The sequence below is a fragment of the Aureibaculum marinum genome, from assembly GCF_003813905.1.
GTDB lineage: Bacteria > Bacteroidota > Bacteroidia > Flavobacteriales > Flavobacteriaceae > Aureibaculum > Aureibaculum marinum.
This window is the reverse complement of record NZ_RPFJ01000002.1, coordinates 57672-115342: the sequence shown is the minus strand read 5'-3', so window position 1 is coordinate 115342 and position 57671 is coordinate 57672. Positions and strand designations below refer to the sequence as shown.

The following is a 57671-nucleotide window of genomic DNA, read 5'->3' as shown; positions in this document are numbered from 1 at the left end:
TTAATTAAGTCTGCACCGTTTTTGTAACGTTGTCTTACAGCTTTTCTAGCATCTTCAACACTATTTACTACACCTTCTTTAGGACCTGGGTTTTCCATAAGATTTTTGTTAAATCCATTTGTTGGATCAGCATGTCCTCCTGTAGTAGCCAATGACTTTTCTGCTGTAAATATTCTTGGGCCGTCAATTTTTCCTTGATTAATTGCATTTCGTAAAGATACATTTACACCGCTTCCGCCAAGGTCTCTAACTGTTGTAAAACCTGCCATTAAAGTTGATTTGGCAAAACCTTGAGCGTTAAAAGCAATATCAGCATCATTAAGTACAAAACGCTCTATATAGGTTCTTGGATTTAATTGACTTTCTAAGTGAACATGCATGTCAATTAAACCAGGCATAGCGGTTTTTGACTTTAAATCAATGTTATGGTCTTTTTTTGATTTCGGGTTGATATAACCATTTTTTACATCTATAATTTTGTTTCCAGAAACAATAATTGTCATTTCAGTTAAAACCTTTCCGTTTTTAGTGTCAATTAATTTTCCACAATGCAGATAGGTGTTTTGAGCCGATAAAAAAAGTGTAGATAGCAGGATAAAAAAGGAGAGTAGTTTTTTCATGGTGTAAAGCTTTTATAAAAGTCTTAAGTGTTGATTTTGTACAATATACAAAGGTTCTGATATAAAATTACAAAAATTGATTAGATTTGCCATCGTAATTAACGATAATATAGAAAATGAAAAGTAAAAATATTATAGTTACAGGAGCCAGTAGAGGAATTGGATTTGAAATGGTGAAAATATTATCGAATCAAAATCATCAAGTATTAGCATTGTCTCGAAATATCTCAACATTAAATGAATTACAAGAAACACATAAAAATATTACAGCATTAAGTGTTGATATTTCTGAAACTAAGCAACTAGAGGAATTAAATAATTTTATTACCAATAATTATAAATCTTTTGATGTTTTAATACATAATGCAGGAGCAATTGTAAATAAACCATTTGTAGAAACTAGTACATCAGAATTTTTAGAAGTATATAAAGTTAATGTTTTTGCTGTGGCAGCTTTGACTAAAATAGTGATTCCCTATTTAAGACAAGGGAGTCATGTGGTTGCAATTAGTAGTATGGGAGGTGTTCAAGGAAGTATGAAATTTCCTGGTTTGTCAGCTTATAGCTCGTCAAAAGGAGCGGTAATTACTTTGATGGAGTTATTGGCAGAAGAGTATAAAGACCAAAAAATAGCATTCAATACACTCGCTTTAGGAGCTGTACAAACAGAGATGTTGGCCGCCGCTTTTCCTGGGTATATAGCACCAAATTCCGCAAAAGATATGGCTACATATATAGCTGATTTTGCCTTAACGGGAAATCAATTTTATAATGGTAAAGTATTGCAAGTTTCAGCATCAACACCTTGATAATGAAAGATAGGCAAATCTTAGAAAAATACATACCGTTAAAATCCATAGATTTAGTGTTGGATTTGCTCAAAAAACACCCTTGTCATTTAAAAATTGTTAATCAAAGAAAAACAAAACATGGTGATTTTAGGAGGTTAAAATCGGGGCAATATCAAATAACTGTTAATAACGATTTGAATCATTATCGTTTTTTACTTACCTTAATACACGAAATAGCTCATTTAGTTACGTATAAAAAAAATATAAGAGTTAAACCACATGGTATTGAGTGGAAAATGCATTTTCAGCATTTAATGTTGCCTTTTTTAAGCCTAGAGATTTATCCTAAAGAAATATTAGTTCATTTGGCACGTTATTTACAGAACCCAAAAGCAAGTACGGATACTGATGTACAGTTGTCGTTAGCATTGAAACAATATGATGATGATAGTGGATTAAATTATATTTTTGAATTAAAACCCAACAGTAAGTTTATACATAATAATCGTATTTTTGAAATGATAGAAAAGCGACGAACGAGATACGAATGCGTTGAGGTAAAAACAAAAAAGAGATATTTGTTTCATCATAACGCAGAGGTAGAAATCTTAAATAATTAATAGAAAATAATTTATATTTTGAAAAAAAACTATTACGCAGTAATTATGGCAGGTGGTGTAGGGTCTAGATTTTGGCCCATAAGCACTAAACAATTTCCAAAGCAATTTCATGATATGTTAGGAACTGGTGATTCTTTATTGCAACAAACATTTAAAAGACTTTCAAAATTAATTCCTACAGAAAATATTTTAATAGCTACCAATGTTGATTATAAAGAACTTGTTTTAGAACAATTGCCATCTTGTAAAGAAGAACAATTACTGCTTGAACCTGCAATGAGAAATACTGCACCTTGTATTTTATATGCAGCACTAAAAATTAAGCAAAAAGATTCTAATGGAGTAATGATTGTTGCACCATCAGATCATTGGATTGATAACGAACAGGAATTTATAAACAATATAAATACTTCTTTTAAAGCTTGTGAAGAAAACGATATTTTAATGACTTTGGGTATCCAACCTAATCATCCTAATACTGGATATGGGTATATAAAATTTGAAAATGCAAAAAAAGAAATAAAAAAAGTAATTAATTTTACTGAAAAACCTGATTTAAAAACAGCAACAGCCTTTTTAAATAGTGGAGATTATCTTTGGAATGCAGGTATTTTTATATGGAGTGTAACAAGTATACTAAAAGCGTTTGAAAATTATTTACCTGAAATGAACCAATTGTTTTGTCAAGGAAATCAAATGTATAATACAAATTTGGAAAATGATTTTATAATTGCTAATTATCAAAAATCAGAAAATATTTCTATTGATTATGGCATTATGCAAAAGGCTAAAAATATTTATACATTGCCAGTTGAATTTGGATGGAACGATTTGGGGACATGGAGTTCGTTGTATGAAAAATTAGAAAAAGACAATCAACAGAATGCCATTGTAAATGCTAAAGTGATTTGTAAAGAATCGTCAGGAAATATGATTAGAACTACTAAAAATAAGCATGTTGTTGTTCAAGGACTAGATGATTTTATTATAGTAGAAAAGGATGATATATTGTTAATATGCCCTAAAAAAAACGAACAAGATATTAAACAAATAGTAGCTAGTGTTAAGCAAAAATTTGGTAGCGATTTGGTATAATTTAAAAGTTAACTCATGGAAGAAAATAATAAAGTAGAGGTGGATCTTGAGGTAAAAAAACAAGAAGCTAAACAGGAAGTTTCTGGGCTATTAGGAGGTGTAAAAGAGTTTTTAATAGACTTGTTAGATATTAAAAATGATACGAATAAAGAAGGTACTGTCCAAACTATAAAAGATAATATTTCCATGAAAGGTCATACTGCATGGATTTTGGTTTTTTCGATAGTTATTGCTTCCATTGGTTTAAATGCAAATTCAACTGCGGTGGTAATCGGAGCCATGTTAATATCACCCTTAATGGGACCAATTTTAGGTGTGGGACTATCAATTGGAATTAATGATATTGATACTTTAAGGCGATCAATGATTAATCTTGGAGTGATGGTTGGACTTAGTTTGTTAACTTCATTTCTATTTTTTCTACTTCCTTTATTTCATGATCCAACAACAGAAATTTTAGCTAGAACAAGACCAGATGTAAGAGATGTATTTATAGCTTTGGCTGGTGGTTTGGCATTAATTGTTGCCATGAGTAGACCTAAACCGCAAACCAATACAGTAGCTGGTGTTGCAATTGCAACAGCATTGATGCCTCCTTTATGTACTGCAGGATATGGCTTGGCAACTTGGCAGCTAAATTATTTTTTTGGAGCCATGTTTTTGTTTACTATTAATACCATTTTTATTGCATTATCAACTTTTGTAATTGTTAAGTTTTTGCGTTTTCCGATGGTAAAATATATTAATTCTGCCAAACGTAAACGAATAGGTCAGTTCGCCTCAATAGTTGCCTTTATAATTTTGGCTGGTAGTATTTATTCATTTTATAATTTATTCAAAGAAAATGAGTTTAAAAAAACAGCTCAATCTTTTATTGCTGAATTGAAAAAAGATGGAGTGTCAATAATAGGAGAGGACGACAAAAACATTGATTATATTAATAGAAAAATTACATTGCCTTTATTTAATTCGGTTTCTGAAAATCAAGTAGGGCTGTGGGAAGAACGATTAATAGAATTAGGATTGAATGATGTAGAGTTACATGTACAACAACAAGATGATACTGAAATGATTGCTCAAGTAAAAACCTTACAAGATTTATACGCTCAAAATCAGAAAATTATTACGTCACGTGATGAAAGTATTAAAGAGAAAGAGGAGAAAATACGATTGTTAGAGAAAGAACTTAATCGTTTTTATAAAGATCAAATTCCGTTTAAATCTGTTAGTGAGGAAGCTAAAATAAATTATTCTGGTATAGAACAAATGAGTTATGCTAAAAAAGTAGTTACTAATTTTTCTAAAATTGATTCTGTAGCTTTTTTTAGTATAAAATGGAAACAAGGATTGGATAAAAAAGAATTAAACCAACAAGAACAAAAATTAAAATTGTGGTTAAAAACAAGATTAGCCTTAGATACATTAAAGTTAGTTAGAGAGTAATAACTTTTTAAGATACCTCCTTTGAAAGTAAAAAGAAAGTTTATTTACTATCTTCTTTTAACTGAGCTTCTCTCACTTTTTTAAATAAGTTTGAGGAATAAACAAAATTGGTTAGGTCTTTATTGTCAGTTCTAAAAACTTCATCACTGGTTCCTTCCCAAGCTTTTACTCCATTTTTAAGTAAAATTATTTTTTCACCAATTTCCATAACGGAGTTCATATCATGGCTATTAATAATAGTTGTAATATTATATTCTTTGGTTATTTCTTGAATTAATGTGTCTATTACTGTTGAAGTCTTAGGATCTAATCCTGAATTTGGTTCGTCGCAAAATAAATATTTTGGATTCATAACAATTGCTCTAGCTATGGCTACACGTTTTTGCATTCCTCCAGAAAGTTCAGCAGGATATTTTTTATTTGCATTTTCTAGATTTACTCTATTTAAAACAAAATTAACACGTTCTATTCTTTCCTCGTAAGGCTGATTGGTAAACATTTTTAAAGGGAACATTACATTTTCTTCAACGGTTGAGCTATCAAATAAAGCACTTCCTTGAAATACCATGCCAATGTCTTTTTTTAAATCTCTTTTTTCGTCTGGGCTCATTTGGTTATATATGTTACCATCATAACTAATGTCGCCACGTTCTGGGTGAAGTAAGCCTAATAAACATTTTAAAAAAACTGTTTTTCCAGATCCACTTGTTCCAATTACTAAACTGGTTTTTCCATTTTCAAAAGTTGCATTTATGCCTTTTAATACAGGTGTCCCGTCAAATTCTTTATATAAATCTTTTACTTCAATCATTTTCCTAAGAGCATTTGGGTTAGAAAGTAATTTAATACAATAATAACAATACTTGTCCATACTACAGCACGTGTACTAGCTTTACCTACTTCAATGGCTCCACCATTAACATAATAACCATGAAATGCTGGCACTGTAGCAATAACAAAAGCAAAAACAGAAGTTTTAATCATTGAATACACCAAATGAAAAGAATCAAAATCACTTCTAATTCCCATAATATAGTCAGCTGAACTTACCAAACCGGTTAAAATTCCAGCAACCCATCCTCCAAAAATGCCTAATGAAATACTTATTATTATCACAAATGGATAAAAGAAAACATTAGCTATTATTTTGGGTAACACCAAATAATTAAGAGAGTTCATTCCCATAACTTCTAAGGCGTCAATTTGTTCTGTAACACGCATGGTGCCTATACTTGAAGTGATATAAGACCCTACTTTTCCTGCTAAAATAATAGAAATTAAGGTGGGTGAAAATTCTAGAATTAATGATTCTCTAGAAGCATATCCAATTAAATATTTTGGGGTTAAAGGATTTTCTAAATTTAAGGCAGTTTGTATTACTACAACACCTCCTACAAAAAAGGAAATAAATGCTACAATACCAATAGAATTAATTCCAAGATCTTCAATCTCCTTAAAGATAGACTCTCTAAAAATAGAAGATTTTTGAGGTCTTTTAAAAACCTCTTTTAACATGATAAAATACTTACCAATATATTTAAAATAGTTAATCAAAATATAGTACAGGTTATAGATATATAATTAATATAAACTTAACAAATCAATTACCAAAAATATAATATTAAATATAAAAAAAGCCTTAATTTTGGGATTAATATCAGTTTAAAAATCTAACCCATGAAAAAATTAATTTTATTTTTTGTTGCTTTTGTTTTATTCTTTACAGGTTTTTCACAAACTTCCACAGTAGAAAAGCCGAACTTTGTTAATACTACTATTGATTTAAAACGTCCAAAGTTAGTTATTGGTATTGTGGTAGACCAGATGAGATATGATTATTTAACAAGGTTTTATAATAAATATGGAGAAGGTGGCTTTAAGAGATTACTAAACAGTGGCTATAATTTTGAAAATGCTCATTATAATTATATACCTACTTATACTGCTGTTGGTCATACTTCAATTTATACAGGCACTACTCCAAGCAATCATGGAATTATCGGAAATAACTGGTACGATAAGGCAGCAAAAGAATACATTTATTGTGTTGATGATAACGATTTTAATACCGTAGGAGCAAAAAAAGGAGGTAAAAAATCACCAAGAAGATTAATGTCAACAACTATTGGTGATGAATTAAAAATGGCACAAAATAGAAGAGGAAAAGTAATAGGAGTAAGTATAAAAGACCGTTCAGCAATTTTACCTGCGGGTCATGCTGCTGATGCTGCTTATTGGTTTGAAGGAGGAGATGATGGTAAATTTATTACTAGTACTTATTACATGGATAATTTACCAAAATGGGTTCAAAATTTTAATAAAAATGGAAAGGCAAAAAAATATATAAATTCTACATGGAGTACACTTTATAATATTGATTCTTACACTGAAAGTATTGCGGATAACAATCCTTACGAAGGTCTTTTTAAAGGAAAAGAAACACCAACTTTTCCTTATAATTTAAAAAAATTAAAAAAAGAAAATAATAATTATAGTTTGTTAAGTGCAACACCTTTTGGAAACTCAATTGTTAAAGATTTTGCTCAAGCGGCTATTGTAGGTGAAAAATTAGGACAAACAGATAATGTTACTGACTTTTTAGCTGTTAGTTTTTCTAGTACAGATTATGTAGGACATAAATTTGGTGTGGATTCTAAAGAAGTTCAGGATACCTATTTAAGACTAGATAAAGACCTTGCCGATTTTTTTGATTTTTTAGATAAAAAAGTAGGTAAAAATAATTATACCTTGTTTTTAACAGCAGATCATGCGGCAGTACAAGTTCCATCTTATTTAGAAACTTTAAAAATACCTGCAGGATATTTTGATAGTAAAACGTTTAAAAGTAAAGTAAATGCTTTTCTATTAGAAAAGTATAAATCAGAAGATTTAATGGAGAATTTTTCTAATTTTCAAATCTTTTTAAATAAAGACAAGATTAAAGAATTGAAATTAGATGCTAATGAAATAGCTCAAAATTTAGCTGATGAACTTATCAATTACGATGGTATTTATAAAGTGGTTACAGCTCGTACCATGCAAACTACTAACTTTACCGAAGGTATTATGCACTTGTTACAAAACGGTTACAATCAGAAGTATTCTGGAGATGTGTTATTAATTCCAAATCCAGCAACTATAAGTTATTCAAAAACGGGTTCTACACATGGGTCTGGGTATAATTATGATACACATATTCCTATAATTTTTTATGGTAAAGGGATAAAACATGGAGCAAGTAAAGGTCATGTGAATGTAATTGATATTGCTCCAACCATTTCTAGTTTATTAGAAGTTACGTTTCCTAATACAAATACAGGAAAAGTTTTAGAACAGGTTATTGAAGATTAACTTTTTAAAACGTGCTAAAGCCATACTATAAACAAATAATTATTTGTTTATAGTATGGCTTTTCTCCATCTAAATAACAAATCTTTTTTTCTGTCACTCAAATCGTGAATTTTAAACTCAGTAACATCTTCAATTCGAAATACTACTTTTCCTTCATCTTCGCCCATTTTACCAACACAATGCAGTTCAAAATCAGTTTCAGTAGCTCTAGTTACATAACCAGAGTAATAATCGTCATTGATTTCTAAACTAGCTATAATATCATTATTTTCTGCTAATTGCTTAATAAGATCAGCTTCCCAATATTCAGAATTATTAAGTACAAATTCAAAATCAGGTTCTTTGTCTAATATTGATGAATATTCTATTAGACATTCCATCGCTTTTGTATAATCATCATTATAATCAATATTTTGAATGGCTTCCATTTGCAGAGCAATAATACCATCAGGTTTTCCAAATTTTGTGTAATGCTTAAACAAGACTAAATCGTCATTAAAGTCAATAACACGACCCATTAAAAAACTATTACTATCTCCATATTGCCAAATACCAATAAGTTCTTTTTCATTTTTGGATTTGTTAAGCACTTCATATATTATACTTCCCGTCATTTCTTTTATGGTTTTATCCTATGATATAAATATCGATTGTGTGATAATTGAGAAAGGCAAATTTACCTAAAATTTTATATACTATTAAAATTAAAGTAAATTTCAATATGTTGATATTCAGGTTTGTAGTGGGTGAGGCTTTGGGTTTTATTTACCTAATATTTATAAACCACAGCATTAATATTCATTCCAGCACCCACAGATGCTATAATGATAATATCACCCTTTTGTAAACTGTGACCTTCTAGATTTCCCTTAATTACTAAATCTAATAGGGTAGGGATGGTGGCTACAGAACTATTTCCTAGTTTGTTAATGCTCATAGGCATAACATTAGTTGGAACATCGGTTTTATATAATCTAAAAAAGCGTTTAACAATAGCTTCATCCATTTTTTCATTGGCTTGATGAATAAATATTTTTTTTACATCATCTATAGAAGCTCCACTTTTTTCTAATGCCTTTTTCATGGCATTAGGTACCTTAGTTAAAGAATATTCATAAATTTTACGGCCTAACATTTTTATATACCTAACATTTTCATCAGAGTTAGGTTTGTAGGATTTTCCGAAATATAAATATTTTGCCTCTTCAATAGTGTCAGAAATTACAGTATGACTTAAAATACCATTGTCAACATCTTCTTTAGCTTCTAAAATACAAGCTCCAGCACCATCCGAGAAAATCATAGAATTTCTATCGTAATCGTCTATAACTCTAGATAAGGTTTCAGACCCAATCACTAAACATTTTTTAGCTTCACCAGCTTTTATATAAATTTCAGCTTGAATAAGTCCTTGCACCCATCCAGGACACCCAAAAATAATATCGTAGGCTACACAATTAGAATTTTTTATTTTTAAATTTTGCTTTACTCTAGAGGCTAAACTTGGTAATAAATCTGATTGAATACTATCTTTTTTAACATCGCCAAAATTTTGAGCAAATATAATATAGTCAAGTTCTTCAGAATCAATACCAGAACTGTCAATAGCTTTTTGTGCGGCTATAGTTGCTATATCAGAAGATAATAGATTGGCTTTTACATACCTTCTTTCGGATATTCCAGTTATGGCTTTGAATTTCTCTATAATCACTTCATTTGTAGCGTTATAGGGGGTGTTGTTTTCGTCGTAAAATTGATTGTCAATAAAGTCAATATTTTTTTTTATTTCTGTTGGGATATAACTACCGATTCCGGTGATAACTGAATTCATATATGCAGAGTTCTTTTCTTTTCGTTTAAACTTTAAACCATTTGCTAAGATAATTCATTTGAGCGTTATAAATAAACGATTTGTTGGTTTATTTAAGAATTAGTTGTCATTTTAATTTCCATAATGGTAGCAATAGACAAAGCCCTAGTTTTTGCCATTTCGGCTTTTTCTCCTTTAAAGTTTTCATCTATTGAAGAGGTAAAATGGCTTAACCATCTTTTAAAATGTTCATTTTTAAAGGGTTTTGATTTGTTTAAAATGAGGTGTGGTTGCATGGCATTTCTTTTATAATCTGGAGAGTTAAACAAAATTCCATTCCAAAAGTCAGTAATAATTTGAAGATGCTGCTCAAGGTGATTTTGTTTTAATATATCTAAAAAAAAATGTTTAACTAAATCATCGGAAAGTAATTTTTTGTAAAAATTATCGATTAAAAAGTAAATGTCTTCTCTATTTTTAATATCTCGCATTACAATTCAATAGTTAGATGTAAAAGTTTGAACTTAAATAATAATCACTTCTTATTTTTAATTTAAAAATTATTTATAAAAAACTACTATTAAAGCCAAAAGGTAACAAGTCTTTTAAAGAATTAACTTTTACAATTTGCCCTTCTTCACCCATAAAATATATTTCTATTGGATAGTTTTGCTTGTTTTCATATTCAGAAATACTTTGTCTGCATGCTCCACATGGGCCAACAGGTTTATTTATTTTTTGTTTGATTGAAGAGGCTGATATTGCAATGCTTTTAATAGTATTATTCGGATAATTTGCCCCTGCACTATAAATAGCAACACGTTCTGCACATAATCCAGAAGGAAAAGCAGCATTTTCTTGATTGTTACCTGTAACAATTTTATTATTATCTAATAAAATAGCAGCACCTACATTAAAGTTTGAATATGGAGCATACGCTTTTTTTCTCGCGTTTATGGCTTCCTTCATTAAATTTTGAGTACTACTATCAAGTTCTTCTATACCTTCGTATATGATATATTCTGTTGTAGTTTTTTTTGTTTTCATAAGGAGCTATAATTAGGAAAAAAAAATCATTTTAGTGCAATTTACTAAAATGATTTTTGAAATTTTAATATTTATTAGAATCTTAATAGTCGTATAAATCTCCGAAATTAAAAGTTAATGAAAAGCGTAATGTATTTTCTAAAGGATTATTAACATCTGAAGAATTTATTAAATAAGACATGTCTAAGTTTAAACTTTTAAATTTGAATCCGGCTCCTAGTGTAAAATATTTACGAGCTCCTTTTAAATCATTTTCATTAAAATATCCTAGACGTAAGCCTAATGTATTGTCATACATATATTCAGCACCTAAAGCCCAAGTAAACTCTTTAAGCTCTTCACTAAAACCATTTGGAGCATCACCAAAAGATTGAAACATACCAGATAAAAAGCCAACATCATCGTCTTTACCATCAATAATTTCACCACTTTCTGAATTTCTTATTGGAGGAGTTGGTACTAATAATTTATTAAATTCTAAATTGGTAGTAATGGAATTCAAATCATCTAAAATAAATTCAAATCCACCACCTAATTTTAAGTTGGTTGGTATAAAACTTTCTCTCCCTCCGTCTGATAATGTAACTTTTGGCCCAATGTTAGAAATGTTAAATCCACCACGCCAAATACCATTAAAATTACCATAATATTTTTCAGGAGATTCGTAATATCCAGCAACATCAACCGCAAAAGTATTTACAGTGTTTAAATCAGAGTTTTCTACTTTTAGTGCGTAATCAGAACGTATATAACGTACACCTACGGCGAGGGCAAATGTTTCATTTAATTTTAAGGAGTATGAACCATCGAAAGAGAATTCGTTTGGATTTTCTGTGCCAATTGGATTTCCTCCAGTGTCAGTTAAATCAATTGTTCCTAGAGAAAAATATTTTAAACTTGCACCCCAAGCACTTCGTTCATTTATTTTGTTAGAAAAAGTTAAGCTACTAACAAATACGTCATTGGTTAAGTTACGTAACCAAGGAGTATAATTAACACCCACTGAAAATTGAGATTCAGAAAAGGCTAATTTTGCAGGATTATGATGTTGAGAATTGGCGTCTGACTTTGTGGCCACACCTATATCTCCCATACCTCCAGCACGTGCATCAGGTACAACTGTTAAAAACGGTGCAGCTGTAGTTATTGGGTTGGGTTCATCTTGTGCATTGGTCAAATTTATGCACATAAGAGCTAATAATATTAAAAATGAATTTTTCATTGGAATAGTTAAATTAGGGACTTTGTGGGTACTCACTTTATTGTAAAATGACAAGTTTTTCAAATTTTTCAGTTTTTGTATTTGTTAGTGTCGATTTTACATTGAGTTTATATATGTATACCCCTTTTCCAATTTTATTACCAAAGTCATCTAAACCATTCCATGATATTGAACGAGATAGATTATCAGATTGAACGTTTTGATTAATCGTTTTTATTAATTTTCCAGAAACTGTAAAAATCTGAATTTGAACTTCTAAAGGTTCATTAGGCTTGTTGTGATTAAACCAAAACTCTGTATAATTTATAAATGGATTAGGGTAATTTAGCACGTTACTCAATACCAAATCGCCGTTATCTACTACAACAAAATTTAACGTGGCTTCTGATGAATTATTGTATGTATCCCAAACTTTAAAATTAATAGTGTGTAAACCTGGTTCTAAATTGCGAAATGGGAACTTCACTTTTCCTTTTGTAAAGTCATCTAATTCTGTTTCATAGAAGTCATTTAAGATGTATGGATTAGCTTGATTTCCATCTAAAATGGCAACAATATCATGATCAACAGCTGTAATAGAAGTATTAATTCCTGAACTGTCTTCTAAAATGGCAATTAAATGTGGTGATTCACTAGTGTTTCCTCCATCAACAAAAGATTCGTCATCCATAAAAAGTTGGATGGTTGGGCCTTCATTATCTTCAGGTGCATTTTCGTCAATACCTCCAATAATTATTTCTTGATTAACCCCTCCTTTATCAATTATTTTATTATCAGCATAAAAACTAATTTTAGCTTTTCCATAGGCTATTCTTATATCTTTTGGAACAACAAAGTTAAAATTGAAAATACCATTTTTTACAGATGCTCTACCACGAAAAATTTTACTTTCTATTGCATCAAAAGTAAGTTTATTTCCAAAATTATTATTGTCTAATGTTGTTCTTTCAATTGATTTGTCAAAAATGGTAGCAGATAATTCTCCATTAAAATCGGTTAAACTATTTCCTAATTCATCGGTTACAATTCCTTCTAAACTTATTTTAGAAAGGGCTTTTAATGTGTCTGTGGCTGAGGTAATGTCTTTTCCGTTTATTTTTGTAAGTTTTACATTCGGTTTTGATCTAGCCAATTTCATTGCAGGATCACCTAAATAGAACACAAATAATCGTTGACTGCTATTTGGGGCTGATGGATCGTTTTTCATAGCCATCATTGCTTCCGCTATAGTATAATCTTCACCATTAAATCCAAATAATTTTTTAGTTAATATTTCATTATACTGCTGTCCAACATTAATAAATATTTCACGAGTTGTAGTAATTAAACTTATAGCACCTCCATTTGGATTTAGAAATACGGCTTCACCCGCAGTTGGTCTCAGCGGATTGTCAAATTTTGAAAACTCGCAAGTAACTGTTATAAATAAAGGTAATTTGTCACTATTATTCCATGCATTAATTTCAGTTACTTCTAAAATTCTTTCATTTGCCCATCCATCTTCACCACCATGACCAAAATAGTTTACTATTAAAGAACCTGTTTCTACCGCATTATTTATGGCTTCATTTACATCAGGGTAGCGTTCTCCACCAGCAGAAGTTTCTTGTACATAAGAGTCTGCATAAATTTTAGTCAAATTATAAATAGGACGCCTTTCTTTTATGGTATCTGCTAGTTTTTCGACGGTTTCTTGTAATACAAATTCACTGGCCACATCAGGGTCATCTGCTACAAGTGTAATTCTATTACGCCAATCTCCAAAAGAAGTTGTACTGTAATAGTTTAAGGTTTTATCAACAGTTATCTTTGCTTCAGCGATTGTAGATATTGGAAACCTTCCCGTAGCAACATCTTGTTTGTCACTATTACTCAATTCACCCTCATCGTCATCCATCATTCCATAATAATCATCAGTTACATAAGAACGAGCCAAGTCAAAACTTTCAAAAGATTGAAAAGAAGGAATAATATTATTATTGTCATTAATTCTATCTTTAAAATCATAAGAAGCATCACCAAAAAGACAGACAAATTTAATACGAGTGTCTTCGCTAGAAGCATTAACGTACAAGTGCCTTATAAAATCTCTAATAGCTGTTAAGTCAGGAGAACCTGAGCCAAATTCATTATAAATATGATTTACATCAATTACTTCAACTGTTAAATTAGAATATTCTCTGTGATAAGCTGCTAAGCGTTCAGCTTCACTTATTAAAAAATCTTTAGTAATAATAACATAGTCAATATCTTTTAAGTTGTGTAAGTTTTGATTTGATATGTTACTTTGATTAATGATTTCGGGACTATAAAAATCATTTTCATTAAGTACAATATATTCTTGTAATGTGCCTCCAAAAGATTTAAAAGTAAATTGACCTGTAGTAGATTGATTGGTTAAAATTTGTGGATTTAAATAATCCGTTACATTCCACACTTGATAAATGTTATTTGCATTTTCTATTTCGTAATTAAATAGTGAGGCACTGGTACTAGTACTATAATTTCTAAAAGAAAACTGTTTGCCAGTGGCAATTAATTTTTTTTGCCCTATTATTTCTACATAATCTAAATAGGCTTTGGCAGAAGGGTTACCATTATTATTATAGGTGATTTGAACTTCAATAGGAGTAGTATTTACAATAATACTTTGGATATCTTCTCGTGGAATTGCCAATGTTAGGTTTCCAGTAGTAGAAGGTATTGAGGGAAAATTTAAAGTCATTAATTGTTGACCATTAACTTTTATGTCTAATGAAGATGAGGTTGAAGAAATAGTGACGGCTCTCACTCTAATTGATATAGGCTGAGAAGTGTCTAAATTTTCAAATTTAAATATTTTTGTTGTGCTGTTTTCAAAACTCAAGTCTTTTCCAAACCATTGTTGTCCGTTTGCAAATAAATTAATATTATCATTTTCTATAAAATCATAGTCATTAAAGTTTGTAATAGTTTGAGTTGGTGTGGCTGAAATTTCATTAGCGTTAGAAATACGTTTGCCCAAACCATTATCAACTGTTAAGAAATAATAAGCTCTATCACTATATATATTATTTATATGTCTAGATTGAGTTGGTTGTGAAGGAGTAATATTCCAACTATGTGGCCCTTTACCATAAAATAAGATATAGTCATTATTATCAAAACTGTTATCGTCTTCACCTTTTACATAAATGGCATTTTCTTGTAGGCCATCATATCTAAAGTCACTATTTTTTTGGGGTAATAATTGACCTCCATTACCAAAAATTCGTATATTTTTTGGATTTATATCATTAACATTTAATCCTAAGTTTTGTAAAAACTGTTTGTCAATTTTAAAAATGCCTGTGGTGTCAATAGCAAATTTGTACCAAGTACCTTTAGATAGTACAGAATTTTTTAACGTAGAAACAAATTTTTTATTAAATGTAGTATTACTTTCAATGTTTTGAGCGTACACAAAGAAAGGAACTATATATAATAGGTGTATAAAATTTACAATATGTTTTTTTAAAAATGATGACTTCATAAAATATTAAACAGAACGCAAGTTAATCATACTTATTTAAAATAAGCCTCTATTAAATTTAAACATTAAATGCCTTGTATCAAAGGTTTGTTTTAAATGGTTACAAATTTAATTAGAATTAGTGTCATTTTTTATAACACAACATATAATAAAGAAATAAAACTATCGTTATACTAGCATTAATAGGCATAATGTGTCCAAAAAATAGACCCCTAATGCCGAAGGATTCAACTCTAAAATGAATAAATTAAGAAGTTTAAATATGAGAAGGTACATCGGAAACAAAGTTTTGTTAACATTACTAGTAGCAGCTACTTTAATAAGTTGTGGAAAAAAGTCCAGAACACATTCTGAACTTACAGGTTGGAGATTTAATGATCCAACTTATGGAGGTTTTACTGCCAATACTAATTATGCAGGCCAAAAGGTTCCGCCAGGAATGGTACTAATTGAAGGAGGTACATTTACTATGGGAAGTGTACAAGATGATGTTATGTTTGATTGGAATACAACTCCAACTAAGCAACAAGTACGTTCATTTTATATGGATGAGGCTGAAGTTACAAACTTAGAGTATTTGTTTTATTTACAATATTTAGAAAAAGTATATCCTCCTTCTGATGATAATTATAGAAAAATCTATCAAGCAGCTTTACCTGATACTTTGGTATGGAGAGACGCTTTAGGATTTAATGAATTATTATCTGAAGCTTATTTACGTCACCCATCTTATTCTGATTATCCTGTAGTTGGCGTGTCTTGGTTACAAGCAACAGAATATTGCAAATGGAGAACAGATAGAGTTAATGAAAAAATATTGATGGATAAAGGAGTACTTAAATCTTTATTTGATTTAGATTCTGTTAAAGTAGAAGGTAAAAATAGATTTGATACAGGTACTTATTTAGCAAATCCAGATTTATTGTTTGAAGGTAATGAAAGTATTTATGGTAGAGGGTTGCCAGATCCTAATCAACAAAAATCTAAAAAGAAAGATAGAAGTGCAAAAGATTCTACTTCAAGAAAAGACAGAAGATCTAGAAAGTCTGACCAAGGTTTTACTGGTCGTCATGTTAAAACTTCTGATGGTTTATTAACACAACGTTTTAGATTACCTACTGAGGCTGAATGGGAATATGCAGCTAAAGCAGAAATCGAAAACAGAGAGTATAACATGATTAGAGGTAGAAAAAAGTATGCTTGGAATGGATCAACTACGAGAGATCAATCTAGAAGAAGAGGTGGTGATCAGTTGGCTAACTTTAAACAAGGTAAAGGTGATTATAGTGGTTTAGCAGGTTGGAGTAATGATGGAGCTGATATTACTATAAAAGTAAAATCTTATGATCCAAATGCCTTTGGTTTGTATGATATGGCTGGTAATGTGGCTGAATGGGTTGCAGATGTATACAGACCTATAATTGATAACGAAGCTAATGACTTTAATTACTTTAGAGGTAATGTATTTAAAAAACCTCTAATTGACGAAGAAGGTAAAGTAGTAGTAGTTGATTATAACAGTATTGAGTTTGATACGTTGGATAATGGTAAAATTATACCAAAAGATTTACCAGGAAGTATTAAATATGTTCCAATTACAAAGCGTGATGCTTTTATGAGACCTAATTATGAAAAAGCAGATAATATTGCTATTAATGATGGCGATTTAGCTTCAACTAAATATTACTATGAAGATGAAGAAGATTTAGAGAGTAAACCTAGAATGTATAATTCACCTCAAACACCTAAACAAATAGGAGAAAGTGGTTTAATTATTCAACAATATGACACTAAGAAAAGAAATACTTTAATTAGTGACCAATCTAGAGTCTACAAAGGAGGTTCTTGGAGAGATAGAGCATATTGGTTAGATCCTGCTCAACGTAGATATCTACCTGAATATATGGCAACTAATTATATCGGATTTAGATGTGCAACAGATAAATTAGGTGCTATGTCTTACAAAAGAAGAAGAAAAGAACCAACAAGAAGATAAAACCTTTTAGATAATAAATAATTAAAACTCAATACAATTTGTATTGAGTTTTTTTTTAGTTTTAACCCATGCAAATACCAAATCTCTATTCGATATATAAAGAGTCATATAAAGTTTCTACAGACACTAGAAAAATTGAAAAAGGCTCTATATTTTTTGCCTTAAAAGGTGATAATTTTAATGGAAATAAATTTGCAGAAGATGCTCTTAAAAATGGAGCCGCTTATGCTATAGTTGATGAAAAAGTTTCTAAAACTAATGCCAATATTATTTTGGTAGATGATGTTTTAAAAACATTACAAGATTTAGCTGCATATCATCGTATGAAATTAAATATTCCAATTATTAGCTTAACAGGAAGTAATGGTAAAACAACAACCAAAGAGTTAATTAATGCTGTGCTGTTAAAAAAATATAAAACAACAGCAACTAAAGGCAACTTAAACAATCATATTGGAGTACCATTAACATTACTTTCTATGACTCCAGAAACTGAGATTGGTATTGTTGAAATGGGAGCAAACCACTTAAAAGAAATTGATTTTTTATGTAGTATTGCTCAACCAGATTTTGGATATATTACAAATTTTGGAAAGGCTCATTTGGAAGGTTTTGGAAGTGTTGAAGGAGTAATAAAAGGAAAATCTGAATTGTATAATTATTTAAAAATAAATAAAAAAAACGTTTTTGTAAATGCTAATGACACCACCCAATTAGAAAAGTCAGCTAATATTAACCGAATTACTTTTGGAGGTTCTAATGCTAACATTACTATTAGTTTTGTGCAAGCCAATCCGTTTGTTCAAGTTAAATTTGAAGATACTATAATTAAAAGCCAATTGATTGGAACTTATAATTATAATAATATTGCTGCAGCATTAGCTATAGGTACTTATTTTAAAGTAGAAAAAGAAGATTGTATTAATGCAATTGAACAGTATATACCTAGTAATAATCGTTCTCAAATTATTAATAAAAACACCAATAAAATTATTTTAGATGCTTATAATGCTAATCCTTCAAGTATGAAGGTAGCATTAGAAAATTTATCAGCATTAACAGATGCAAATAAAATTGCAATTTTAGGCGATATGTTTGAATTAGGACAAATGGCTTTAGATGAGCATCAAGGTATTATTGATAACCTTAACAAACTCTCTCTAAAAAAAGTATTTTTAATTGGTGAAAATTTTTCTAATTGTTCTACCTCCAATAAAGATGTAATAGTTTTAAAATCATATCAAGAATTTGAACGGTATTTTGAAAATATTAATATTACCAATGCTACTATTTTAATTAAAGCATCTAGAAGTATGGCTTTAGAAAGGGTTTTAGATTTATTATAATTTTATTCTTTCAGATGCATTTGTAGCTACTTTTCAAGAATAAAAATTAATGTTCGTTTAGTTATAGAATCCTAACCGTGTTTGTTGTTATTTTATTGACTCTTTAAATTTCAATTTTCACCTGTTGATAGTTAGTTAATTTAGGAAATATCATTCCATTTATGACGCAGAATCTCTCCCAAATTTTGTACTTTTGTCTCTTAATTTAATCAGCCTTTATTATGAGTAGAATATTCTCTATTTTAGTATTAGTTTCCTTTTTTATTTCTTGTACTTCTAAAGATAAAATTCCTGTAATGGTATGGACAGGAGGTCCGGGAGAAGCTTCAGATGCTGAAATTTTAGAGAAGTTTAATACTTTTAAAGAACATGGTATAGATGGAGTAATGTATAATGGAGGGCAAAATCCAGAAATCTATAAACGTGTTGGTAAATTAGCTAAAGATGCAGGTTTAGAGTTTCATACTTGGATTCCTACGATGATTCAATCTAATAATTCTGAATTAAAACCAGAATGGTATATGGTAAACCGTTTGGGAGAATCTGCTTATGATAAACCTGTTTATGTACCGTATTATAAAATTTTATGCCCAAGCAGAGAAGAGGTTTATAATTTTTTATCAAACATGTATACTAAAGTGGCAGAAGTACCTGAAGTAGAAGGTATTCATTTAGATTATATCCGTTTCCCAGATGTTATTTTGGCTGAAGGATTATGGGAAAAATATGGTTTGGTAATGGATAAGGAATATCCTAAATATGATTATTGCTACTGTGATGTTTGTACCTCTAATTTTAAAGAGAAAACAGGTATAGATATTAAAGAAGTAGAAGATCCTAGTCAGGTGGAAGAATGGGGGCAGTTTAGATATGACTTAATTACTAGTTTGGTAAATCGCTTAGCTGCTGATGTTCATGAGACAGGTAAACAAATAACTTCAGCTGTATTTCCAGGACCATCAATTTCAAAAAAATTAGTCCGACAAGAATGGAATAAATGGAATGTGGATGCTATCTATCCAATGAATTATAACGATTTTTATTTAAAAGATGCCAAATGGGTAGGAGATATGGTAAAAGAAGAAGTAACTTCTGTAAACAATAAAAAACCTATTTATAGTGGATTGTTTATAACTCCTTTTCCTAGTGAAAAAGACAAACATTCTGATCCTGAAAATCATGGTTTAGCACCTGAGGAAATGGTTGAAGCTATAGAGCTGTCTATGGTAAATGGTGCTACTGGTATTTGTTTATTTACTCCAGAACGTATGACAGATGAACATTGGAAACTTTTTAAAGAGGCTATTCATAAAGATTATAGTAGTTTAGTTAAATAGTGTTGTAATAATTAGAATTTAGCCCGCTTTAGATAATTATTTTATCATAATATTTCTTTAGGTATAATTTTTCGTGTCCATGTTTTAATACGTTTGCTAGTTTTAACTTTAGAGTCAGGATTAAAGTCTAGTGTAGTACGCCAAGAATTTTCAGGTTTAAACTCTATTTCAAAACCTTTTTGAACACCTTCCGCTATTTTGGTGTTGTTTATAATGGTTATACATTCTGTATTTAGGTTTGCACTTCTAGGGTCTAAATTAAAAGTTCCGATAACAGTAGTTTTACTATCAATAACCATTGATTTTGAGTGTAATCCAAAAATAGGCTTAAAGTCAAGTGTTTTTTGTAATTGACCAGTCATAATTTTAAAACGCTCTTCAGCATCAGGTCTAAATTCGTAAATTTCTACTCCAGTTTTTAATAGTGCTTTTCTATCTCGTTGGTACCCACTAAAAGCTTCTAAATTATCTGTAGAAGCTAAACTGTTTGTTAAAATTCTGATTTTCACACCTCTATCTACTGCATTTTTAAAAAGAGTTCTACTTAGTTTTGTAGTGATTAAATATGGAGTTTGTATATCAATTGACGTAGTAGCATTTTTAACTAACTCAATTAGGGCATCTGTTGTATAACCGCCTCCACCCAAACCTTCAGAACCATCGTTTTTTCCAGGAGCATCTGATATAAATGATATGTCGTTTGTCCAAATTAAACCTCCAGATTCTTTAATTTTTTTAAAGGCTGTTGGTAAGTTTTCAATTTCTGTTCTAATTTGAGGCCAAAAATTTTCAGGATTACAAGCGTATTGGTGCAGTTTATTAAACCGTTGAGGGGCGTTATAATTCTCAGGGAGTTTGTCTGCTAATGTTTCAATAGGAACACTTAAATTGTTGTTCCAAAATTGTTCAAAAGATTGTTCTATTTTCGGGGCTATTTTTCCTATTAAAAGTACATCTCTATCTCTAAAATTATATTCATGATCATAATCAAAGTATTCGTCAGCAATATTTCTACCGCCGGTAATAACTACTTTTTTATCAACAATAAAAGTTTTATTATGCATTCTTAAATTAGCAGTTCTAAAATCAGTGGCAAATTTTTTAAGTTTACTCACTATGTTTTTACCAAGATTAACACCAGGATTGTAAACTTTAATAGAAATGTTTTTATGACTTTGCATCATTAGTATATCGTCTAATTCAGCATCAACCATAATGTCATCTATTAAAATTCTTACTTTTACACCTCGATTTGCTGCTCTAACCAAATAATCACAAGCGATTAGTCCAACATTGTCAGTAGAAAAAATAAAATATTGAATATCTATGGTTTTTTCAGCATAGTCTGTAAGCCAAGCACGTGTAATTAATGACCCTCCACCATCTTCTAAAACATAAACTCCTGTTTTAGTTTTCATTTTTTGTGAAAAATCAGCTAACTCTTCAGAAAGACTTATACTGTCATTTCTATGTATGGTTTCGCAGAAGTTTTTGTTATTTATTGAGTTTTCAATTTTCTGTTGGCATGAAACTAAAGCGAATAGAAATATTAAAATAAAGAATTTGTACATAAAGAATATTTAATTGCAATTTAAATAAAAGTGACTATACTTATAAGTTCTCAAAATTATCAGTAAAATGTCCCCTATGTTTTTCTTTTTGAAATTTACTTTTATTATATATAGACGACTTGTTTTTTGGAATAGAAAGGCTAGTCCAAGAATTGTCTTTAATTAATTTTGCAATATAAACCAATTGGCCAATGTGATAAGAATAATGGCATAATTGTCTGTTTATAGCTTCGATAACAGAATGTCCTTCATTTCTGATGTAAACTATTTGTGAAAGATTTTCGGGTTTTAGAGCTGAGATAATATTAAATAAACTGTTCCATCCTTTTTCCCAATCTTTTATCATTTCATCTTTCGTGGCATAGGTGTCTTCAAATTCTTTATCTCTATGTCTCCAATTTTTTTCACCATCTTCAGTGTAAAAGTTAGTCCATCGAGACAACATGTTTCCTACAATATGTTTAACAATAATAGCAATACTATTACTGTTTTCATTAGGTTGCCAGTGTATTTCTGAAGCATTTAGCTGATCAAAAGTTTTATCGCCTAAACTTTTATAGTATGCGAATTGCTTTTGAATACTTTCGATGTAATTTTTATTCATAACGATATAAAAAAGAGTCCTAATTTCTAGGACTCTAAATTTAAGTAAATTATATCGGTTATTTTTTCTCGGCAGGAATAAATTTTATGGAACTCGTATTTACACAATATCGTTTTCCAGTAGTTTCTTTTGGACCATCGTCAAAAATGTGACCTAAATGTCCATCGCATCTTGTACAAGTTATTTCTGTACGTATCATGCCATGACTTGTATCTTTTTTAAAATCAATAGTTCCAGGAATAGCATCGTCAAAAGAAGGCCAACCACAGTTACTTTCATACTTACTTCCAGATTCAAAAAGTTGAGCATTACAAGCTCTGCAAACATAAGTCCCTTTTTCAAAGTGTTTAGTGTATCCATAATTTCCAGGTCTATCCGTACCTTTTTGGCGTAAAACGTAATATTCTTGCTCTGTTAATTCAGCTTTCCATTCCGCTTCTGTTTTTACAATTTTATTTTTGTCTTCTGCCATTTTTTTATCTTCTTTTTTGTTTTTTTGAGCATTACTTGTACAGCTAAGTAGTAATGTGATGGTGAATAAAGTTAGTATGTTTTTCATTAATTTAAAATAGATTTACGTTCATTAACTTAGAACTTTAACAATTACTAGACTTTAAGTAATGTTAAATTAAACTTTGGTATTCAAGTAAATCCATTTAAGAGAAATCTAATTTAGTGCTCTTTTAAAAAAGATATAATTTTAGAAATAATCTTGTGGTCTCTTAATATTTTTCGATGTCCTAAGTTTTTAGTAATTAAAAGTTCTCCTTTTGATAGGTTTTGTCGTATTTTGTAAGCAGAACTTACATTTACATCTTTATCTTGAGTATCATGGACTACCAAAGTAGGAATATTTACTTTTTTAGCATTTTCAATGGCAGATAGTGACTCCATATCAACTTTAAATGAAGATTTAATCTGCTTTTTCATGTGTTCAGCTACTTTAGGGTTTAGTTTTAGTTTTTGAACAAAAACATCTAAAATTTTATTATTAGAACCTGCGGTCCCTATTATTACCATTTTTTTGAAAAATGAATTGTCAGTACTGCTGTTTATTAAACTTATGCCTCCAAAAGAATGCCCTATGGCAGCCTCAAAAGGTCCAAATTTTTCATTTATATATTTAATGGTTGCAATAGATTCTAACATGTTTGTAGTTTTACCAGATGAAAGCCCGTGAGCTGGTAAATCAAAACTGATAACCATCATTCCATTTTCTAGTAGTTTATCTGCTATTTCATAAAGTTGAGTACCTCGTCCTGCCCACCCATGAACTAAAAGAACTTTAGTTTTTGAAAATCCATATTCATACACGTTAACATCTTTTTTGATTTCAGGAATTGTTACTAAAATATTTTTAGCACTTTTACGCATCATTACCTCTCTTTCAGGTATTTTAAATTGAGGAGGAGTGGTAAAAAGTTTAATAGCAAAACTTGCAGCTAATTTATTAGAAAATAATTGTAGAAATTGACCTGTTCGAATTATTGAATTTGGGATTTCAAAAGAGTTTTTCTTTGGCATTAAAATAAGATTAGATGTAGTTTAATGTAAAAACGAAATTAATCATTTTTTGTATATTTACTCTTATAAAAAAACTTAAAAAAATACACATGAAAAAAATTACAACTCTAACTTTAGTAACTTTATTTTTAATTAGTTGTAGTACTGTACCTATAACTGGTAGAAAAAGAGTAAATTTTGTAAGTGATGCAGAAGTTTTGCCTATGGCTTTTGCACAATATAAGGGGTTTTTGGAAGAGAATAAACTTTCTAATAACAAAACTAAAACTAACGAAATAAAAGAAGTTGGAGCAAGAATATCTCAAGCAGTAGATAGATTTATGCGGGTAAATGGTATGGAAGCGGAAGCTGATAGCTATGAATGGGAATTTAATTTGGTTGAAGATGAAACTGTAAATGCTTGGTGTATGCCTGGAGGTAAAGTAGTTTTTTATACAGGTATTTTACCTGTCTGTAAGAATACGGATGGTATTGCAGCAGTAATGGGGCATGAGGTTGCTCATGCGTTTGCAAAACATGGTCAAGAACGTATGTCAACAGGACAATTACAACAATTGGGAGGTGTGGCAGTTGCAGTTGCTACCGCAAATAAATCACCTGAACAGCAACAAATTTGGAATACAGCTTATGGTATTGGCTCTCAGGTTGGTGTAATGTTACCTTTTAGTAGAACTCATGAGCGTGAAGCAGATCGATTAGGATTGGTATTTATGATAATGGCTGGATATAACGGAGAAGAGGCTGCTGAAGTTTGGGTTAGGATGAGTGAACTAGCAGGCGGACAAGCTCCTCCAGAAATATTAAGTACGCACCCTTCAAATGAATCTAGAATTGAAGATTTAAAAGCGTATTTGCCACAAGCTAAAGCTTATGCTGAAAAGTTTAATGCTGAAGCTGTTTCAAATTAAATTTTATTATTCTTTTAAAATAATTAGTACATTGTAAGCCGTATTTCAATAGAAATACGGCTTTTTGTTTGTCAACCAATTATCCTATGTTAAAAAAAGGAGATAAAAAACTTATAAATGCTTGGTCTTTTTACGATTGGGCTAATTCTGTTTATTCTTTAGTAATTTCTACTGCAGTTTTTCCAATATATTATGGTGTAGTAACTGAAAGTTATGAAACCGTATCCTTTTTAGGAGGAAATTTTGACCCCATTACTTTGTATAATTATGCGTTGTCATTTTCTTTTTTAATTGTAGCTTTTCTTTCTCCAATTTTATCTGGTATAGCTGATTATACAGGCAACAAAAAGAAATTTTTGAAAGTATTTTGTTTTTTAGGCTCGTTTTCTGTTATGAGTCTATTTTTCTTTACAGGAATTGATACACTTTGGATAGGTATTGTTTTTACAATTTTAGCAAGTATTGGCTTTTGGGGAAGCCTTGTTTTTTATAATGCCTATTTGCCAGAAGTTGCTTTTCCTGAGCAACAAGATAAAGTAAGTGCAAAAGGTTTTATGCTTGGATATACAGGCTCAATTTTATTACTATTAATTAATCTTTTGATGATTCAAAAACCTGAATTGTTAGGTTTTTTAGATAGTGCCATGCCTACAAGATTAACGTTTTTAATGGTTGGTGTTTGGTGGCTAGGTTTTGCTCAAATTACATTTAAAAGATTGCCTAATAATGTTTTTCACAAAAAGCCAGAGAAAGATTATATATGGAAAGGTTTTAAAGAACTGAAAATAGTTTTTAAAGATGTGATAAATTACCCGTCTTTAAAGATATTTTTAATTTCGTTTTTCTTGTTTAGTGTAGGAGTTCAAACCATTGTTTTAATGGCAGGTATTTTTGGAAGTAAAGAGCTAGGTTTACCAACATCAAATCTTATAGCAGCAATATTATTAGTTCAAATTGTAGCAATAGTAGGGGCGTTTATATTTTCAAGATTGTCTAGTAAATTGGGTAATATAACTACATTAAAAATTACCATTGCAATTTGGGGATTGGTATGTTTTTTAGCTTTTTCGTTAGATAAAACTCAAGAAAATGTAGCTATTTATTTTTATGTGTTGGGTGGCTTTATAGGATTAGTTTTAGGAGCTATACAATCCTTGTCAAGATCTACTTACTCAAAATTGCTGCCTGAAACGACAGATCATGCTACTTATTTTAGCTTTTATGATGTTACTGAAAAAATAGCCATTGTTTTAGGAACTTTTGTTTTTGGGGCATTAATTTCTATGACGGGTTCTATGCAATGGAGTGTACTCTTTTTAGCGATTTTCTTTTTGGTATCTTTTGTGGTATTGAGTTTTGTAAAGAAAACAAAATATGTGAAATAGGAGCTGAAGATAAATGATTACTGAGTAAAAAAAATTACCTTACTCTTTAAAAATTTCTTTTAAAGAGTAAGGTAATATCAATCACTTTTTAAAGGTCTAGAGTTTATCCTAGAAAAAGCTATTATTAATTATAGCGTTTATAAAATTAGAGTAGGTTAAATTTTATCTTTTACCACTTCTTTTATTTCCACCAAAAGCACCTTTTCTTTTACTTTTGTATCCTCCACCTGTAGAGCTTTTTCCTTTATAGCCACTTTTGTTAGAGCGTCTATCACTTCCAAAACTACGTTTTTTTCCACTTCTTCTTCCACCGCCTTTTGGCTTTTTAGTAATTTCAACAATTAGTGATCTGCCATCAAATTCTGAATGTTCAAAGGCTTCAATAACCTTATCGGCATACGCTTTGTCAATTTCAAAAAACGAAAAACTTTTTAGAATTTCAATTTGTCCAATTTCAACATCTCTCTTTTTTAGATTTTCATTAATTAAACCCATCAGTTTTGCTGGATTTAATCCGTCCATTTTACCAATGTTGATATAGAATCTAGTAAAATTTTCGTCACTACTTCGTCTACGCTCTCTAGAATCGTCACCATTTAAATCTTCAGCATCTTCATAGTACGATAAGAATTGGTTAAATTCAATAGAAACAAATCGTTTTATCAATTCATTTGGTTCAATATCTTTTAATTGATCGTAAATACTATCTAAATAAGGACTAATTTGTTCTTCATTTACTTCAACATCTTTTATTTTTTCGATAAGAGTAAATAGTTGCTTTTCACAAATTTCTTTTCCTCCAGGAACTTGTTGATGAATAAATTTTTTTCCAATTTTATTCTCAATAGGTTTAAGAGCATTTTTTTCTCGATTATTAATTATAGCAATAGAAATTCCTTTTTTTCCAGCTCTACCAGTTCTACCACTTCTATGTGTGTAGTTTTCAGCTTGATCTGGTAATTTATAATTTATAACATGAGTTAAGTCATCTACATCTAAACCTCTGGCTGCTACATCAGTAGCTACTAGAATTTGTAAATGTTTGGCTCTAAATTTCTCCATTACAATATCACGTTGTGCTTGTGATAAATCACCGTGTAGTGCATCTGCATTATATCCATCCTCAATTAAATTAGCAGCAACATTTTTAGCTTCTCGTCTAGTTCTACAAAAAACAATTCCGTAAATGTCAGGGTTTACATCCGCTAACCTTTTTAGTGTGGGATATCTATTTTTTTCTGAAACTAAATAATATTCATGAGAAACTTTGTCTGCTCCAACATTTTTCTTCCCTGCACTAATTTCTACAGGTTTGTGCATGTAATTTCTAGCAATAGCATCTACTTCTTTTGGAAAAGTAGCCGAAAATAATAAGGTTTGTTTTTCTTTTGGAGTAACTTCTAAAATTTGATCAAGATCATCTTTAAACCCCATATTTAACATCTCATCAGCTTCATCAAGTACTACCCATTTAATGTCTTTTAATTTTAACTGTTTTCGTTTAATTAAATCAACAGTTCGACCAGGAGTTCCAACTACTATTTGGGCTCCTTTTTTAAGTCCTCTAATTTGTTCATCAATGTTAGCTCCACCATAAACGGTTACTACATTAACTCGCTTCATGTATTTTGAAAAATCTTCAATGTTTTTTCCAATTTGTATGGCGAGTTCTCGCGTAGGAGATAAAATAATAGCTTGTGTGGTTTTGTTTTCGTTATCTAATTTTTCTAAGATAGGTAAGCTAAACGCAGCTGTTTTTCCAGTTCCTGTTTGTGCAAAAGCTTTTAAATCACTATTTGAATTAATAATTTGAGGAATGGATTGTTTTTGAATAGGTGTAGGTTTTTCATAACCTAAATCTGTCAACGCATTGACAATTTCTTGGCTTAAGCCAAGTTCATTAAATAAAGACATATTTTTTAAATTTTATCAAACTAAGGCTTCCCAATTGTGCTGTCTTAGCAGATAAATAAGCCTTTTCGTTTTATGAGGTTGCAAAAGTAGGCTTAATTTAATAAAATAGAGCTACTTCAGCAACTTTTCTTGATTAATAAGTAAAAAGATGTAAAAAATTATGACGTTATTTAAAAGTTAACTTAGTTGTAATGCCTTGTAAAAGTATTGTTTAGAATAACTTTCTAAAGTTATTGAGGGGCATTAAATGTTTTAATTAATTTTTTTTCAAATTGACTATTAGCTAAATGTGTCATGTTATTTTGAATATAACCATTTTTATCAATTAAAATTGCTCGTGGAAAATTAATGTCTAGCCAACTAATTCCTTTATTTATATAGTATTGATTGTGATGGTTTAATTTTTTTCGTTTGATTAAGTTTTTCCATTCAGCTTCGCTATAAGCTGAAGTAAGGCCTATAAAAGAATAGTCTGGATATTTTTTTTCTAAATAATTAACTCGCCTTGCAAAATAGTCCATTTGGCTAGAATTAGTTGGCCATGTACAAATAACTGTATTCTTGTTTTTTATTATTTTATTAAGATTAACAGTTTTACCTAAATAATTAATAGGCGATATTTTTGGAAATAAATGGCCTTTAGGCAATTCTTTAGAAACGTTTATTAAATTAGAAATTTCAGCTACACTTTTTTTGTCAGTAGAATGATCAAAAAATAATCGAGTCGCTCGTTCTTTTTCAGAGTCAGAAGTATTGTCATTTAATAAAGTATACCAGATACCCATGTATAAAAATTCATTCTTAATTGATTCGTTTTCAATATTTTCTAGAGCAACTTGCATCATGTTAACATCCACATCGCTACTAAAACTATCTAATACTTGTTTTTCATAAGCCAAATGGTGCATATATGCTCTTACATAATTTTGATAAGGATAAAAACCTATAAGTTCTTTATCATTAAGATTGATATTTTTTCTAAATTTAAAAAAACGAGGATGAATTTTGGGATGTACATTAGACCGCATAGCTTTCATGTGGTTATGAGGAAAAATTTCTTTTTTTGTGTAAAGAGGATAATTAATGGCTGTAGTTACTAATTTATCAAATAACGCAGAACTTTCCGTAACTTCATCTTTAAATTGAGCATATAGTAAATTTTTTAATTTTAAAATGGAATCAATTTTAAGCTGAAAGAGACTGTCATTTAATTTATAAAATTTATAAAAAGATCTGTCTTCTTTTTGATTAACTAAAAATAGATTAATTAAAAAATTGTTACGTTCAGCACCTCTTCCACTGAATACCAAAGATTCATCAAAATCCCAAGTATTTAAGCGAATAAGTAAACTGTCATTTGATTCCATATATACATATTGGAATTCAACGCCATGTTTAAAAGTATATAGTCCTTGAGAGAAATTATCTAGTTTTATTAAAAAACGATTGTTTTTTAATATAGCAGAATCTATTAGTTCGTCATTTTTATAAAAGAATACCTTATCAGATTTTGGGTTAATAATTTGTCCTCCAAAATAGGCAACATCAGTCTTTGCTTTATTCTTACAGCCAGAAAAAAGGATGTAAGAAAGCAATAAAAATGAAAATTTAAGGGAATAAAAAGAATGTAATGGTTTAAACAAATTGTACAATTTTTACTAGACAATACAAAGTTAGTTATTCATTAAATTGTTGTTAGTTAATAGGATGTTAAAATATTGAACTTAAAATGCAGTACATTTCTTTTATAGCATTGCATTCGTTACTTTTGCACCAAATTTAAAAAAAATATAATGTTATCAGTTTCTAATTTATCAGTGCAATTCGGAAAACGGGTTTTATTTGACGAAGTTAATATTAATTTTACGCAAGGTAATTGCTATGGGATAATTGGTGCTAATGGTGCCGGGAAATCTACATTTTTAAAGATAATTTCAGGAGAAATTGAACCTACTTCAGGAAGTGTATCTTTGGAAAAAGGGAAACGTATGTCTGTGCTTTCTCAAGATCATAATGCAGCCGATGAGTATCCTGTTTTAGAAACCGTTTTAAGAGGAAACAAGCAGCTTTTTAAAGTAAAAACTGAAATTGATGCCTTGTATGCTGATTATTCTGATGAAAATGCTGAACGTATTGGTGAATTACAGGTAGAGTTTGAAGAAATGAATGGTTGGAATGCTGAAAGTGATGCCGCCGCATTGTTGTCTAATTTAGGTGTAAAAGAAGATCAACATTTTACATTAATGAAAGATTTAGATGGTAAAGCTAAAGTGCGTGTTTTACTAGCACAAGCTTTATTTGGAAATCCGGATGTATTGATTATGGATGAGCCTACTAACGATTTGGATTATGAAACTATTAAATGGTTAGAAAATTTTTTAGCCAACTATGAAAATACTGTAATTGTAGTTTCGCATGATAGACACTTTTTAGATGCTGTATGTACACATATTTCTGATATAGATTTTGGTAAAATAAATAATTATTCAGGTAATTATTCTTTTTGGTATGAATCTAGTCAATTGGCAGCTCGTCAACGTTCTCAACAAAATAAAAAAGCTGAGGAAAAGAAAAAAGAACTTGAGGAATTTATCCGTCGTTTTTCCGCCAATGTTGCTAAATCTAAACAAGCAACCAGTAGAAAAAAAATGATTGACAAATTGAATATTTCAGACATTAAGCCATCAAGCAGAAGATATCCGGCCATAATTTTTGAACGTGAACGTGAAGCGGGTGATCAAATTTTAAATGTTGAAGGGTTAAAAAAATCAATTGATGGCGAATTATTATTTGATAACATAAATATTAATTTAGCCAAAGGAGATAAGGTTGTTATTTACTCAAAAGATTCAAGAGCGGTTACTGCATTTTTTGAAATAATAAATGGAAACCTAGAACCTGATGCTGGTAAGTTTTCTTGGGGAGTAACTACAACGCAAGCTTATTTGCCATTAGAAAATTCACATTTTTTTAATAATGATTTAAACTTAGTAGATTGGTTAAGACAATGGGCCACTACGGAAGAGGAAAGGGAAGAAGTTTATATTCGTGGGTTTTTAGGAAAAATGATTTTTAGTGGAGAAGAAGCCTTGAAAAAATGTAGTGTACTTTCTGGTGGAGAAAAAGTTCGTTGTATGTTGTCTAGAATGATGATGCTTAGAGCTAATGTGTTAATGTTAGATGAGCCTACAAATCACTTAGATTTAGAGTCGATACAAGCTTTTAACAACTCACTTAAAAACTTTAAAGGAAACGTGTTGTTTGCTACACATGATCATGAATTTGCTCAAACTGTAGCCAATCGTGTTATAGAATTAACTCCTCAAGGTGTTATTGATAGATATATGACTTTTGATGAGTATTTCGAAGATAAAAAAATAAAAGAGCAAAGAGAAAAAATGTATAAACTTGTTAATTAAGAACAAGTAATCAAATGTTTTGTGTTTAGTAACATAAAGGAAACTATTAATTATTAGGTTTTTTATCTTAAATTCAAGGTTAATGTTTCGCTTCACCTTATGTTTTTGAAGTTATAAAAATTTACTTTTCTTTCAATATAAAATTAAAATCGGCAGAAGACTATATAGTCCACTGCCGATTTTTTATTGTTATCGCGTAAAATACTGTCTGAAGTTATGGTCTAGCCACTTCGTACATTCCTCCTTTTATTTTTTTATAAAAAACACCATTTAGTCTATAGTATTTAATGCCTGCTAAGGTTACTTCTTCACCTCCTTTGGGTAAGTTTTTAAGTTTAGCACCTTTTGGAGCAGTTCTTAAAACAAACCTATTATTAATTTTAGCATACCATATACCATCAATTATATAATAATCAATGTCTTTATGTGTAATCTTTTCAGGTTCTTTTTTAGAAGTGTTTATAGTTTCTTTTTTTGTTGGAGCACTTGTTTTAGATTGAGCTATCATTACATTACTGGATAGCATAACAATACTTAAAATAGCAATTAATTGTAATTTTTTCATCTTTTTCTTTTCTTTTTTTCAGGTGCAAATTTATGAAATAACTTTAGTCTGTCAAATTCTAAGAGGTTTAGTTTTTATTAGGATTTCCAGCCCTATTTCTGAACCTTTGAAGTAATTCTTTGTTAAAATTTTGTTCTGCACTAAATAATTTTATCATTTTTTTTGATGATATAATACCTGATAAATCTTTTTTTAATTTTTCTTTTACTTCGGCCGCTTTAATGTCAATTTCTAAAAATTCATTTAAAATAGCTTCAGCTTCAGATTTACTCAAGTTGTCTACACCACCTGCATCTCTAATTTTTTTGTGTAATTGTCTTGTTTTTACTACTTTAATATTTCTATATTCTTCTTCGTATGCATTGTAAATAGGCCAAAAACTTTCAGCTTCTTTAACGGTTAATTCTAAGGCTTCAGTTATGTAAGCTGTTTTATAAGTTTTAATCCTGTTGTTGTAACCACGTTGTGCTGTTGCCGTATTTATAAATATGGCAAAAAGCAAAATTCCAAAAGTTATTTTTTTTAGTTGCATCAGTTTTCTAGTATTAATTCTTCAATATTCGTGCCATTTAAGTAATCTAATAATTCTTCTTCTTCAAAAATAGGCTCGTCTTCTAATTCTATATCCTCAAATACATCGGTAATTTCATAGGTATCAAAAGTAATTAAATCATTATCAATCCATTGTTCTATTTCGCTAGAAGCTAATTGATTTAAGTTTACATCAGATGATTGGTTGTAATTTATAAAAATAAATAGCAATAGCGACGCAGCTGCAACAATAGGTATAATTTTTTTTAGAAAAATACTTGTAAAATTAATTACTTTGGGGTCTTTTTGTTTCTTATTAATGTTTTTTAAAACATTATCTTCAACTGTTTCTAAATAGTGATCAGGAATTTTAAATCCAGTTTCTTTATTTTTAAGATTTATCTTGTTTAACACATTATCTTCTATAGAATTAAAATACCCTTCAGGAACTTTAATTCCACTTTTTTTAGGAAATTTGTTGCTAGTCAATTTTGTAAAGACTGCATCTTCAAGCGTATTAAAATACTCCTTTGGAGTTTTAAAACCAGATTTTTTAATATGTTCTAACTTATTATTTTTCATTCTATTTGTTAGACTAAATCTTTGTTGAATAGTTTAATACTTATTCTGTTAAAAATTTTTCAATTTTTTTTACAGCATGGTGGTACGATGCCTTTAAAGCACCTACAGATGTTTCTAAAATTTCTGAAATGTCTTGATATTTCATGGCATCAAAATATTTCATATTAAATACTAATTGTTGTTTTTGAGGTAAAGTTGCAATGGCTTTTTGTAACTTCAATTGAATCTCATTACCATCAAAATAAACGTCAGATTCTAAATTTTCAATCATTTTATTCTGAAGTTCGCTGATATCAATATTGTTAGATTTGGCTCTTTTATTAATAAAAGTTATAGCTTCATTCGTTGCAATTCGATACATCCAAGAGTAAATTTTACTTTCAGCATTAAATTTATCAATATTTCTATATATTTTAATGAAGGTGTTTTGTAAAACATCATCAGCATCATCATGTGAAATTACTATTTTACGAATATGCCAATACAAACGTTCTTTGTATAAAGACATCAATTTCCTAAACGCTTTTTCTTGCGTAAGCGGATTTTTCAATTCCGATATGAGTTCAATTTCTGCTATCAATAAAGTAATTTTTTTCTTAGACTATAAAAATAGTGAAAGGTTTAAAATTGAGAATAAAAATATTACTAGTAGTAATATTAGGGTTTTTATTTAAAAAGAAGAACAAAGTAATTCCTACAATCCTATCTTTAATTTCACATTTAACACTCTACCTGATAAATAATTTGGGATAGCTACTGATTGAGAAGAGGCAATATCTCTAACCCAAGTATTGGTAATTGAATTTTGAACATCAAACATGTTAAAGAGTTCAATGCCTAATGAGAATTCTTTAAAATTTTCTAGCCATTTAATGTTGGTGGTGTTTTCTGCATCTTTGAATACATAAGATATGCCAATATCTGATCTAAAATAATCTTTTAATCTATTTTGAAAAATATAAGGATTTGCATAAGAAGGTGAACCTCCTGGAACGCCCGTATTATATACCATATTCAAGTACATTTTTAAATTTGGATAGTTTGGTACGTAATCTTGAAAGAGTACTGCAAATTTTAATCGTTGGTCTGTAGGTCTTGCAATATAGCCTTGATTATTAATATTTTCTTCTGTTTTTAAATATCCAAAACTAAAATAAGATTCTGTACCTTCTACAAATTCACCATTGATACGGGCATCAAATCCTACGGCATATGCAGTAGCATTATTTTTAGCTCTATAGCGAATTTGCACATTGTCTACTGTAAACGGATTTACATCAGATAAGGACTTATAATAGGCTTCGGTTACTAGCTTAAAAGGTCTATTCCATAGCAGAAAACTATGATCGTTGCCTAATACTAAATGGATAGAGCGTTGTGCCTTTACTTCAGGATGTACAATTCCAATAGAATCTCTTAACTCTCTATAGAATGGAGGTTGATAATAATAACCTCCTGAAATTCTAAATAATATGTCTTTTTTCCAGTCAGGTTTTATTGCAAATTGTGCTCTAGGGCTAATAACGGTATGTTCTTTGCTTTCTATATTGTCTGCTTTAACCTTCCAATTTTGTGCTCTAACACCTAAGTTAAACCACAATTGATGATCTTTTATATAGGTTGTTTTACTCCATTGCCCAAAGCCAGAAACTCTATTAATTTGAACATTGTTAGTTGCTCTTGTACTTGAAAATGGTACAATTGGACCAGTGTATGGATTGTAAGGTTCGTCATTACGAGGTAGAAGATTTGGAGGTCGTAATGAAAAACCAGCAGAGTCAATTACCTCCCATTCAATAATTCGATCTTTTATATCTTCTAATTGATATTTAGCTCCAAATTCAAAAAGATATTTATCTTTCTTTAAAGTTGCTTTAAGTTGAATGTTTGTAATTAGTGCATCTAAATCATTTCTAGCATGATCTAACTGAGAACCTATAGCTTGTGAAAATTCAACATCTCCAAAGTTATCGCTACCAAAATCGGAATTTACATTGCCAATTCCATAAAAAGCTAAGATATCATAATATTCTTCTTCTTGAGTATTGTAGGTAGATGATGTTAATTCTAATTTTAGATTATCATTAACCAAATAAGTTCCTTTTAAAGCACCAAAGATTGTTAAATATTGATCTTCTTCCTTACCTCGATAATTTACAACAAGAGCTTTAGGGTCTGAAATGGTACCAAATTTAGTAAGTCTACTAATAGGTGTATATTTATAATTGTTTAGTGAGAAATTTCCTAAAAAATCTAAATTAAACCGTTCGTTAAAATGGTAAGAAACATAGGTTTGTACATCTGTAAAATTTGGTTTGAAATTGGTTTCAATATCTTTTTGGTTAACAAAAAGACTGTTGTTTCTGTATCTAGCACCTATTATTGCAGAGAGCTTGTTGTTTTTTGAGATGCCTTCCACAGTTAAGCTTCCTCCTAAAATACTTGCTTCAAATCCAATACCAAACTGCCTTGGTTTTCTATAAGTAATATCTAAAACAGAAGATAATTTGTCGCCATACTTTGCTTGAAAACCACCTGCAGAAAACTTTACATTTTGGGTTAAATTCGGATTTACAAAACTTAACCCTTCCTGCTGACCAGAACGCACTAAAAAGGGACGATATACTTCAATTCCATTAACGTAAACTAAATTTTCGTCATAATTTCCTCCTCTTACATTGTATTGTGTACTTAATTCATTAGTTCCACTAACACCTAATCCAATATTTTTTAATGTACTTTCAATTCCTGCATTTGCACTAGGTAATTTTTTTACCGTTTCAATAGGAACTTTATCAATGCCTTCTGCATCATCTTTTTTATCTCTAATTGTAACGGTTTTTATTTCTTCTATTTTGGTAATTAGTTTGGGTGAAAAATAAAGATTTCTATTTTTAGGAATATTAACCTTTTTAGTGATTGTAGTGTAAGAAATATGACTAAAAGTTACAGTAATTTCAAGGTTTGAAGGAATTTTGAGTTCGTAATTTCCTTTGCTATCTGTTATGGTTCCTTGGGTTTTATAAGTTACAGAAACACCTTCGATAGGATTTCCTTCTTCATTTTTTACAGTACCTTTAATTGTTGCAGTTTGGGCAATAGCTAAGTGTGTAAAAAATAAAACTATAAATGAAATTGATGCTTTCAACAATAATTGTCTTTAGTGAAATATAGTTTAAACTGTAACCGATTTAATTTTCTGAAAAGGCTAACATGTTAATTCTATTTCAAATTATAGATTGCTTACTTCGTATTAAACGATGCAATATACACATTAGTATTGTTTGCATTGTCTACAACGGTAAGTTTTAGCTCGTGCTTGTTTCCTTCTAGTTTATTGTCGCTAAAATCATAAGTCAATAGGTTCTTTTTAGGTTCATATTCAAATAACACCCATTTTCCGTCTATTTGCCCCCTATATGACTTTATTCCAGAAAGATTATCGGTAATTTTTAATTTTAAATAGCGATAATTAGATAACCATTGTTTGTTTTTAAAATTAACTGGACTTATTTTAGGAGCAATTGAATCAATTGCCAAAGTATAATTGCCTAAACTTTTGCTTAAAGTATATAATTTGTTGTCTTTTCGTTTGGTGGAAGCGTATGATAATCGTCCCTTGTTATTAATTGAAGCTATAATTACCTTACTTTTATCTTTGGCAGGATAATTAGTAATGTCAAAAGTTAAAGTAAAATTGCGATGTAATGGAGTACCTGCATTATGTAATTTTACTATTTTTCCATTATAGCTAAAGTCAAAATAAATGTCTTCGTAAAAACTATTTTTAGGAAAGGCAACACTGATATTATCTTTATTAAGTTTATTAAATTCATTAGCTCTAAAGAAATGAGGTGTTTTTTTGTTCTCTTTTTTTGTTATAGTATCTACTTTTTTACCTTTTATAGGGATTATTAATTTGGTGCTATTTCCTTTAAAATCTTTAGTAATTACTTCCACATTGTAAGTTAAACCATCTTTGATAGTTATGTAGCCGTTATTTACTAAGGTTTTGTAAATGCTTAGTTTATTAAAAGGTTCAACAAAACATTTTTGAATTTTTTGTCTTTTTTGAAAGTATCTATTATAATCTATTAACGTGTTAATATAACGCGTTTCGGCAAAACTGAAGGTGCTTACTTCATGTTCATATACTTTTTTACCATTAACTATCATTTGTAAGTTAAAAATACCGTTATTGTTTAAAGCTCCGTCAAGTTTATCAACGGCATTTACACCAACTCCGATTTTACCATAAGCCTCAATAGGATTAGCAACTAAATTTCCATTCTTATTTTTTATAATTAGTTCTTTAACAGTATTAGAACCGTTAACATGCGTAGAATCACCAAAAGAATAAACAACACCCGCTCTTATCAATGGATTTTTGTGATCGGGAATTTCTATTCCGAAATGCATAGGATTTATTGGATTGGCTTTACCATCTCTAATTTCAAAATGTAAATGTGGTCCACCAGAACTTCCAGAATTTCCACTATAAGCTATAAGTTCACCTTTTTTAACTTTTAATTCATTAGCTTTTGGAAATAGTTCTATGGTATAGCTTTCTTTTTGATATTGACGTTTTTTAACATAGGCTTCAATTTCAGGAGCAAACTTTTTTAAATGACCATAGACGGAAGAGTATCCGTTGGGATGCGTTACATAAAGAGCTTTGCCATATCCCCAATGTGAAATTTTTATACGAGAAACATAACCATCAGCAGTACTAACAACATTTAAGCCTTCACGTTGTTGTGTTTTTATATCTAATCCGCCATGGAAATGGTTGGTGCGAAGTTCTCCAAAAGTACCTGATAATATTAAAGGAACTTCTAAGGGGTTAACAAAATAGTCTTTAGGGTAATTGTCTTGCGAAAATCCTTTATATACGGTTAAGACTAATGCTGAAAGTAAAAGTATTTTTTTCATGATGCAGGCAAAAATAATGATTCAAATTTGAATTAAAAAATAATGTAAATAGACTTATTTAATGCCTTTGTAACTAGGGTGTTAAGTCTATTTTGGAATAATAGTTTAAAAAACTTTGTTTAATTCTAAATAGAATGCTAAATTTGTTGACAATGTTTAGAATCTCTGTATTTAATGAGCAACGTTTTAGAAATAGTTGATTCCCTGCAAAGTAAGTTGGAAAACTTACTGACTAAATATGAATTATTGAAGATAGAAAACCAACAGTTGTTGGAGAAAAGTGAAAAATTAGTTCAAGAAGTTCAACAAGGACAAGAATCTATAAAAGCTATTGAAAGCAAATACGAGTCATTAAAAGTTGCGAATGCGATTGTAGGCAGCAAAGAAGATAAACATACAACCAAATTAAAAATAAATACATTAATACGCGAGATTGATAAGTGCATATTGCAGTTAAGTGAATAAACGAATGGAAGAGAAGTTAAAGATTAAAGTAACTATCGGAGATAGAGTTTACCCTTTAACTATAAATAGTGAAGGTGAAGAAGAAGGTGTAAGAAAGGCTGTAAAGAAAATAAATGATTTAATTAAACGCTTTGAAGAGAATTACGAAGTTAGAGATAAGCAAGACGTTTTAGCCATGTGTGCATTGCAATTTGCATCTTTGCAAGAAGTGAAAAGTATTTATAATGAGAAGGATGGAGAAGAAATAGAGAGAAAATTACTTGAAATGAGTACAATTTTAGATACTTATTTATAATACGTTCTTTAAAATAAAAACAATTACTGCCTACATTTAGTTATTTGTTCATTAAACTCAACACTATTTTTTTAAAAAGGGTGAGTCTAAGCTAGTAAAGCATGCCGTATGTGTAAATTTATTTACCATCGCGGATTCTTGATCAGCCAGTTAGCCCTAAACTTGTCTTACAAGGAGTTTAAAAAACCATTCTAGATGTAGGCTTTTTTTTTTGAATACATTTCAATTTTTTTGATTTGTATTTTAAATATTACCAATTTACCTAAAACTAAAACAATGGACGGAATAATATTGCCAATAATAGTTGGTATTGTTGTAGGTTTGATAATCGGTTTTTTTATAGCAAAAGCCCTTGAAAAAAACAAAGCATCTGCAATATTAAAAGATGCAAAAATGCAAGCCTCATCAATTATAAAAACAGCTAAAACAGACGCTGAAGTATTAAAAAAAGATAAAGTATTACAGGCTAAGGAGAAATTTATCGAATTAAAAGCAGAACACGAAAAGGTGATTCTGAGTAGAGATAAAAAAGTATCTGATGCCGAAAAGAGAGTTAGAGAGAAGGAATCTAGAGTCGCTCAAGAACTTGATAAAACAGCTAAACTTAATAAGAAATTAGAAGAAAAAGTAGCTGATTATGATTATAGAATAGAGTTTTTAGAAAAGAAACAGGCTGAAGCTGAGAAATTACATAAAAAACAAGTTGAGCATTTAGAAGTTATCTCAGGGCTTTCTGCAGAAGAAGCTAAGAAAGAGTTAGTTAGTTCTTTAAAAGAAGAGGCCAAAACAGATGCAATGAGCTATATTCAAGATACACTTGAAGAGGCCAAATTAACGGCTCAAAACGATGCTAAAAAAATAATTTTAAGTACAATTCAGCGTATTGGTGTAGAGCAGACTGTTGAAAATTGTGTTTCTGTTTTTAACTTAGAATCTGATGATGTTAAAGGTAGAATTATTGGTAGAGAAGGTAGAAATATTCGTGCCTTAGAATCGGCTACTGGAGTTGAAATTATTGTTGATGATACTCCTGAAGCTATTATTCTTTCTTGTTTTGATCCAATTCGTAGAGAAATTGCTAGATTATCATTGCATAAATTAGTAACTGATGGTAGAATTCATCCTGCTAGAATTGAAGAAATTGTTGCCAAAACTTCAAAAGAAATTAATCAAGAAATTATTGAAGTAGGTAAACGTACAGTAATTGATTTAGGTATCCATGGGTTGCATCCTGAATTGATAAAAGTTGTAGGTAGAATGAAATACCGTTCTTCTTATGGTCAAAATTTATTACAACACTCTCGTGAAGTAGCTAATCTTTGTGCTTTAATGGCGGCAGAATTAGGGTTAAATCCTAAAGTTGCTAAAAGAGCTGGATTATTACATGATATAGGTAAAGTTCCAGAAACGGAAAGTGAATTGCCACATGCTTTATTAGGTATGGAATGGGCTCAAAAGTATGGCGAAAAGCCAGATGTTTGTAATGCTATTGGAGCCCATCATGACGAGATTGAAATGAAATCTTTATTTGCTCCAATTGTTCAAGTTTGTGATGCTATTTCAGGTGCTCGTCCTGGAGCTCGTCGACAAGTGTTAGACTCTTATATTCAACGATTAAAAGATCTTGAAAATGTGGCGTTTGGATTTAATGGAGTTCAAAAAGCCTATGCGATTCAAGCAGGTAGAGAATTACGTGTTATTGTTGAAAGTGAAAAAGTAGATGATGTAAAAGCTTCTGAATTATCTTTTAATATTTCTCAAAAAATACAAAATGACATGACTTATCCTGGTCAAGTTCGGGTAACCGTAATTAGAGAAACTAGAGCTGTAAATATTGCTAAATAAAATAACTAAAAGTAGTTTTTAACATAGAGATTTTATCAATACAAAATTTATTTTGTCTGACTGATATTTTCTATAATCATCATTATTTATTTTGAAAGGTTATATAAATGATAAACTGATTGATTGTAATAAGGCTCAAATAAGTGCTTATGATCTCGGTTTAAATAGAGCTTATGCTGTTTTTGACTTTTTTAGAATAGTGAATGGTCAGTTTCGTTTTTTAGACGATCATTTAGATAGATTTGTTAGTTCTATTACTCTTGCTAACATACCAAATTCATATTCTAAAGAAGACTTGCGAAACAAGGTTTTAGAGCTTCAGGAAATTAATAAAATATCTCAAGGATACATTAGAATTACGCTAACTGGAGGTTCATCTTCTAATTTTGGAACGCTAGAATCGTCAACTCTAATTATCTTAGCAGGTGTTTTAAAAGTAGGTAGTTTAAAGGATTATACAGAAGGTATAAAATTAATTAGCAAAAAACATCAGAGAAGTTTTCCGAAAATTAAGAGTACGGATTACTTTTTTCCTCAAATGCTTCATAAGGAATTGAAAATGTGTAATGCTACAGATGTTTTATATCATACAGATTATATTACAGAAACATCACGAGCTAATGTTTTTTGTATTAAAAATGGAATTATAACAACGCCTAAAAAAAATGTATTAGAAGGTATTACACGAAAAAAAATACTAACCTTAAATAAGTCAATAGTGCTGTCAGATATTACTATTGATGAGTTATATAATTCTGATGAAGTTTTTATTACAAGTTCTAGTAAAGAATTAATGCCCGTTGTACAAATTGATAATAAAATTATTGGAAACGGAAAAGTTGGAGCTATTTATAAACAATTGCATTCTCAATTTAAAAACTTTTGTAGAGAAATTAATTAAAGTTTTTTAGTAAATCTAGTGTGTTTATACTATTTTAAGGGTAAGAGTAGGTTAATTTCTCGGATGGTATTTTTCTACTACTTCTTTTAAAAATGTTTTATCTATATGCATATAAATTTCTGTAGTAGTAATACTTTCATGTCCTAGCATTTGCTGAATAGAACGTAAATCAGCTCCATTTTCTAGTAAATGTGTAGCAAATGAGTGCCTAAAAGTATGTGGACTAACGGTCTTACCAAGTTCAGCTTTTAGAGCCAACTCTTTAATAATTATAAATATCATATTACGAGTTAACTGCTTTCCTCGTCGATTTAAAAATAAAGTATCTTCAAAGCCTTTTTTTATGTTAATATGACTTCTTATTTGATTGATATAAATAGTAATATATTTCTGTGTTTTTTCATTTATTGGAACAAAACGTTCTTTATTTCCTTTCCCTGTAACTTTTATAAAACCTTCGGCAAAAAATAAATCTGAAATTTTTAAAGTAATTAATTCTGTAACTCTTAGTCCACAACTGTATAATGTCTCTAATATTGCTCGGTTTCGTTCACCTTCTGAGGTGCTTAAATCAATTTGACTTATCAGTAAATCTATCTCTTCAATTGCCAGCGTATCGGGGAGTTTTCTGCCTATTTTCGGAGTTTCTAATATTGCTGTAGGGTTATCTTCTCGGTAGTTTTCAAATATTAAATAATCAAAAAAACTACGTAATCCTGAAATAATTCTTGATTGACTTCTGGCATTAACTTCTTTAGAAATACTATATATAAATTGTTGTAAAATTTCGTCTGTTATTTTTATTGGAGAGGTTTTTATTTCATTTTTTTCTAAAAAACGAATTAATTTTTCAACATCTCTTTTATAGCTATTAACTGAATTAGTAGATAAACCTCGTTCAATTTTTAAATATAGTTGATAATCATGTAAAGCGTTTTGCCAAGTCATGCTTTGATAGTTGCTTTTTTTATATATTGCAATATTAAATTAAAAAATTAAAACGAGTGAAAATAATCATTATTAACGGGCCAAATTTAAACTTATTAGGTAAGCGTGAACCTACTATTTATGGTAATGCTTCTTTTGAAGAATATTTTGAAAGTTTAAAAAAACAATATACAAACATTGAACTTTCATATTTTCAATCAAATATTGAAGGTGAAATTATAGATAAACTACATGAAGTTGGTTTTGATTACGATGGTATTATTTTAAATGCCGCTGCATATACGCATACTTCTGTTGGTATTGGTGATGCAATAAAGGCTGTTGAAAGTCCTGTTGTTGAGGTGCATATCTCTAATGTGCATGCTCGTGAAGAGTTTAGACATCATTCTTATATTTCTGCAAATGCTGCAGGAATTATAATCGGTTTTGGATTAAAAGGATACCAATTGGCGTTAGAAAGTTTTATTTTATAATTAGTATTTTTTATTTAAAAAAAAGAGGTAAGTTTTTATTTAGAATGATAAATTTAGTTTTTTATGACATTTTATTTTGAAGAAACTCATCAATTGAAATGTACCGAACGCCTTTTTTTAGTAATTCTAGTTGTTGTTTTTTATATACTTCAAGGTCTAAAGGTTTTACAGCTTCGGTAATTATATTACATTTAAAGCCTTCATTTAGGGCATCAATAATTGAAAAATACACACATATATCTGCAGCTAAACCACTAAAATATATTTCAGTTACACCTTTGTCTTTTAGGTAACCTGTTAGTCCTGTAGATTTTAAATGTGCATTATCATAAAATGCACTATAACTATCAATAGTTATAGATGTTCCTTTTCTGAAAATGGCTTCTATAGATTCACTTTTAAGATTTGGGTGTAAAGCCGCACCAATTGTATTTTGAACACAATGTATTGGCCATAGAGTTTGTTGTATTCCTTCTAAATTTATAACTTCAAACTCTTTCTTGTTTTTGTGATTTCCAGCAAAACTAATATGATTTTTTGGGTGCCAATCTTGTGTTGCTACTACCAAATCAAAATAGGGTTGTAATTGATTTATTACAGGTACAATAGTATCACCATCAGGTACAGGTAAATTACCCTTAGGCATAAAATCAGGTTGTACATCTATTATTAGTAAAGCTTGCATAATAAAATAAAATTCAAAGTTAGTTTTTATGAGATTTTATTAATGTCTCTTGTTCTTTTTTTAGTAGACTGCTTATTCCAATTTTATATTGATGAGGATTGTAAAAACGTTTGTACTCTAATGGAAGTTGTTCAAATCGTTTACGGCTATATTCTGCAATTTCAGCAACGGTTCGTATTTTAATTTTAATTTCTCCATTGCTCATTACTTCTTTTAATAAAGGCTCTTGTTTTAAATCTCCAATATGCATTTGTTTAAATGGATCAAAAGGATGATGCATTGTTTCAATATGATTTTCAGTTTTTAAACTAATAACATCAGCACCAATCCAAGTTCCGTTTTTATCTGTTACCCTATACACTTGTTTTGCATGTGGCAATGTAATTTTTATAAGATTTTCTGAAATTTTAATTCTAGGTTTTCCATTAGAAACAGCAAGTTTATAAACTCCATCTAAGGCACCATTAGGTTTTCCAATAACTAAATTAGTACCTACTCCGTAGATGTCAATAGGAGCATTTTGTTCTTGTAAACTTTTAATTACATACTCATCTAATTGATTAGAGGCTGCTATTTTTACGTATTCAAGTCCGGCAGCATCAAGAAGTTTTCTTGATTCTTTGGCGAAGTAGGCCAAATCTCCACTATCTAATCGAATGGCATACAATCGTTCACCACGAGCTTCCATTTCTTTTGCTACAGTAATTGCATTAGGTACACCATATTTTAACGTGTTATAAGTGTCTACTAATAAAACACATTGTTTAGGTAGTTGTAAAGCAAAATCTCTAAAGGCTTCTAGTTCATTATCATAACTTTGCACAAAAGAGTGAGCCATTGTTCCTGAAATAGGAATATTAAAATTTTCTCCAGCAATAACATTACTTGTGCCATTAAAACCTCCAATAAAGGCAGCACGGGAAGCGTAATATCCACCAGGACCCTGAGCACGTCTTAATCCAAAATCTAATAAAGCTCGATTGCCAGCAATCCATCTCATACGACAAGCTTTAGTTGCTATTAAACTTTGAAAATTAAGTAAATTTAGTAATATGGTTTCAATAAGTTGGGCTTCAATAAGCGTTGCTTCCACACGTAAAATTGGACGGTTAGGAAAAACAATATCACCTTCCATTACTGAAAAGATTTTTCCATGAAAACGAAATTCTTTTAAATAATTTAAAAAATCTTCAGGAAAATTTTGAGTTTTTAAAAAGTTAAGATCGTCTCTGGTAAACTTTAATGTTTTTAATTTTTGTAATAAATCTTCAAGACCAGCAAAGATGGTATAGCCTCCTTCAAAAGGATTTTTTCTAAAATAATAATCAAACACAGCAGTTTGTTCGTGTTTGTTATTTTTAAAGTAGGCCTGTGACATCCTAAGTTGGTACAAATCGGTATAAGTGGCAGAAATATTGAACACGCGTAGTTTTTACAGCAAATATAAGTAATCTAGCTTTTGAAATTGGCACTTTTTTAGTGAAAATTTAATGTTATACTTGTTGTTTGCTTTAAATTAACCGTTTAGAAATAGCTTTAAATATTGATATGAATAACAAAAAAAAAGCGTTTTTCTAAATCGACTCAATTGCATTTATAATTTTAACTTCTAATCATTATCTTTGCAACTTACAAAAAATGAAGTACGCCAATGTTTTCAAATTTAAGTGATAAATTAGATAAAGCGATTCATGTCTTAAAGGGACATGGACAAATTACAGAAATAAATGTTGCAGAAACGCTTAAGGAAGTTCGTAGAGCTTTGCTAGATGCGGATGTTAACTATAAAATTGCTAAAGAATTTACTGTTAAAGTAAAGGAAAAAGCTATTGGTCAAAATGTGTTAACAACGTTAAATCCAGGACAATTACTTGTTAAAATTGTAAAAGATGAGCTTACCGAATTAATGGGTGGAGAAACGGTTGGTATTAATTTGGGTGGTTCGCCAACGGTAATATTGATGTCTGGTTTACAAGGTTCAGGTAAAACAACTTTTTCTGGTAAGCTGGCTAATTTTTTGAAAACAAAAAAATCTAAACAAGTTTTATTGGTGGGTTGTGATGTTTATAGACCGGCAGCTATCAATCAGTTAAGGGTAGTAGGAGAGCAAATTGGAGTTGAGGTTTATGCAGAAGAAGGCAATCAAAACCCTGTAGAAATTTCTCAAAATGCTATTAAACATGCTAAAGCAAATGGGAAAAATGTGGTTATAATAGATACCGCAGGTCGTTTGGCTGTTGATGAACAAATGATGACGGAAATTTCTAACATCCATAAAGCTGTTAATCCACAAGAAACATTATTTGTGGTTGATTCTATGACAGGTCAGGATGCTGTTAATACAGCAAAAGCTTTTAATGATGTACTAAATTTTGAAGGTGTTATTTTAACAAAATTAGATGGTGATACTCGTGGTGGTGCAGCATTATCAATAAAATCAGTAGTTGATAAGCCTATTAAGTTTATAGGCACTGGTGAAAAAATGGAAGCTATAGATGTTTTCCATCCAGATAGGATGGCAGAACGTATTTTAGGAATGGGAGATGTGGTTTCTTTGGTTGAAAGAGCACAAGAACAATATGATGAAGAAGAGGCTAGAAAAATTCAAAAGAAAATAGCCAAAAACCAATTCGGATTTGATGATTTCTTGAAGCAAATTCAACAAATTAAGAAAATGGGGAATATGAAAGATTTGATCGGAATGATTCCTGGTGTTGGAAAAGCTATGAAAGATGTTGATATTGACGATGATGCATTTAAAGGGATTGAAGCTATAATTCATTCGATGACTCCTGCAGAAAGGTCAACACCTTCAATGATTAATGCTAGTAGAAAAAAGCGTATTGCTAAAGGTTCTGGAACTTCTGTTCAAGAAGTTAATCAATTGATGAAGCAATTCAATCAAATGAGTAAAATGATGAAGATGATGCAAGGAGGAGGCGGAAAAAAAATGATGCAAATGATGAAGGGAATGAAATAGAAAGAATTGTACAGTCTGTAAATTTAAAAAGTTTTGATTTAGAGATTGATATTTTTCTTTGATATAAAATCTAGTTATGAGCACTATTGTTGAGCTGCGGTTTTGCTGTTTGCTTAGACTTTATAAATTAAGCCGAAATAAGTGAGCTTCAATACAAAATTAAAATATTTGATAGCCATTGATTATATAATTAACAATTCTAAATATATTGGATTATAATAAACTGTAGATTAAAACTGCAGACTGAAGATTTAAAATATGACCATTCTCGACGGAAAAAAAACATCAGCAGACTTAAAATTAGAAATTGCAGAATCTGTAAAACAATTAAAATTACAAGGCAAAAAAACTCCGCATTTAGCAGCTATTTTAGTTGGTAATGATGGGGCAAGTATGACTTATGTTGGGGCTAAAGTAAAAGCTTGTGAATTGGTAGGGTTTAACTCTACTTTAATTGATTTACCTGAAGAAACAACAGAAGATAGACTGTTACAAGAAATAGAAAGTCTTAATAATAATGATGATGTTGACGGATTTATTATACAATTACCTCTTCCAAAGCATATTGACGAACAGAAAGTTTTAATGGCTGTTAATCCTGATAAAGATGTTGATGGTTTTCATCCTACAAATGTTGGTAAAATGACCTTAGATTTACCCACTTTTTTACCAGCAACACCTTTTGGAATTATGGAGCTTTTAGAAAGGTATAATGTTGAAACTTCTGGTAAACACGTAGTGGTTATTGGTAGAAGTCATATTGTAGGTCGTCCGATGAGTATTCTAATGAGTCAAAAACGTAAAGCTGGTAATGCTACCGTTACGGTTGCTCATAGTAGAACAAAAAATTTGAAAGAATTAACTTTACAAGCTGATATTATTGTTGCTGCCTTAGGTATTGCAGAATTTTTGACTGGTGATATGGTCAAACAAGATGCAGTAATTATTGATGTTGGAATTACTAGAGTTGAAGATGCTTCTAAAAAAAGAGGATATAGATTGGCGGGAGATGTACATTTTGAAAGTGTGAGTAAAAAAGCTAGTTTTATTACACCTGTTCCAGGGGGGGTTGGTCCTATGACAATTGCAATGTTATTAAAAAATACATTATTAGCTTGTAAAAATAAAGGGTAAAAAACTTATTCTATTGAATTCCAAATGTCAAGATAGATTTTCCAATCATTGTTTTCTTTTTTCCAAACAATTACATATTTGCCTTTAAACCGTGAAGTAGTGTCCTCTTTTGTGTTTTTTGTAGCTCCTTCATAATATCCATAATCATAAGCGTAACCTCCCATTACGTTAATTTCTTTAGGAGTTACTTTATGAGATATGACTTTTATATGTTTTGGCAAGGTCCATTTTTTTTCTATAGCTTCATATCCTTGAATAATGTCAGATTTGTCAGGAAAAATTTTACCGTCCTCACTATAAAATGAAGTTAATTTAGAAAAGTCATTGTCTATATAAGCTTGAGAAAATGCTGCAGTATTTTTTAGAATACTTGTAATGTCTTTTCCTCTACCAGAATATTCTTGTCCGTAAACAGAAAAAGTTAACAAACAAATTAATGTTAAAGTATAATTTCTTAATAACATAAAAGCTTGGAAATTATTTAAAAAGTGAAATTATTACTAAAAGAATGGTGACAATAAGTTTGACTAATATCATGGCAATTAAACTTTTGTTAAAAGTACTAATTATCTGTTGATTTTTAATGGGTTGCAAAAGAATTAGTAAATATTTAACCTAAATTAACAATTGTTATTTAGCAAATAATTGAGTTAGGTCTTTAAAGGCTTTAAATTCCAATGCATTACCTGCTGGATCTAAAAAAAATAAAGTGGCTTGTTCTCCTATTTCTCCTTCAAATCTAACATAAGGTTCAATAATAAAATCAACTTCTTTTGATTTTAAATTATTGGCAAATTCATGAAAGGTATTCCAGTCTAAAACTACACCATAATGTGGAACAGGAACATATTTACCGTCAACAGTATTAGTATGTAAACTATTTTTAGATTTTGGCTTGTAATGGATTACTAACTGATGTCCAAATAAATTAAAATCTACCCAATGGTCACTGCTTCGCCCTTCTTCACATCCAATTATTTCTTTATAAAACTTTCTACATTCTTCTAAATTATGCACAGGAATGGCAATATGAAACGGATTTATTTTTGACATATATTATTTTTTAGATTCTCTATTTACTAAATTTATTGAAAAAGCAGGGTTGCAAATGGCCAAGTATTCACAAGGAGTATCAAAAGGATTTGAGTATTGAACTCTTGTGTTTTTATTTATTTTAATAGACTGTCCAGATTCTAATATTATTTTTTCGTTTTCAATAATAAATTGTTTTTTGCCTTTTATAATATAAGTGTATTCGTCAAATTCAGGAGTTTGAAAAGGTTCTGACCATCTTGGAGGAGCAACCATATGAGCAATACTAATAGTTGAATTGCCATCGGATGCTAAACCAAAATGTTCTTCAATAAGTTTTCCATCATCTGTTGGAACTACAAAAGGTGATTTTTGGATTTTGTATGATTTCATAGGTTCAGCTTAATTCATAATAATATTAGTTGTTTTCATATAGACTCAGTCTATTGTTTAAGGTTGTAATTTCTTGTTGTAAAATTTCAACACGTTTTAATAATTTATTTATCACATCTAACCCTTCCATATTTATATCTAAATCAAAATGTAAACGCATTAATTTTTCAATATCACTAATTTGTTCCTTTGCTACACAGTGTCTTGATTCTACCTTTATAATTTCTACTAATTCATATTCATTTAACTTGTTTAAAAAAGATGTTGGCACATTGTAATAAGTGCAAAATTGTTCAATAGCTATATATTTTTCAGTGTCCATAGTTATCTAATTTTTTGGAGTTCTTTAAACAATTCTTTTTCTTTTAGAGATAAGTTTGTAGGCATTTTTATTTGATAAGTAATATATAAATCTCCAAACTGACCTTCTTTTTTATATTTAGGGAATCCTTTCCCCTTTAGTTTAACTTTTGTTCCGTTTTGAGTTTCTGGTTTTATTTTTAATTTTACTTTTCCGTTAAAAGTGTTAATGGTTATTTCGCCACCTAAAAGTGCAGTATATAAATCTAGATTTACATCAGTATAAAGATTGTCTTTGTCACGTCTAAAATTTGTATTGTTGTTAATTGCGAATTTGATATACAAATCACCATTAGGGCCACCATTTACACCTTTACTACCATGACCCTTAATTTTGATTATTTGTCCATTTTCTATTCCTGCAGGTATAGTAATTCTAATATTTTTACCATTTACTGTTAAAGTTCGTTTATGGGTAGTAAATACATCAGTAAGATTTAATTGCAACTCTGCATTAAAATCTTGTCCTCTAAATTTAACACGGCTACCACTATGTTGCTGTGATGAAGCACCACCAAACATAGATTCGAAAAAATCAGAAAAATCATGCTCAGAAAAACCTCCAGAATAGTGTTGATGAGAACTTCCCTGATATTGTTGTTGACGTTGCTGTTTGGCTTGTTCAAATTGATCTGCATGTTGCCAATCCTTGCCATATTCGTCATATTTTTTTCTGTTTTCAAGATTGCTTAAGACCTCATTAGCTTCGTTAATTTCTTTAAATTTTTTCTCTGCAATCTTATCATCTGGGTTCAAATCAGGGTGATATTTTCTAGCTAATTTTCTATAGGCTTTTTTTATTTCTTTTTCGGAAGCTGTTTTCGGAACTCCCAATATTTTATAATAATCTATAAATGCCATTTATTTAGATTTTTAATATTAATAATATTTATTTGGAGTTTCTACTAAGGTAGTAATTTCTCCTTTTAATACAATATGTTGTTTCTGTTTTTTTACCATTTTATTTAGTTCTCTGCAGAAATAGCATCGTGTTAAAATTATTTATTAAATATTGGATGGTTTTGCTCTTACTAAGTTAGAATGGAAGTGTACTATAATTTTTTTTGAAGGATAACTTAATTAATTATTTTACCATCTTCCATGGTAATGATTCTGTCTGTACGTTTTGCAAAATCATCATCGTGTGTTACAATTAATAATGATAAATTTTGTTTTTGACTCAATTCTTTAAAAATGTTAAAAATATTATCAGCATTTTTGCTATCTAAGTTTCCTGTAGGTTCATCTCCCATAATAATTGATGGGTTGTTAATCAAAGCCCTCGCAATGGCAACACGTTGTTTTTCACCACCAGATACTTGTGATGCTTTTTTGTTTTCCAAATGTTCAATTCCTAATTTTTTAAGGTTAATAAAAGCATCTTCTTTAATTTCTTCTAGTGTTTTTATTCCTAATTTTTTTGCAGGTAACATTACGTTTTCAATCACACTAAAATCACTAAGTAAATAATGGAACTGAAAAACAAAACCTATTTCTTTATTTCTGATAATTGATAGTTCTTTTTCTGTTTTACCTGTTATCAATTCATTATTTAAGTATAATTCGCCTTCATAATCAGTATCCATAGTTGATAAAATATATAATAATGTTGATTTTCCAGAACCTGATTTACCCATAATGGAAACAAACTTACCCTTGTCTATACTAAAGTTAATATCTTTTAATACATGAAAATCTACAGGCTTTCTAAAATACTTATCAATATTTTTGGCTTCTAATATTTTCATTGACCTCTTATTATTTTAACAGCATCTATTTTTTTTGCTTTTAAGGAAGGTAAATACCCTGCAAAAAAAGTAGAAATTAATGCGAATGCAATGCCTATAACATAATACCACCAACTAAACAGCACTGGAAAAGTTTTTAAACCCGGTATACCATCGGTTTGGAATGGTAATGTGCTAATAAAATATGAAATTGACCACCCGGCAACCATACCTATCACTCCTCCAATAAAACCTATAATTATGGCTTGAATTAAAAATATATACTGTACATCTGTACCTGAAAAACCAATGGCTTTGAGTATGGCAATGTCATTCATTTTTTCATAAATAAGCATGTTTAATATATTATAAATGCCAAAACCAGCTACAATTAATAAGGTAATTGATACGGCATAAGTAATTAAATTTCTAATACTAGACCCGGTTTCAAATTGTGCATTTGCTGTATTAATATCTAAAGCGTAAACATCAAATAATTGTGTTAGTTTTTTTGATATTTCTGGGGCAATATTTATATCATGTAGTTTTACATTAATGTTGGTAATATAATTTTCAGGCTTTGCCATCATTCGTTGTACTGTTTTTATTTTAGCAAAACTTTGTATATCATCAACTGCGGCCACACCGCTTTGATAAATACCAACAATTTTTAAAGGAAACACGTCACCACTTATAGTGCTTACTTGTATTTTATCGTTAACATTAACAGACATTTTACTAGCTGCCCCTGAGCCTAGAATTATACCGTTATCTAAATTTTGAAGTTCTTGTAATGAGCCTTTTAAAATATAATCATTTAAGTTAAACATCTCTGCTTCTTCTAACGGAATTATCCCAACAAGGTTCCCTGCAAGTTCTATAGATCCTGAAATGTAAAATATTTGGGCTTTTAGTTGAGGGATAGCTTTTTTTATGCGTTTATCTTTGTTAAGATAATTAATCATTGGCAAGGCATTATGGATTTTTTTTTGCGTAAACTTAGGCTTTATAGAATGTACTACATGTACATTGTTTTTAAATTTGTCAAACAATTCTATAGGTTGTTTTTTTGAAGGTTCAATCTCGTTATATATTTGTATATGAGGAGTTTGGTTTAGTATTACATCATCTAAAACTTGGTTTAATCCCGACATAAAACTCATTAATGTGATATATGCTCCAATGCCAAAAGTAACTCCTAGCATGGCAGTAATCGTCTGTTTTAGTCGGGTTACTAAATGTGTTTTTGAAATACTAAATATGACTTTCCATTGTATCATTCTTCAGGTTTATAGATGTATGTATTTTCATTTATACCAGATAGTATCTCTATAAATTCTAAATTTTGTAATCCAGGTTTCACTGTGATTAAACCATTCTGAGTTTTTACTTGGTTCCCGTTAATAAGGTAATTTTTTGGTATTGTAAGTACACTATCCTTTTTTGTGATTACAATATTGGCTTCGCCTGATAAACCAGGGTATAGAACTTTTGGTTGTTTGTCAAAAAGAGCTTCAACTATAAAAGTTTGGTTACGTTTATCCTTTTTTGGTAAAATTTTAGACACTTTACCAGTAAAGACACTATCGTTGTATGCGTCTAGTGTTAGTATTACTTTTTGATTTTTTGTCACCTTTACAATATCAACCTCGTCTACTAACATTTCAATAATAAAAAGTGTCTCACTGCCTAAAGAAGCAAGGGGTTCCATGCTATTTACAATTTCTCCTTGGTTTTTATTAATAGCATAAACTTTTCCATTAATTTTACTTTTAATGATAAAGTCTTTTGTATTGATAAGTGAACTCTGATAATTGTTTTGAGCTTGTTTTAATGTAGTCTGTAGCTCATTTTTTGTTCTATTGTATTTACTTTGTAATAGCTGTAAATTATTTTTAGAAAGCTGGTAGTTTAATTCTTTCGTATCATATTCTATTTTTGATCCTATATTCTGATTCCAAAGATTTTTTTGTCTGAAATAATTAATAGAATCGTTTTTGTATTTTAGTTTAGCAGCATTAATTTCATCTTGAATACTCATTAGAATAGCTGCATTACCTGAGTAATTTTTTTGAGCAAGATTTAATGATAATTGGGCATTCTTAGTGTTTAATTTTGGAGTATTGTTTATAATTGAAATTAACTGCTCCTCTTTTTTCACCAAGTCACCTTCTTCTACTAGAATTTTATCAATTATACCAGAAACGGCTGAATAGACTTGATAAAGGCTGTCAGGTTGAATAGTTATAGAAGTATAAACTGACTCTATTAAAGTTCTTTTTTTTGGTAAAATTTTATCTTGATCATCCTCACATGAAAATAATAAAATATTTGCCAAAAATAAGAGAATGTAAAATTGAGTATACCAAATTTTTTTAACCATAGGTCAGAGAATTTTTATGAATACCACTATAAATTTAATTAAAATATATTAGTAATTTACTGATATGTATCATTTTAAAAAACAAAATTAGTAGCTAATTTTAGCTTGTAATTTTAAAACTGTAAAAAATGAAACTAACGTTTTTAGGAGGTGCCGGAACAGTAACAGGTTCTAAAATTTTATTGGAAGTTGGTTATAAAAAAATATTGATTGACTGTGGATTATTTCAAGGGCTTAAAGAATTACGTTCAAAAAATAGAGAACCATTACCTATAAATCTCAATGATTTAAATGTCGTTTTATTAACGCATGCTCATTTAGATCATTCAGGGTATTTACCTGTATTAATAAAAAATGGATATAGCGGTAAAATTTATTGTACAGCAGCTACTAAAGATTTAACTGAAATCATATTATTAGATAGTGGAAAAATTCAAGAAGAGGAAGCTGAAAGAGCTAATAGACATGGTTATACCAAGCACAAACCTGCTAAACCATTATATACTATTGATGATGCAAAACAAACGTTATTACATTTTCAAACTTTTGATGAAAATAAATGGTATCCCATTGATGAAGAAATTAGATTTAAATTTTTAAATAGTGGGCATATTTTAGGAAGTGTTTTTATTGTGTTAGAGGTTAAAGGGAAAACAATAGTTTTTTCAGGAGATATTGGTAGAGAAAATCCAATTTTATTGCATCAATATAGTTATTTTCCGAAAGCAGATTATTTAATTATAGAGTCTACATACGGAAATAGAATTCATAAAAATGTATCTATAGAAAATGAATTGTTAAAATATATAAAACATACTTATTCTAAAGGAGGGGTATTGATGATTCCTACATTTTCTGTAGAAAGAGCTCAAGAAATTATTTATTTAATAAGTATACTAGAGCGTAAAAATAAATTGCCTAATATTCCTATATATTTAGATAGTCCAATGGGGGTTAATGCCACTGAGGTATATTTTAAGCATGCTAATAATCATACATTAAGTCCACAAGATATTAATAGTATGATTTCTACAGTACATCTTATAAGTCATGTCGATGCTTCTAAAGCGGTGGTGAATGACAATAACCCTAAAATTGTGTTAGCAGGAAGTGGCATGATTACTGGAGGGCGTATTTTGCATTATTTAGATAAATATGTTAGTGATAAAAAAAATAGTGTTTTAATAGTTGGTTATCAGGCAGAAGGAACAAGAGGTAGAGCTTTGTTAGCAGGTGATAATGAGATTAAATTTTTTGGGAAATATCATAAAATAAGAGCTGAAGTTTTTAAAATTAATGCTTTTTCTGGACATGCAGATCAGAATGAATTATTAAATTGGCTCAAACATATTATAAGTCCTCCAGTACTTACTTTTATTAATCACGGTGAGCCACATCAAAGCCAAGCCTTAAAAACTAAAATTAAAACAGAATTGGGATGGAAATCTACTGTAGCAAAAATGAACAAATCTTATTATTTGCAATAAAGTTAAAACATAAAAGGCGGTAATTGTGTCACTTTTAGTTTGTCGTTCTTATATTTTTAAATTTCTCTAACTTCTATAATATTAACATATTTACTATTAATAATAGTAAATCCTTTATGAATTCATTAATTTTGCCGTCTTAATTTTTTATTTCGATGAATATTCAAGATACTTTAGACAAAGCTATAAAAGATGGGTTGCAAGAAATTTATAATGTTGCAATAGAAAATGTTGAATTCCAAGCTACTAGAAAAGACTTTGAAGGTGATATTACCGTTGTTGTTTTTCCTTTTTTAAGAGTTATAAAAGGAAATCCTGTTGAAATAGGTACAAAATTAGGTACTTATCTAACAGAGAGTGTTCCTGAGATAACAAAATTTAATGTGGTAAAAGGTTTTTTAAATTTGGTATTAAGCGATAGCTATTTTCTTAGAAACTTCAAAAATATCTATCAAATAGAAAATTTTGGAATCATAGATGCTAAACCAAATGAAAAATCGGTTATGGTTGAGTATTCTTCGCCAAATACTAATAAACCACTGCATTTAGGTCATATAAGAAATAATTTATTAGGTTATTCAGTAGCGGAAATTATAAAAGCTTCAGGCAAAAAAGTTTATAAAACACAAATTATAAATGATAGAGGAATTCACATTTGTAAAAGTATGTTGGCTTGGCAAAAATGGGGAAACAGTGAAACCCCAGAAAGTACAAGTAAAAAAGGAGATAAGTTAGTTGGTGATTACTATGTAAAATTCGATCAAGAATATAAAAAAGAGATATTAGATTTAGTAGCCAAAGGTTTTACAGAAGATGAAGCTAAAAAACAAGCACCTCTTTTATTAGAAGCCCAACAAATGCTTCAAAAGTGGGAGGCTGGTGACTCAGATGTAGTTGATTTATGGAAAACTATGAATCAATGGGTTTATGATGGTTTTGAACAGACTTATAAGGATTTAGGAGTAGATTTTGATAAGAATTATTATGAAAGTAATACCTATTTGTTGGGTAAAGATATAGTTTCCGAAGGCTTAGAAAAAGGAATTTTCTTTAAAAAAGAAGATGGGTCTGTCTGGATAGATTTAACAGATGAGGGGCTTGATGAAAAAATAGTTTTACGTTCTGATGGTACCGCTGTATACATGACTCAAGATATTGGTACGGCTATACAGCGTATTAAAGATTATCCTGATGTTGGAGGTTTGGTATACACTGTTGGTAATGAACAAGATTATCATTTTAAAGTCCTTTTTCTAATTCTAAAAAAACTTGGGTTTGATTGGGCAAAAAACCTATATCATTTAAGTTATGGTATGGTAGATTTACCTTCAGGGAAAATGAAATCTCGTGAAGGAACTGTTGTAGATGCTGATGATTTACTTTTAGATATGACAAATACTGCTAGAGAAATTTCTGAAGAACTAGGTAAATTAGAAGGATATACTGATGGAGAAAAAGAAATTTTGTTTAAAACAATTGGTTTAGGAGCTTTAAAATATCATATTTTAAAAGTTGATCCTAAAAAACGAATTCTTTTTGATCCTAAAGAGTCTATAGATTTTCAAGGTAATACAGGACCCTTTATTCAATATGCTTATGCAAGAATTCAATCTATATTGCGTAAGGCAGACTTTAACTATGATGATTTGTCTATTATTCCAAGTAATTTAGATTTAGAAGACAAAGAAAAATCAGTTTTAAAACAGTTGGCTTTATTTCCAGAAATTGTACAACAAGCTGCAAATAATTACAGTCCTGCAGTTATTGCAAATTATACCTATGATTTGGTTAAAGAATACAATTCATTTTATCAAAGTATTCCAATTTTAGCTGCAGATGATGATAAGAAAAAAATGTTTAGGGTTCAGCTTTCCAAAAAAGTAGCAGTAGTAATTAAAGGTGCTTTTGGTTTATTGGGAATTGAAGTGCCAGAAAGAATGTAAAGGCATAAATAAAACTTCAATTTATAATGGATATAAAACTGATTTGTTCAGATATTGATGGTACTCTTTTAAATAAAGATAGAGAGTTGTCAAAAGCTACTATTGAGCAAGTAAAAAGACTATCTCACATCCCTTTTGTTTTAATTTCTTCACGTATGCCCCAGGCAATGACACATTTACAAGAACAATTGGGGATTGATAAATTATCGCTAATTGCATACAATGGAGGTTTAATTTTAAAAAATAATTCAGTTGTCGATTCTACCGTAATTTCTACTGATATTATGGGTAAACTTTATCAATTTACCAAGAATACAGAACTGCATTTTAGTTTGTATCATGGTTACGAATGGTATGTACCTAAGTTAGACTATTGGGCAAAAAGAGAAGCTAATAATACCAAAGTAAATCCAAATGTACAAGCTGTTGATTTTACCATTGATAAATGGGGAAAAGAAGGGAAGGGAGCTCATAAAATAATGATAATGGGTAATAA

53 protein-coding genes and 1 other RNA gene (2 of these 54 cut by a window edge) are annotated in these 57671 nt (G+C 29.8%); 22 read left to right on the top strand and 32 right to left on the bottom strand.

The features are described from left to right. Positions 1-620: the 5' end (the start) of a metal-dependent hydrolase family protein gene (locus EGM88_RS01335; protein ID WP_123896114.1), read on the bottom strand. Its footprint begins 658 nt before the window's first position; only the first 620 of its 1278 coding nucleotides appear in the window; the start codon lies at positions 618-620; the stop codon falls past the left edge of the window. Positions 621-736: 116 nt separating this feature from the next. Here EGM88_RS01335 and EGM88_RS01330 point away from each other — a divergent pair, with 116 nt between their 5' ends. Genes EGM88_RS01330 through EGM88_RS01315 form a run of 4 tightly spaced genes read left to right on the top strand, consistent with a single transcriptional unit; the run spans position 737 to position 4569 of the window. Further along, positions 737-1429 (top strand): SDR family NAD(P)-dependent oxidoreductase, encoded by a 693-nt coding sequence (locus EGM88_RS01330; protein WP_123896113.1) that lies wholly within the window; start codon positions 737-739, stop codon positions 1427-1429. 2 nt (positions 1430-1431) lie between these two features. Continuing rightward, positions 1432-2031: a SprT-like domain-containing protein gene (locus tag EGM88_RS01325; RefSeq protein WP_123896111.1), complete on the top strand. Its 600-nt coding sequence runs from the start codon at positions 1432-1434 to the stop codon at positions 2029-2031. A gap of 18 nt (positions 2032-2049) precedes the next feature. Beyond that, positions 2050-3126, top strand: a complete 1077-nt coding sequence (locus EGM88_RS01320; protein WP_123896109.1) for a mannose-1-phosphate guanylyltransferase — start codon at positions 2050-2052, stop codon at positions 3124-3126. Positions 3127-3141: 15 nt separating this feature from the next. Continuing rightward, complete coding sequence (locus tag EGM88_RS01315) at positions 3142-4569, top strand: TIGR00341 family protein (RefSeq protein ID WP_123896107.1); 1428 nt, start codon at positions 3142-3144, stop codon at positions 4567-4569. A gap of 40 nt (positions 4570-4609) precedes the next feature. Here the strand turns inward: EGM88_RS01315 and EGM88_RS01310 are convergent, their stop codons facing one another. Both EGM88_RS01310 and EGM88_RS01305 read right to left on the bottom strand, forming a co-directional pair. Continuing rightward, positions 4610-5380 carry an ABC transporter ATP-binding protein gene (locus EGM88_RS01310; RefSeq protein WP_123896106.1) on the bottom strand — a complete coding sequence of 257 codons (771 nt, stop codon included), beginning with the start codon at positions 5378-5380 and terminating at the stop codon, positions 4610-4612. After that, complete coding sequence (locus EGM88_RS01305; protein ID WP_123896483.1) at positions 5377-6084, bottom strand: MlaE family ABC transporter permease; 708 nt, start codon at positions 6082-6084, stop codon at positions 5377-5379. The genes EGM88_RS01310 and EGM88_RS01305 overlap by 4 nt, the downstream gene beginning before the upstream one ends. A 162-nt stretch (positions 6085-6246) precedes the next feature. Here EGM88_RS01305 and pafA point away from each other — a divergent pair, with 162 nt between their 5' ends. Next, the gene (gene pafA / locus EGM88_RS01300; RefSeq protein WP_123896104.1) at positions 6247-7920 is read left to right on the top strand and encodes an alkaline phosphatase PafA; all 1674 of its coding nucleotides are present in this window, start codon (positions 6247-6249) and stop codon (positions 7918-7920) included. A gap of 47 nt (positions 7921-7967) precedes the next feature. On the opposite strand, the gene EGM88_RS01295 is transcribed toward pafA, so the two are convergent. The 6 genes from EGM88_RS01295 to porU all read right to left on the bottom strand — a co-directional run bounded on the left by EGM88_RS01295 (position 7968) and on the right by porU (position 15510). Next, positions 7968-8534 (bottom strand): hypothetical protein, encoded by a 567-nt coding sequence (locus tag EGM88_RS01295; protein WP_123896102.1) that lies wholly within the window; start codon positions 8532-8534, stop codon positions 7968-7970. Positions 8535-8689: 155 nt separating this feature from the next. After that, positions 8690-9751, bottom strand: coding sequence for a 3-oxoacyl-ACP synthase III family protein (locus EGM88_RS01290; protein ID WP_123896100.1), 1062 nt, complete (start codon positions 9749-9751; stop codon positions 8690-8692). Positions 9752-9843: 92 nt separating this feature from the next. After that, positions 9844-10221: a group III truncated hemoglobin gene (locus EGM88_RS01285; protein ID WP_123896097.1), complete on the bottom strand. Its 378-nt coding sequence runs from the start codon at positions 10219-10221 to the stop codon at positions 9844-9846. 73 nt (positions 10222-10294) lie between these two features. Continuing rightward, entirely contained in the window at positions 10295-10777 is a 483-nt protein-coding gene (gene cdd, locus EGM88_RS01280) for a cytidine deaminase (RefSeq protein WP_123896095.1), read from the bottom strand. Between the two features lie 82 nt (positions 10778-10859). Then, the gene (gene porV / locus EGM88_RS01275; protein WP_123896093.1) at positions 10860-11999 is read right to left on the bottom strand and encodes a type IX secretion system outer membrane channel protein PorV; all 1140 of its coding nucleotides are present in this window, start codon (positions 11997-11999) and stop codon (positions 10860-10862) included. 37 nt (positions 12000-12036) lie between these two features. Continuing rightward, positions 12037-15510 (bottom strand): type IX secretion system sortase PorU, encoded by a 3474-nt coding sequence (porU, locus tag EGM88_RS01270; protein ID WP_123896091.1) that lies wholly within the window; start codon positions 15508-15510, stop codon positions 12037-12039. 262 nt (positions 15511-15772) lie between these two features. Between porU and gldJ the strand changes: the two genes are divergently transcribed. From gldJ to EGM88_RS01255, 3 genes are all read left to right on the top strand, one after another. After that, complete coding sequence (gene gldJ, locus EGM88_RS01265; protein ID WP_123896089.1) at positions 15773-17506, top strand: gliding motility lipoprotein GldJ; 1734 nt, start codon at positions 15773-15775, stop codon at positions 17504-17506. Between the two features lie 68 nt (positions 17507-17574). Next, positions 17575-18852: a UDP-N-acetylmuramoyl-tripeptide--D-alanyl-D-alanine ligase gene (locus EGM88_RS01260; protein ID WP_123896088.1), complete on the top strand. Its 1278-nt coding sequence runs from the start codon at positions 17575-17577 to the stop codon at positions 18850-18852. Between the two features lie 221 nt (positions 18853-19073). Further along, the gene (locus tag EGM88_RS01255; RefSeq protein WP_123896086.1) at positions 19074-20189 is read left to right on the top strand and encodes a glycoside hydrolase family 10 protein; all 1116 of its coding nucleotides are present in this window, start codon (positions 19074-19076) and stop codon (positions 20187-20189) included. Positions 20190-20233: 44 nt separating this feature from the next. Here EGM88_RS01255 and EGM88_RS01250 read toward each other — a convergent pair whose 3' ends face one another. The 4 genes from EGM88_RS01250 to EGM88_RS01235 form a co-directional block, all read right to left on the bottom strand. After that, positions 20234-21760, bottom strand: coding sequence for a phospholipase D family protein (locus EGM88_RS01250; protein WP_123896084.1), 1527 nt, complete (start codon positions 21758-21760; stop codon positions 20234-20236). A gap of 40 nt (positions 21761-21800) precedes the next feature. Beyond that, positions 21801-22364, bottom strand: coding sequence for a DUF1572 family protein (locus EGM88_RS01245; protein ID WP_123896082.1), 564 nt, complete (start codon positions 22362-22364; stop codon positions 21801-21803). A gap of 58 nt (positions 22365-22422) precedes the next feature. Next, on the bottom strand, positions 22423-22923 hold the full coding sequence (gene msrB / locus EGM88_RS01240) for a peptide-methionine (R)-S-oxide reductase MsrB (protein ID WP_123896080.1): 501 nt from the start codon (positions 22921-22923) through the stop codon (positions 22423-22425). A 113-nt stretch (positions 22924-23036) separates the two neighbouring features. Next, the gene (locus EGM88_RS01235; protein ID WP_123896078.1) at positions 23037-23888 is read right to left on the bottom strand and encodes an alpha/beta hydrolase; all 852 of its coding nucleotides are present in this window, start codon (positions 23886-23888) and stop codon (positions 23037-23039) included. Positions 23889-23977: 89 nt separating this feature from the next. Between EGM88_RS01235 and EGM88_RS01230 the strand changes: the two genes are divergently transcribed. Next, the gene (locus tag EGM88_RS01230) at positions 23978-24796 is read left to right on the top strand and encodes a M48 family metallopeptidase (RefSeq protein ID WP_123896076.1); all 819 of its coding nucleotides are present in this window, start codon (positions 23978-23980) and stop codon (positions 24794-24796) included. Positions 24797-24882: 86 nt separating this feature from the next. After that, a complete protein-coding gene (locus EGM88_RS01225) occupies positions 24883-26181 on the top strand; it encodes an MFS transporter (protein WP_123896074.1) in 1299 nt (432 codons plus the stop codon). Between the two features lie 162 nt (positions 26182-26343). On the opposite strand, the gene EGM88_RS01220 is transcribed toward EGM88_RS01225, so the two are convergent. Then, the gene (locus EGM88_RS01220) at positions 26344-28095 is read right to left on the bottom strand and encodes a DEAD/DEAH box helicase (protein WP_123896072.1); all 1752 of its coding nucleotides are present in this window, start codon (positions 28093-28095) and stop codon (positions 26344-26346) included. 230 nt (positions 28096-28325) lie between these two features. Next, complete coding sequence (locus EGM88_RS01215) at positions 28326-29738, bottom strand: TlpA family protein disulfide reductase (protein WP_123896070.1); 1413 nt, start codon at positions 29736-29738, stop codon at positions 28326-28328. Between the two features lie 150 nt (positions 29739-29888). On the opposite strand from EGM88_RS01215, the gene EGM88_RS01210 reads away from it, so the two are divergent. Further along, on the top strand, positions 29889-31514 hold the full coding sequence (locus EGM88_RS01210; protein ID WP_123896069.1) for an ABC-F family ATP-binding cassette domain-containing protein: 1626 nt from the start codon (positions 29889-29891) through the stop codon (positions 31512-31514). A gap of 214 nt (positions 31515-31728) precedes the next feature. Here EGM88_RS01210 and EGM88_RS01205 read toward each other — a convergent pair whose 3' ends face one another. From EGM88_RS01205 to EGM88_RS01180, 6 genes are all read right to left on the bottom strand, one after another. Beyond that, positions 31729-32079, bottom strand: coding sequence for a DUF6515 family protein (locus EGM88_RS01205; protein WP_123896067.1), 351 nt, complete (start codon positions 32077-32079; stop codon positions 31729-31731). Positions 32080-32146: 67 nt separating this feature from the next. Beyond that, positions 32147-32611: a hypothetical protein gene (locus EGM88_RS01200; protein ID WP_123896065.1), complete on the bottom strand. Its 465-nt coding sequence runs from the start codon at positions 32609-32611 to the stop codon at positions 32147-32149. Continuing rightward, positions 32611-33192, bottom strand: coding sequence for a hypothetical protein (locus EGM88_RS01195; RefSeq protein ID WP_123896063.1), 582 nt, complete (start codon positions 33190-33192; stop codon positions 32611-32613). The genes EGM88_RS01200 and EGM88_RS01195 overlap by 1 nt, the downstream gene beginning before the upstream one ends. Before the next feature lie 40 nt (positions 33193-33232). Then, a complete protein-coding gene (locus EGM88_RS01190; protein WP_238988339.1) occupies positions 33233-33772 on the bottom strand; it encodes an RNA polymerase sigma factor in 540 nt (179 codons plus the stop codon). Positions 33773-33886: 114 nt separating this feature from the next. Next, positions 33887-36340, bottom strand: coding sequence for a TonB-dependent receptor (locus tag EGM88_RS01185; protein ID WP_123896061.1), 2454 nt, complete (start codon positions 36338-36340; stop codon positions 33887-33889). Between the two features lie 95 nt (positions 36341-36435). Next, positions 36436-38124, bottom strand: a complete 1689-nt coding sequence (locus tag EGM88_RS01180; RefSeq protein WP_123896059.1) for a M23 family metallopeptidase — start codon at positions 38122-38124, stop codon at positions 36436-36438. A 174-nt stretch (positions 38125-38298) separates the two neighbouring features. On the opposite strand from EGM88_RS01180, the gene EGM88_RS01175 reads away from it, so the two are divergent. The 5 genes from EGM88_RS01175 (at position 38299) to EGM88_RS01155 (ending at position 41630) form a co-directional block, all read left to right on the top strand. Continuing rightward, positions 38299-38589 carry a hypothetical protein gene (locus EGM88_RS01175; protein WP_123896057.1) on the top strand — a complete coding sequence of 97 codons (291 nt, stop codon included), beginning with the start codon at positions 38299-38301 and terminating at the stop codon, positions 38587-38589. 4 nt (positions 38590-38593) lie between these two features. Further along, the gene (locus tag EGM88_RS01170) at positions 38594-38884 is read left to right on the top strand and encodes a cell division protein ZapA (protein WP_123896055.1); all 291 of its coding nucleotides are present in this window, start codon (positions 38594-38596) and stop codon (positions 38882-38884) included. A 55-nt stretch (positions 38885-38939) separates the two neighbouring features. After that, positions 38940-39064, top strand: a non-coding RNA gene (gene ssrS / locus EGM88_RS01165) — 6S RNA. Positions 39065-39160: 96 nt separating this feature from the next. Beyond that, positions 39161-40729 (top strand): ribonuclease Y, encoded by a 1569-nt coding sequence (gene rny, locus EGM88_RS01160; protein ID WP_123896053.1) that lies wholly within the window; start codon positions 39161-39163, stop codon positions 40727-40729. A gap of 91 nt (positions 40730-40820) precedes the next feature. After that, on the top strand, positions 40821-41630 hold the full coding sequence (locus EGM88_RS01155; RefSeq protein ID WP_162497519.1) for an aminotransferase class IV: 810 nt from the start codon (positions 40821-40823) through the stop codon (positions 41628-41630). A gap of 51 nt (positions 41631-41681) precedes the next feature. On the opposite strand, the gene xerD is transcribed toward EGM88_RS01155, so the two are convergent. Beyond that, on the bottom strand, positions 41682-42578 hold the full coding sequence (gene xerD / locus EGM88_RS01150; RefSeq protein ID WP_123896049.1) for a site-specific tyrosine recombinase XerD: 897 nt from the start codon (positions 42576-42578) through the stop codon (positions 41682-41684). A gap of 56 nt (positions 42579-42634) precedes the next feature. On the opposite strand from xerD, the gene aroQ reads away from it, so the two are divergent. Then, a complete protein-coding gene (gene aroQ, locus EGM88_RS01145; protein WP_123896047.1) occupies positions 42635-43051 on the top strand; it encodes a type II 3-dehydroquinate dehydratase in 417 nt (138 codons plus the stop codon). A gap of 61 nt (positions 43052-43112) precedes the next feature. Here the strand turns inward: aroQ and pncA are convergent, their stop codons facing one another. Next, positions 43113-43736, bottom strand: coding sequence for a bifunctional nicotinamidase/pyrazinamidase (gene pncA, locus EGM88_RS01140; protein WP_123896046.1), 624 nt, complete (start codon positions 43734-43736; stop codon positions 43113-43115). A 19-nt stretch (positions 43737-43755) separates the two neighbouring features. Continuing rightward, a complete protein-coding gene (locus tag EGM88_RS01135; RefSeq protein ID WP_123896045.1) occupies positions 43756-45159 on the bottom strand; it encodes a nicotinate phosphoribosyltransferase in 1404 nt (467 codons plus the stop codon). Positions 45160-45387: 228 nt separating this feature from the next. Here EGM88_RS01135 and ffh point away from each other — a divergent pair, with 228 nt between their 5' ends. Both ffh and folD read left to right on the top strand, forming a co-directional pair. Next, entirely contained in the window at positions 45388-46716 is a 1329-nt protein-coding gene (gene ffh, locus EGM88_RS01130) for a signal recognition particle protein (protein ID WP_123896044.1), read from the top strand. A 258-nt stretch (positions 46717-46974) separates the two neighbouring features. Beyond that, positions 46975-47850 (top strand): bifunctional methylenetetrahydrofolate dehydrogenase/methenyltetrahydrofolate cyclohydrolase FolD, encoded by an 876-nt coding sequence (gene folD / locus EGM88_RS01125; RefSeq protein WP_123896043.1) that lies wholly within the window; start codon positions 46975-46977, stop codon positions 47848-47850. 5 nt (positions 47851-47855) lie between these two features. On the opposite strand, the gene EGM88_RS01120 is transcribed toward folD, so the two are convergent. The 8 genes from EGM88_RS01120 to EGM88_RS01085 all read right to left on the bottom strand — a co-directional run bounded on the left by EGM88_RS01120 (position 47856) and on the right by EGM88_RS01085 (position 53745). Then, positions 47856-48278 carry a YybH family protein gene (locus EGM88_RS01120; protein WP_238988337.1) on the bottom strand — a complete coding sequence of 141 codons (423 nt, stop codon included), beginning with the start codon at positions 48276-48278 and terminating at the stop codon, positions 47856-47858. 202 nt (positions 48279-48480) lie between these two features. Further along, positions 48481-48903 (bottom strand): VOC family protein, encoded by a 423-nt coding sequence (locus EGM88_RS01115; RefSeq protein WP_123896041.1) that lies wholly within the window; start codon positions 48901-48903, stop codon positions 48481-48483. A gap of 3 nt (positions 48904-48906) precedes the next feature. Beyond that, the gene (locus tag EGM88_RS01110) at positions 48907-49275 is read right to left on the bottom strand and encodes a cupin domain-containing protein (protein WP_123896040.1); all 369 of its coding nucleotides are present in this window, start codon (positions 49273-49275) and stop codon (positions 48907-48909) included. A 25-nt stretch (positions 49276-49300) separates the two neighbouring features. Further along, the gene (locus EGM88_RS01105; protein WP_123896039.1) at positions 49301-49597 is read right to left on the bottom strand and encodes a chaperone modulator CbpM; all 297 of its coding nucleotides are present in this window, start codon (positions 49595-49597) and stop codon (positions 49301-49303) included. Positions 49598-49599: 2 nt separating this feature from the next. Continuing rightward, complete coding sequence (locus EGM88_RS01100; protein WP_123896038.1) at positions 49600-50496, bottom strand: DnaJ C-terminal domain-containing protein; 897 nt, start codon at positions 50494-50496, stop codon at positions 49600-49602. A 215-nt stretch (positions 50497-50711) separates the two neighbouring features. Further along, a complete protein-coding gene (locus tag EGM88_RS01095) occupies positions 50712-51383 on the bottom strand; it encodes an ABC transporter ATP-binding protein (RefSeq protein ID WP_123896037.1) in 672 nt (223 codons plus the stop codon). Further along, the gene (locus tag EGM88_RS01090; RefSeq protein ID WP_123896036.1) at positions 51380-52642 is read right to left on the bottom strand and encodes an ABC transporter permease; all 1263 of its coding nucleotides are present in this window, start codon (positions 52640-52642) and stop codon (positions 51380-51382) included. The genes EGM88_RS01095 and EGM88_RS01090 overlap by 4 nt, the downstream gene beginning before the upstream one ends. Continuing rightward, positions 52639-53745 (bottom strand): efflux RND transporter periplasmic adaptor subunit, encoded by a 1107-nt coding sequence (locus EGM88_RS01085; RefSeq protein WP_123896035.1) that lies wholly within the window; start codon positions 53743-53745, stop codon positions 52639-52641. The genes EGM88_RS01090 and EGM88_RS01085 overlap by 4 nt, the downstream gene beginning before the upstream one ends. 128 nt (positions 53746-53873) lie before the next feature. On the opposite strand from EGM88_RS01085, the gene EGM88_RS01080 reads away from it, so the two are divergent. The 3 genes from EGM88_RS01080 to EGM88_RS01070 form a co-directional block, all read left to right on the top strand. Continuing rightward, the gene (locus tag EGM88_RS01080) at positions 53874-55232 is read left to right on the top strand and encodes an MBL fold metallo-hydrolase RNA specificity domain-containing protein (protein WP_123896034.1); all 1359 of its coding nucleotides are present in this window, start codon (positions 53874-53876) and stop codon (positions 55230-55232) included. Positions 55233-55387: 155 nt separating this feature from the next. After that, the gene (gene argS / locus EGM88_RS01075) at positions 55388-57175 is read left to right on the top strand and encodes an arginine--tRNA ligase (RefSeq protein ID WP_123896033.1); all 1788 of its coding nucleotides are present in this window, start codon (positions 55388-55390) and stop codon (positions 57173-57175) included. A gap of 26 nt (positions 57176-57201) precedes the next feature. Further along, positions 57202-57671 carry the 5' portion of a Cof-type HAD-IIB family hydrolase gene (locus EGM88_RS01070; RefSeq protein WP_123896032.1) on the top strand. 334 nt of this gene lie beyond the right edge of the window, so the window shows 470 of its 804 coding nt (coding positions 1-470); its start codon is at positions 57202-57204; the stop codon falls past the right edge of the window.

What these genes read in the sequence shown, in the direction of transcription:
- EGM88_RS01330 (WP_123896113.1), top strand. Translation starts at nt 737, where the DNA reads ATGAAAAGTAAAAATATTATAGTTACAGGAGCCAGTAGAGGAATTGGA.
- EGM88_RS01325 (WP_123896111.1), top strand. Translation starts at nt 1,432, where the DNA reads ATGAAAGATAGGCAAATCTTAGAAAAATACATACCGTTAAAATCCATA.
- EGM88_RS01315 (WP_123896107.1), top strand. Translation starts at nt 3,142, where the DNA reads ATGGAAGAAAATAATAAAGTAGAGGTGGATCTTGAGGTAAAAAAACAA.
- EGM88_RS01310 (WP_123896106.1), bottom strand. Translation starts at nt 5,380, where the DNA reads ATGATTGAAGTAAAAGATTTATATAAAGAATTTGACGGGACACCTGTA.
- EGM88_RS01305 (WP_123896483.1), bottom strand. Translation starts at nt 6,084, where the DNA reads ATGTTAAAAGAGGTTTTTAAAAGACCTCAAAAATCTTCTATTTTTAGA.
- pafA (WP_123896104.1), top strand. Translation starts at nt 6,247, where the DNA reads ATGAAAAAATTAATTTTATTTTTTGTTGCTTTTGTTTTATTCTTTACA.
- EGM88_RS01295 (WP_123896102.1), bottom strand. Translation starts at nt 8,534, where the DNA reads ATGACGGGAAGTATAATATATGAAGTGCTTAACAAATCCAAAAATGAA.
- EGM88_RS01290 (WP_123896100.1), bottom strand. Translation starts at nt 9,751, where the DNA reads ATGAATTCAGTTATCACCGGAATCGGTAGTTATATCCCAACAGAAATA.
- EGM88_RS01285 (WP_123896097.1), bottom strand. Translation starts at nt 10,221, where the DNA reads ATGCGAGATATTAAAAATAGAGAAGACATTTACTTTTTAATCGATAAT.
- cdd (WP_123896095.1), bottom strand. Translation starts at nt 10,777, where the DNA reads ATGAAAACAAAAAAAACTACAACAGAATATATCATATACGAAGGTATA.
- porV (WP_123896093.1), bottom strand. Translation starts at nt 11,999, where the DNA reads ATGAAAAATTCATTTTTAATATTATTAGCTCTTATGTGCATAAATTTG.
- porU (WP_123896091.1), bottom strand. Translation starts at nt 15,510, where the DNA reads ATGAAGTCATCATTTTTAAAAAAACATATTGTAAATTTTATACACCTA.
- gldJ (WP_123896089.1), top strand. Translation starts at nt 15,773, where the DNA reads ATGAGAAGGTACATCGGAAACAAAGTTTTGTTAACATTACTAGTAGCA.
- EGM88_RS01260 (WP_123896088.1), top strand. Translation starts at nt 17,575, where the DNA reads ATGCAAATACCAAATCTCTATTCGATATATAAAGAGTCATATAAAGTT.
- EGM88_RS01255 (WP_123896086.1), top strand. Translation starts at nt 19,074, where the DNA reads ATGAGTAGAATATTCTCTATTTTAGTATTAGTTTCCTTTTTTATTTCT.
- EGM88_RS01250 (WP_123896084.1), bottom strand. Translation starts at nt 21,760, where the DNA reads ATGTACAAATTCTTTATTTTAATATTTCTATTCGCTTTAGTTTCATGC.
- EGM88_RS01245 (WP_123896082.1), bottom strand. Translation starts at nt 22,364, where the DNA reads ATGAATAAAAATTACATCGAAAGTATTCAAAAGCAATTCGCATACTAT.
- msrB (WP_123896080.1), bottom strand. Translation starts at nt 22,923, where the DNA reads ATGAAAAACATACTAACTTTATTCACCATCACATTACTACTTAGCTGT.
- EGM88_RS01235 (WP_123896078.1), bottom strand. Translation starts at nt 23,888, where the DNA reads ATGCCAAAGAAAAACTCTTTTGAAATCCCAAATTCAATAATTCGAACA.
- EGM88_RS01230 (WP_123896076.1), top strand. Translation starts at nt 23,978, where the DNA reads ATGAAAAAAATTACAACTCTAACTTTAGTAACTTTATTTTTAATTAGT.
- EGM88_RS01225 (WP_123896074.1), top strand. Translation starts at nt 24,883, where the DNA reads ATGTTAAAAAAAGGAGATAAAAAACTTATAAATGCTTGGTCTTTTTAC.
- EGM88_RS01220 (WP_123896072.1), bottom strand. Translation starts at nt 28,095, where the DNA reads ATGTCTTTATTTAATGAACTTGGCTTAAGCCAAGAAATTGTCAATGCG.
- EGM88_RS01210 (WP_123896069.1), top strand. Translation starts at nt 29,889, where the DNA reads ATGTTATCAGTTTCTAATTTATCAGTGCAATTCGGAAAACGGGTTTTA.
- EGM88_RS01205 (WP_123896067.1), bottom strand. Translation starts at nt 32,079, where the DNA reads ATGAAAAAATTACAATTAATTGCTATTTTAAGTATTGTTATGCTATCC.
- EGM88_RS01200 (WP_123896065.1), bottom strand. Translation starts at nt 32,611, where the DNA reads ATGCAACTAAAAAAAATAACTTTTGGAATTTTGCTTTTTGCCATATTT.
- EGM88_RS01195 (WP_123896063.1), bottom strand. Translation starts at nt 33,192, where the DNA reads ATGAAAAATAATAAGTTAGAACATATTAAAAAATCTGGTTTTAAAACT.
- EGM88_RS01180 (WP_123896059.1), bottom strand. Translation starts at nt 38,124, where the DNA reads ATGAAAAAAATACTTTTACTTTCAGCATTAGTCTTAACCGTATATAAA.
- EGM88_RS01175 (WP_123896057.1), top strand. Translation starts at nt 38,299, where the DNA reads ATGAGCAACGTTTTAGAAATAGTTGATTCCCTGCAAAGTAAGTTGGAA.
- EGM88_RS01170 (WP_123896055.1), top strand. Translation starts at nt 38,594, where the DNA reads ATGGAAGAGAAGTTAAAGATTAAAGTAACTATCGGAGATAGAGTTTAC.
- rny (WP_123896053.1), top strand. Translation starts at nt 39,161, where the DNA reads ATGGACGGAATAATATTGCCAATAATAGTTGGTATTGTTGTAGGTTTG.
- xerD (WP_123896049.1), bottom strand. Translation starts at nt 42,578, where the DNA reads ATGACTTGGCAAAACGCTTTACATGATTATCAACTATATTTAAAAATT.
- pncA (WP_123896046.1), bottom strand. Translation starts at nt 43,736, where the DNA reads ATGCAAGCTTTACTAATAATAGATGTACAACCTGATTTTATGCCTAAG.
- ffh (WP_123896044.1), top strand. Translation starts at nt 45,388, where the DNA reads ATGTTTTCAAATTTAAGTGATAAATTAGATAAAGCGATTCATGTCTTA.
- folD (WP_123896043.1), top strand. Translation starts at nt 46,975, where the DNA reads ATGACCATTCTCGACGGAAAAAAAACATCAGCAGACTTAAAATTAGAA.
- EGM88_RS01115 (WP_123896041.1), bottom strand. Translation starts at nt 48,903, where the DNA reads ATGTCAAAAATAAATCCGTTTCATATTGCCATTCCTGTGCATAATTTA.
- EGM88_RS01110 (WP_123896040.1), bottom strand. Translation starts at nt 49,275, where the DNA reads ATGAAATCATACAAAATCCAAAAATCACCTTTTGTAGTTCCAACAGAT.
- EGM88_RS01105 (WP_123896039.1), bottom strand. Translation starts at nt 49,597, where the DNA reads ATGGACACTGAAAAATATATAGCTATTGAACAATTTTGCACTTATTAC.
- EGM88_RS01100 (WP_123896038.1), bottom strand. Translation starts at nt 50,496, where the DNA reads ATGGCATTTATAGATTATTATAAAATATTGGGAGTTCCGAAAACAGCT.
- EGM88_RS01095 (WP_123896037.1), bottom strand. Translation starts at nt 51,383, where the DNA reads ATGAAAATATTAGAAGCCAAAAATATTGATAAGTATTTTAGAAAGCCT.
- EGM88_RS01090 (WP_123896036.1), bottom strand. Translation starts at nt 52,642, where the DNA reads ATGATACAATGGAAAGTCATATTTAGTATTTCAAAAACACATTTAGTA.
- EGM88_RS01085 (WP_123896035.1), bottom strand. Translation starts at nt 53,745, where the DNA reads ATGGTTAAAAAAATTTGGTATACTCAATTTTACATTCTCTTATTTTTG.
- EGM88_RS01080 (WP_123896034.1), top strand. Translation starts at nt 53,874, where the DNA reads ATGAAACTAACGTTTTTAGGAGGTGCCGGAACAGTAACAGGTTCTAAA.
- argS (WP_123896033.1), top strand. Translation starts at nt 55,388, where the DNA reads ATGAATATTCAAGATACTTTAGACAAAGCTATAAAAGATGGGTTGCAA.